This window comes from Dyadobacter sp. CECT 9275 (assembly GCF_907164905.1).
Taxonomy (GTDB): Bacteria; Bacteroidota; Bacteroidia; order Cytophagales; family Spirosomataceae; genus Dyadobacter; species Dyadobacter helix.
Genome location: NZ_CAJRAF010000002.1, coordinates 1,787,817 through 1,845,487 on the forward strand (window position 1 = coordinate 1,787,817; position 57,671 = coordinate 1,845,487).

The following is a 57,671-nucleotide window of genomic DNA, read 5'->3' on the forward strand; positions in this document are numbered from 1 at the left end:
GCCCTGCGGCCTTAAGCAAGTCTTTCATATTGATCTTAAGAGGAATTTCATAGATTTCACTGCTCTTCCCGGGTACTTTGGTACTGCCTGGCGAATTTCCATCTGCCAGTCGTTTCTGTTTTCCCAGATCCACCGCATAGGATGGATCCTTGAATTGCAATGTAAATGGATTCTGGTTTGTAAACTCAAGTTTTATGACGATTTCGGATTCGCTCAGACGGAACTTTTCCATATCATATCCCAGAATTTTCACCTTTGGAAGCCTGTACAGCGGCATCCTTTTATCAAACGCCAGCCGAATGGTATCCTTTCCCAAAAACGGTTTCCGAAGGTGGAACAATCCTTCAAAATGATAACTGGCACTATCCTCTCCCCTAGCTGCTTCTTTTTCCCCTTCATTGGAAAGTTTGCGAATGTTCAGCTGGCTCGGCAGGGTAATAATGGTACTGTCGTTGGATTTAATGAGCAAGGGCTCTTTATGCTCGCTTTCAACAATGGTCACACCGTTCATCTGAACAAAATATGTAAACTCCTTCACATCAAAACCCATGGGTAACGGATTGTGTATGAGCAGATCAAGAGAGAGGTCCACGGTAGTGGAAGTGATGTTGGTAATATGTCCGATTCCCATCTCAACTCTTGGTTTTAAACCAGAAACGGGATTACCTTTCTTCGATTTATAAAAATAAAATGCACCTCCGGCCACAAGAAGCACAAGCATAATGATTACAATATTCCGGGCAGTTCTGGTAAGGCGCATCACGGTGTCGGTTAAGTTAAATCACTGTCTGATTCAAAAACCATTCCCTGATCTATATACTAACAGCGATTGTGTGCGCATCAAATTCCCCCCGTTTTTCCGACGTATATGTGGACTAACATCTTCATTAAGCCGCCGTATATAGCCTGATCAGCAGGTTTTTCCAGGGGGTATGGATTTTGAACGAAGGCATCAGAAAAGAAAAGAGATGATCTCTTCCTTAACATTTTTCAAATTCATACATACAAATTGAACCAGATTATGAAAACGACCACAAGCAAAGCAACTAAAAAAGTAACGGAGGCTGACAGCGAAAAACTGACCGAACTATTTGTAGATGGCCTCAAGGATATTTACTGGGCTGAAAAACATCTGGCAAAAGCACTTCCTAAAATGGCCAAAGCCTCTACTTCCGAGGAATTAAAGACGGCATTTGAGATGCATACCAAAGAAACAGAAGAACATGCGAGCAGGCTGGAAGAAATTTTCGGGCTGATCGGCGAAAAGGCACAGGCTAAAAAATGTGCCGCCATGGAAGGTTTGCTGGAAGAAGCAACCGAAATAATAGACAGCACCGACAAGAATACCATGGTACGTGACTGCGGGCTGATCATGGCCGCTCAGAAGGTAGAACATTACGAAATTGCTTCTTACGGAACGCTGAGAAACATTGCCCGTACACTGGGCCATTCGGATGTGGCAGATATGCTTCAGGTTACTTTGGACCAGGAAGGCGATACCGACCACAAGCTCACGGAACTGGCGGAAGCATACGTAAATGAAGAAGCCAGCGCCGAGTAAACATTACCGAAGTACATAAAGAAGAAGCCCGGCCGGATAAATCCAGCCGGGCTTCCTTTTTTTAAGTACCGAACCGGCGGCTCAGGCAAGGTTAAGCTTGCCGTGGTTTCCGGTTTGCGGTGCACGACCGGTAATGGCGGCCTTTAACATAGAAAAGAATACGATCATTTTAGAGGACCCTGCATCCCAGTAGGCCGCCTCGTCCGTCACTACTTTAAGCATTACGAGGTCCGGATCGTTTTTCCCTTCCGGAAACCAAGCCGCGGCAAAAGGATTCCAGAGTTTTTCCTTTTTATCCTCATCTTCAACCTGATATGCGGTACCGGCCACACTGATGTAATTGTTTGCAGACGGATCGGAATATATCAAAGTCACATCCTGACTACCCATACCCTCTCCGATATCCGTATGCCGGCTGGTAAAAAACCAGACGTTGCCTTCGTCATCCACATCCAGTGAAGTCATAGGACGTGAAGTGATAATACCATCCTGTACGGTAGTGTACATACATATCCTGGCATCCTTTACCATTTCTTTCAGCTTTTTTATTCCTTCCATATCTTCCAGGTTCTTTTCCATAATTAAGTAAATGTTATGTTACAAAAATCAGCTTCATCAGAAGCTTAAAATAACCATTCCATTTTCTTAAAATTCCCCGGATTAATTCTCTGGACGGCAAAATCAGGCAGCACTACACCGGCCATTTTTCCAGCTTGTAGGCGCTGTCCCAGAACACATATTCGAGACGGGAAGCCGTTACATAGGCTTCCGTCATTTGTTTCCGGGTTATTTCAGAAGCCTGATCAGCCAGGCGATCACAGGTATTTAGCGCCTTTTGAACGGAATTTGCAAAAGATTCACCCGCATAGGTATTGATCCAGTTCTGGTAGGGATTAGGTTTCGTCTGGCGCTGATAAATATAGTCTCCTACTTTTTTATAGATCCAGAAACAGGGGAGCAATGCGGCCACCGCAACTTCGTACGACTCAAAAGTGCTGGTAGCCAGCAAGTAATGGGTATAGGCAAAACAACCCGGTGCCATACCCGCCTGATGATCAATATGATATTCCTTAAAATAGCTTTCGTGCAGCGCGCGTTCCACCAGAATGGCGTTCTGGGCAAACTGGAGGAAATCGAGCAACTCCTGACTGGTACCTGCGTGCGTGCCGGTAACGGCCAGCGCCTTGGAAAACTCTGCCAGATAAAGTGAATCCTGACGGATATAAAATTTAAACTTTTCCACCGGAAGTGTTCCTGCCATCAGTTCCTGATTAAAAGGATGAGCCTGTATTTTTGTGTAAACAGGCAGCGCCTCTGCCCAGAGATGATCCGTAAATTTCATTGGATGGTGTTCATTTTTTGTGGAGAAAAGGAATGATTGAGTGGTCCGGCCCCCTGTCCGGTCTGGATATCTTTCCCCGCTTCAATTGCTTCGGAAACATACCTTTTAGCCAGGAATACCGATTCCGCCAGGGATACCCCTAAGGCAGCATAACTGGCGATAGCAGAAGACAGTGTGCAACCGGTACCATGCACATTGGGACTATGTATATAATCCGTTTCCATAGTGATCGGCAGCTCTCCCTTCCGTGCAAGAATATCATACAGTTTTTCAGCCACCAGATGACCGCCCTTCAGCAAAACGGCCTGGCACCCGCGTGCCACCATTTCTTCGGCTGCCAGCTTCATTCCCTGAGTAGAAGAGATCATCCGTTTTACCAGTATCTGCGCTTCATCCAGGTTGGGTGTAATCAGATGCACCCGTGGGAACAGTACTTTCCACAGCGTTTCAATCGTTTCGTCCCGTATCAGCTTTGCTCCGCTGGTTGATACCATCACGGGGTCAAATACGACGAAAGGCGGCTGATACTTGTCTAGCGTCTCAGCAATGATTTCGGCAACTTTAATGGTATTCACCATTCCTATTTTGACGGCGTCAACGGTAATATCTTCAAAAACGGCCTCGAGCTGTAGTGCCAGAAATTCCGGCGGGATGGGGAGTATATCTTTCACTCCCTGTGTATTTTGCGCTGTGAGGGCCGTTATCGCAGACGCACCGTAGGCCCCCAGCGCTGTAATGGTTTTCAGGTCGGCCTGAATTCCGGCTCCGCCTCCGCTGTCGGATCCGGCAATTGTTAATACGGTCGGGTATCTTTTCATGGCATTTTTATGATCTGGAATGAATAGCTTTACCAAGTGCCTGAGCAGCAGAAAAAGGCGACTCCGCACTGCATATTGCCGAAATTACGGCAATCCCGTCCGCACCGTTTAAAATCGCTTCGTTCGTATTGTGAATGTTCAGCCCCCCGATCACCACCAGCGGATGTCGGCTGTTCCGTTTGGCCCATTGAAGGCCGTTTAACCCCCAGGGTGTTTCAGTGTCCGTTTTGGAAGGTGTAGCATACAAAGGGCTCACCGCCAGGTAACTGATGTGCCAATTTTCGGCCTCGGTTACGTCCTGCATTTTCTCAGCAGATAGCCCGATTATTTTTCCAGGAGGAAGCATTTGAACGAGTACCTCGTAAGGCATATCACTTTGCCCGACGTGCACACCGTCTGCATCAACTGCCAGGGCCACATCCACCCTGTCGTTAATGATCAGCGGAATCTGGTAAGGCGCCAGGATATCTTTCAGACGTTTCCCACGGTCGATAAAAGCACGTGTCCCTAACGTTTTTTCCCGTAACTGTACCATCGTAACGCCGCCGCGGGCTGCGTCTTCCACCACCTGATAAAAATCTCTTCCCCGACACGCCGCCTCGTCCGTAACAAGGTACAACCGGATGGCTTTTAATATATCCATAGCTTATATAGTAAGCCGGGAAAGTTCTGCCAACTGAGCCGGCTTAAGAGCTTCAAGGGCGTCCAGGAAGGCAATCTGAAAAGATCCGGGAAGGTCCGCTCTTTGTCCTGCAAGTTCACCGCTTACGCCCATGGTAGCAGCGGCGCACACAGCTGCATCGAAAAAATCGGGCTGAATGGCTGCAAATGCGCCTGCAATGGCTGATGCGCTGCATCCCATGCCTGTGATACGGGTCATCAGCGGGATACCATTCTTTACGTAAGCTGTTTCATTCCCACGAACAATGACGTCCGTAGCTCCGCTAACACTTACTACACAGTCATACTGATGGCTTAATGCACGCGCAGCAGAAAGTCCGTCGGTTGAAAGTGCGGTACTGTCAACTCCTTTCGTCCGAATGTGAGAACCGGCCATGGACATGATTTCAGAGGCATTGCCACGAATAATGGCAGGCGAAGCTACCTCGAGAAGCTGCTGCAGAACCTGATCCCGATACGGCGTTGCTCCCGCTCCCACCGGATCTATGACAATGGGCTTACCCAATTCCGCCGCTTTTTTCATGGCCAGTTTCATCCCATCCACCCATACGGGAGAAAGGGTTCCAATGTTAACCACCAATGCACCGGCTATGGATACCATATCCTCCACTTCCTGCACGGCGTGTGCCATGACCGGAGAAGCCCCGATCGCCAGCAGGGCGTTGGCTGTAAAATTCATGACAACGAAATTGGTTATATTATGAACCAAAGGTGCCGATGAACGGAGGCTGGTAAGATTGCTTTCGAAATTAAATTCCATTTCTCAATGTTCTGGTTAAGTAAAAACATGGGAATGGACAGTAAGGAAACGGTGATGAGGAACGCCAAGGCGATTCTGACAAAACCAAAAAGGAAACCCGGCAACGTTATTACCGGTACAACGCTTTTTCCTACGACAGCATCAACTGTGTCAGGTTCAAAGGGTATGAATCTCAGTCCGTTTTTTGGACACCCCTAAAGCCATTCTTAATTGCGAAAGTAGTAGTTTTGGAAATAAGAAAAAAGGAACCGGGCCTGTACATCATTTTATCAAAAACGGCTGCAACCATTCCTGTACGATAACCGACATGAAGTGAAACGGTTCCGTTCGTTATAAACCATGATTTCCCGTATCAAAATATTATATTTTAAAACCGAAATTCCTGTTACATGATTAAAGCAGCAATATTTGACATGGATGGCTTGCTGATCGACTCGGAACCGATCTGGACCGAAGCCGCACGTGAGGTAATGCAAAAAGTAAATTTTGAGCTCACCAATGAATTAAAACACCAGACCACCGGACTTTCCTGCCAGCTTTTCCTGGAATTCTGTTATAAAATACAACCCTGGAACACCCCCAGCTTTGAAGAGCTGGAACATGATATTCTGGAATACGCACATCAGCATATCCTGGACAGGGCGGTAGCCATGCCTGGCGCCGTTGAACTCGTAAAAACACTGAAACAACAAAACCTGAAACTGGCCGTAGCCTCCGCTTCGCACATGGAGCTCATTGAAGGGGTACTGGAACGGTTGCAAATAACCGAGTATTTTGACTCCTGGCATTCGGGAACGCTGGAAAAATTCACCAAACCGCACCCTGCCGTGTACCTCTCCACAGTCGCGAAATTGGGCGTAGCCCCAGGCGAATGTATTGCTTTTGAAGATTCACATGCCGGTTTGCGATCTGCGCACGCAGCCGGAATGGTCGCTATTTCAGTACCCGCAGCGGAAGTTTATGATGATCCCAAATTTGACCTCGCCCATTACAAGATACGTTCTCTGAAAGATTACATTTTTACAGAAATGAGTGAGTTTCCGCAGGTATTATTCAATAATTGATTCATAAACCTTTCAGCCCCTGCCCTATATGATTGGCTTAAGGCATTTCAGTATTGTTGTTGCAACACGGATCATCATCATCATCCTGAGCATCCTGGCATTGTTATGGCTGTCGCACCAGCAGACTAATAAGGGATTGATTTACATGCTGGGCATCGTTATCATTTCCATCCAGGGCTCCTTGCTGTATCAGTATGTTACAAAAGTCAATCGCAAACTAACCTATTTCCTGGAATCTGTCAGGTACTCGGATTTTACGATCAACTTCCGGGCAGATAACAAAATGGGAAAAACCTTCAAAGAACTTAACCAGCAGTTCAATGAAGTGCTGCTGGCGTTCAGACAAGCCAGGGCCGAAAAGGAAGCCAATCTTCAGTACCTCAATACCATCGTGCAGCATATTGGCACCGGCCTCATTACCTTTGACAGCAACGGAAAAGTCAATATCATTAACAGTGCCGCCCTTCGTATGCTGGGGATATACCGCCTGCACCAGCTCAGCGAATTACAGGAAAAACATCCACGGCTCTACGAATTGCTTTCCGAACTGACTTCGGGCGTCAGGGAGTTGTATCGCACGCCCAATGATCAGCCGCTGGCTTTGCAGGGAGCGGCTATACAGCTGCGCGGCACCTGGGTGAGAATCGTAGTTTTGCAAAATATACAAACCGAACTTCAGCAGCAGGAAGTGGAATCCTGGCAAAACCTCACAAGGGTATTGCGTCATGAGATCATGAATTCCATGACGCCGATCGTCTCCCTGGTAGGTACTATGCGGATGATCGTTAACGAAGACATTGAAAAATCAACCACTGACCAGGAAGCAGTGACTGACCTGAAAGAAGCACTTCATACGCTCGAAAAACGGAGCAAAGGAATGATGCAGTTTGTTAATGCCTACCGCGACTTCACTACTTTACCTAAGCCCGTTTTCACTAGCCTCAACGTTACGGAGCTTTTGAATGATGTTATTCAGCTTTTGCAAACCGATCTTGTTGCGTCAGGTGTGCTGTGGAAGCTGAATGTCAAACCCGAAAATTTAACGATTAAAGCGGATTCCAGCCAGATACAACAGGTGCTGATCAACCTTATCAAAAACGCTTCGGAAGCATTTTCCATACAAACCAGCAGGCTCATTACCCTGAATGCTTATTCGACTGACAGCCATACGGTCATTGAAGTGGAGGACAATGGTGATGGGATAGAACCCGAAGCGCTCGAGAATATTTTCATCCCCTTTTATACTACTAAAAAAACCGGTTCCGGTATTGGTCTGAGCCTCTCGCGCCAGATACTGCAGCAGCATGGCGGCAACCTGACGGTTGTTTCAGAAGTGGGAAAAGGAACCGTTTTTAGTCTCATCATTTAACCGAAGGATACGCCGTTACACCAGATTGGATAATCCTGAAAAACGTTCCCCCAAAATTGCCTTTGCATTTCCACCCAGCCAGTCTTTTAGCAGCGATGCATAAATATTTCTAAAGTCAACCGAAAAACGCAGATCACCCGCGTCCAGATCCGACAGGTCCGGAGCTTCATTGTAAACGACTGAGTTTCTGGGCGGGCCTCCGATCAGAAAAACGTTATTGGCAGTTCCGTGATCTGTACCACCACTGGCATTTTGTTTTACCCGACGGCCAAATTCACTGAAAGTCAGAATAAGCGTACGGCCCAGCTGGCCATTTTTTTTGAGGTCTGTTACAAAAGCCGAAATACCCTCCGAATATTGCTGAAGCAAACGCTCCTGCTGATTTTTCTGATTTACATGTGTATCAAAGCCCGATAATGATACATAATAAACAGAAGTTTCCACGCCGGAATTAATCAGTTCAGATATGGTCTTCAGATTTTTTGCCAACTCACTGTTGGGATAAATGTTACTGCCTGGACGCACTTTTACTTTCTCATGCAAATACGCTGCGCTTGACTCCGTTTCAATGATGGTTTTGTAGAGATAATCAACCGTACTGTTCACCCCCTGTTTTTCATTTGCTTTTACCAGCTTTTTCAATTCCGCAAAACGAGCCTGGCTATATAATTTTCGCGGGTTGAGCAGCGCCAATCCGTTGGCCTCACTCCCCTTCATGGCAAGACTTAGGGTATCGTCGATTTCCAGCATTTGGTAAGGTCTCACTCCATTTTCCCTGCATTGCGCGTCTAGATACCTCCCCAGCCATCCGGTATTCAGGTATTCAGTGGATTTACTCGCCGTTTGCCAGATATCCATCGAACGAAAATGTGAACGGTCCGGATTAGGGTATCCTACATTATTAATGATTCTGACCCGCCCGTCGTCGTACAAATTTCGTAGTAAGGTCAGTGCAGGATTAAGGCCTATTTCGTCATTGAGGGCAATCACATTTGGGCGTTCTATGGCCAATACCGGTCTTTCCCGATAGTAAATATCATTCCGGTAAGGAATAACAGTATTCAGTCCGTCGTTGCCGCCGGAAAGCTGGATCACTACCAGTATGTTCTGATTCCCCGAACCAATACTCCGGCCGGTTAACTTTAAAAACTCAGGTGCCAGCCAGGTGCCCGAGGCGGCCACCACCGATTTCCGGATAAAATCTCTCCTTTTCATCTTCTAAAAAAGTTAGTTTTTGATTTAACAGACCTGATATTCAGGAAGCCCCATGAAGGCCAGTGTCAGAAGCCTGACGCGCTTGGGCCTGTCCGTTTCACCTGACGCCTTACTCTTCACAAGCTGCATGACTGGCTCGGATGGCGGTACTGCAAACAAATCTGCTGCCATCATTTCTGCTAGGTCCTGATCGGAAACAGCATGGTACCGTTCAACCAATTTACTCCAATCCAGTTTATCGGCAGCAGTGTTTTGTTGCACCGTTATATCATTCACATCCCCGCTCTGTTTTCCCTTCACCGGACCGATCCCCTTCCCGGTAATTAAAAAGGGGAGGTTCATCCGGTACAACAGGCTGGAACCATCAATCCAGCTTCTGCCTCCTGGCCAGCCTGCAACGTTGGGCGGATAAAACAGTACCTGCCCCAATACCTTCTGAACCAAAAGCGGTTGCTCTCCAGCGCCGAAGGCCCCGGGAATGGCTTGCGCTATACCGGCCATCAAGGATACCGGAGATTTTATAAGTAATTGATCCGAGGGAATTTCATAGAACCAGTCGGAAAGAAATATTTTTTTCATCAAGCCTCCGATATCGTATCCCGACTGATAAAAGATGTCCGCTAAATCTTCAATTCTCCTTTTATTAAGCTTTTCGCTTACAAATGCCTGATATAGTTTGGTAACCACATGCCGGGCCGTTTGTTTTTGTCTGAGCAGAATACGTATGACATCTTCACCCCGGAAATCTCCTTCCCGGCCCAGAAAGTTTTTGATACCATTGTCATGGGTGCGTTCCCGGAAAACAAATTGTCCCTCTGTATCAAATCCCCAACCCGTAAAAGCCCTGGCCACTTCCTTCACGTCTGTTTCGGTATAATTGCCACGGCCTAAGGTAAAAAGTTCCATGACCTCTCTGGCAAAATTTTCGTTCGGGCTTGATTTCCTATTCTGCTGGTTATTCAGAAATTGCAGCATAGCGGGCTCCTTAGAAATGGCCATGAGCATATCCCCAAAATTCCCCAGCGAATGTTTTCTGATTGTATTGATATAACTCAAAACAAAACCAGGAACAACCGTTCGACAAGCAAAATGGCCATGCCAAAACAAAGCCATCCGCTCCGTAAAAACCCCTTCCCGTCGGTTCATAAGACTTAACCACTCAAGATTCATCCTTTTTATCCTTAGTTTCGCTTCCTCCCGGAGTTCCTTTTTGGAGGTACCATCCATTTCTTTGCGCTGGCCCAGCACCTCGTTTACCTCCTGCATTATTGGTGTAAATCCGGATTGACTGGAAAAAAGATTTTCAACCGCCTGGGGGATTGTCAGGGTGCTTTCAGGCAAGTACCCGAATGCAGCACGTCTATAGAGATGTAGAACTCTCATTTTCTGACCATTATCTCGCATCACAAATCCATTTTTATACCTTTGACGTCCTTTCACGACCAAGGTTTAAGAACAAATCGGAGAAGTCTCAAATCTGTTATATTTTTTGTAGATTACAACCAAAAAACAACATCATTTGTCTTTGCTGAAAACCATTAGGAAGAAGAAATCATGAAAAGACTATTATTGGGAATCATGCTGGTGTCAACGATTTCGGCCTGCAACAATTCATCAGTGGACAAGAAAGATCCAAATGAAATTTATTACAAGGAAACGGTGAGCATCAATGACGTCCCGCGGTCTACACTTACCTTTTTTGAAGTTGAAGACAGCCGCTGTCCGGAGGGAGTCCAGTGTATCTGGGCTGGGAACGCCACCGTGGACCTGGCATTGAGTGGTGTGACGACCGAAGGTGGTGTCACCAAACACGTCACCATGTGCCTTGGCGATTGCCATACCATTAGCCCGACAACCGGCTTTCAGGTAACGGACACACTGGATGAAAATTTTGCGGGACAAAAGTATCGGTTCATTCTGGAATCCGTTAATCCGAAAGCCCGGCTCGACAGCACCCGAAAAAAGCAGGATTATTCTATTGTTCTGAAAATAGAAAAAAGGTAAAAAGGCAGAGCTGTGCGTATACCAGGAGATCCTTCACAGCTCTGCCTTTCAGGCAGCCAGTTTGCTTTTTTTGTACCCGTAACCAAAATAGATCAGCAGGCCAATTGCGAGCCATATCACAAAGATCAGCCAGTTGGACGAGCCCAGTTCCGTCATCAGATACAGATTGGTGAGTATCCCCGCCACGGGAAGCGACGAGAAATTATATCTAAAGCTAAGGTAGGATAACGTTGCCCAGGTGATCCAGAAAATGATCGTCAGAAGCTTATGTTCGATTATTTCTGAAGCCGAAAGAGCATCCCATTCTTTAAGGGTATCCTGGCCGTACAAAAGTATCCCGCCAACCGCCAGGATAAAAAGCCCGCCTATCAGGAATTTCCCGTTGATATAAGGTACCCTGAATTTTGACCTTTGAGAAATACCGGTATGATCGAGGTACAAAACGCCTCCGCATACCAGTATGAAGGCAAAAAAGGTACCTACACTGGTAAGGTCAACGAAGAAGTCCATCTTAAAAAAAAGAGCAGGAACCGCAACCACTACCCCCGTTACAATGGTAGCAAACGAGGGGGTTTTATACCTGGGGTGAATGGTCGAGAATTTCTTCCACAAAAGTCCGTCACGGCTCATGGTCATCCAGATCCTGGGCTGCCCCAACTGATATACCAGCAGTGCACTGGTAATAGCGATCACAGAACTTACGGAGATCAGCCCGGCCATGAAATCCAGACCCACGCTCTGGAATACGAAAGCAAGGGGATCACTCACATTCAACTCTTTGTAATTCACCATACCTGTCAGTACCAGGGTGATGAGCACATACAGGACTGTGCAAATCAGCAAACAATAGATCATGGCCCTGGGCATATCCCGCTGAGGGTCCTTACATTCTTCTGCTGTGGTTGAGATGGAATCAAAACCGATGAAGGCAAAAAATACCGCTGCCACACCGCTCAAAACTCCACTTACTCCATTGGGCGCAAATGGGCTCCAATTCTCCGGTTTTACGTAAAACGCCCCTGCAAAAATCACCAGCAAAACCACTCCTATTTTTAGTATCACCATGATATTACTTGCCGTCCGTGACTCCCGGATTCCGATGTACACCAGTGCCGTAACCAGTAACGTAACCAGGCCTGCAGGAAGGTTCAGAATAATCGGAAAGTCCCCAACCCGCGGTGCTACCTCAAAGGCGTGGGCGGCCAAACGTTCGTATGCCGTAAGTGTCGCCTGTCCTGAGGTTTGTAGTTTATGAAAAGCTTCGGAGGCGGCCACCGGGTTCATAGTCAGCCAGCCGGGAAGCGTAATCCCAAATCCTTTTAACATACTAACAAAATACTCCGCCCACGAAATAGCCACCACCATGTTGGAAACCGCATATTCCAGTATTAAAGCCCAACCGATGATCCAGGCAAAGAGCTCACCAAAAGCAACATAGGCATAGGTATAGGCACTGCCCGAAACCGGCACCGTACTGGCAAACTGAGCGTATGAAAGCGCTGTAAAAACGCAGGCTACAGCAGTAAAAACAAACAAAAGTGAAACGGCTGGCCCTCCATTAAAGCTGGCAAGACCAATGGTACTAAAAATACCCGCACCGACGATTGCCGCAATCCCCAAAGATACCAGGTCTCTTACACCCAATATTTTAGCCAAACCTCCTTCCTCCGCCGAATGGGCGTCTTTAAGAATCTGATCCACCGATTTTTTACGAAACAAAGAAGTGTTCTTTTCCATTTAGAACTGCGTGTAAGGAGTTATATTGAGTTTAAGGAGCTAAAATAACGATATTCTTTGTCCTGCCCAGAATTGCGTCCTAATTTGTGAATTCTCACTGACTTAACTTTCATTTTGTTATTAAAAGGCCTTAAAATGATAATTACAAGTATATATCCGGGGAGATGTAACCAGACTGAACGTATATTAGTTTACCAACCATTTTCATAATCCCGATTTAAAGTTAACTTTACGAACTCCATCCGACACCACTCCATGATATTGACAATCCGGCCGGTTTTATTCCTGCTCTTCCTTGCAATCTCGGGTACTGAAACGTTTGCCCAGTCCTCATTGTATACCCCCGCCCAGGCGCATTCGCACAATGACTATGAGCATAAAAATGCGTTCTGGGATGCATACAAACAGGGGTTCGGATCCATCGAAGCCGATTTAATACTTCAGGACAGCGTCTTGTATACAGCTCATGACAAGACAGGAATTTCAGAAGAGCGTACTTTTAAGAAACTTTATCTGGAACCAATAATTTCGGAAATTGAAAAAAATGGGGGTAAAATCTATGCGCAGTCCAATACCATACTGCAACTGCTGATTGACCTGAAAACACCTGCCACAGAAACGATGGCGGTGCTACTGCGCGAACTGGCTCCTTACGAACAATATCTGGCACCGAAAGGAACTGTAAAAATCGTAATCAGCGGCAATACGCCAGATCCTACCACCTATAATAAATACCCCGACTACATTTATTTTGATGGCCGGCCAGACATTAGTTATACCAAATATCAATTACTGAGGCTAGGACTGATCAGCCAGTCGTTCCAGACCTACTCCAAATGGAACGGTGAAGGAGAAATGCTCAAAAAAGACCAAAAACGGCTTGAGAAAGTCATCAGCCAGGCCCATGAACTGGATAAAAAAATAAGATTCTGGGCCACCCCGGACAATATAAACGCATGGAAAACCATGATGTCGCTCAAAGTTGATTATTTAAATACCGACAAAGTGGTAGAAATGGGAGATTACCTGCGGACCGCACCCAAATAATGCAGCCCGGCACCGGTACTCACTACCCTCACTCCTTCCAGAATTCACTTCAATTACTGTCTGATACCTTTAACTCACATTTAAATGTCTGCTGATCAAAACGTTGCCTTAAAAAAAGTATTAAAACCAATTCACTTGTGGGCCATTGCGGTCGGCCTGGTCATTTCCGGAGAATACTTCGGATGGAATTATGGCTGGGGTGTTTCCGGAACCATTGGCTTTTTAATTGCTACACTCATTGTAACAGTACTTTATGTCACCTTTATTTTCAGTTTTACCGAGCTCACCACATCAATACCTCAGGCCGGAGGGCCCTTTGCCTATGCACACCGCGCATTTGGCTGGTGGGGCGGAATTATTGCGGGCTACGCCACCCTTGTCGAATTCCTGATAGCCCCTCCCGCCATAGCATTTGCACTTGGAAGTTACGCCCACTTCCTCTATCCGTCACTTTCGGTCCTTCAGGTTGCCTTTGCGTGTTATGTTATTTTTATAGGCATTAATCTTCTGGGAATCAAAGAATCCGCCATGTTCTCCCTGGTGGTCACCATTCTTGCTGTTGCCGAATTACTCCTGTACATAGGGATTGTCGTACCGCATTTTTCTTATGAAACCTTTGTTACAGACCCCATGCCTTTCGGCTGGGCCGGTGTATTTGCCGCACTTCCCTTCGCGATCTGGTTTTATCTGGCCATAGAAGGCGTTGCCATGGTAGCGGAAGAAGTTGAAAATCCAAAAAAAACCATCTCTCTCGGATACATCTATGGTATCCTGACCCTGGTGGTGCTGGCACTGGCTGTTATGATCGTCACCGGTGGCATCACGCATTGGCGTAATCTTAGCACTATAGACTACCCGCTTCCGGCGGCACTCGGGATCGTACTGGGAAGAAACAGCAGCTGGACACATCTTTTTGCCAGCCTCGGGCTCTTTGGTCTCATAGCATCCTTCCATGGCACCATTATCGGTTATTCCAGACAGATCTACGCTTTGGCTCGCAGCGGGTATCTGCCCTCATTCCTCGGACAGGTAAATGCTAAATTTCAGACACCCCACTGGGCGCTGATCGCGGGCGGCGTAATTGGCTGCGTGGCTCTTAGCCTCGGTACAACCGACCAGGTAATTATTCTGGCTGCTCTTGGTGCAGTGGTGATGTATATTATCAGTATGGCCGCACTCTTTGCACTCCGTAAAAAAGAGCCAGCCCTGGAACGCCCGTTCAGCGTCCCCTTTTACCCCTATTTTCCTGCTATCTCGCTGTTGCTTTCGTTGTTATGCCTCGTTACAATTGTTTATTACAACTTTCTGCTCAGTGTCTGGTTTTTCGGAGGATTGCTTTTGATTACAATTATTTTTCTATTGACCCGCAATAAATCGACGACGAACCACCAGTGATTTTCACTAATGCCATTTTAATATTTGTTCTACAATCAAGAGAAATCACTAGGAATGATTAAAAATATTTCTAGTGATAGCGGCCGGCATTCGTTTTTTTTGTGATTTTTAACGTTATTTATATCAGCAATAACCCGATAACTCAAAAATAAAGCGATCCATTTATCCCAACTTAAGAAACAAACTTGCCGCGCTCTGATCAAAAATGAATATTCTAATTGTTGAGGACGAACCGATTGTTGCCAAGCATCTGCAGTATACCCTGAACGGCTTCGGCTATGAGGCGAACGATATCGCATCCAATTACCCGGAAGCCATAGAGATACTTAAATCCAAGGTAATTCATTTGGCCATATTGGATATTACCCTCAGTGGCTATCAGACTGGTATTGACGTGGCTGAATATATTTGTGAAAAGCACAAGATTCCTTTCATTTTCCTGACCAGCCATGAGGATATTGCCATTGTAAATGCCGCTTTAAGGACGTCACCGCATGCATTTCTTAATAAGCCGTTTCAAAAAATCACGGTGTATACAGCCGTGAAACTTGCTTTTAAGAGCTTCCGGCAAAATCTGATCCATGAAGGCAGCAATGATTTAAAACAGGATACCACGGTTATTCAGGACGCTCTGTTTATCAAAGAGAAGCATATGTTCATGAAAATTATGCTGGCTGATATCCTCTTTATCAGGAGCGACGATAATTATCTTGAACTGCATACCGCCAAAAAGAAGTATACGATCCGAGAAACCCTGAAAAATATCCTGAGCCAGCTGCCTGGGAATCAGTTTTTCAGGGTTCATAAGTCGTTTATAATTAACTTAAATGCCATTACGTCCATCAACTACATTCATGTCATGATCAATGACATTGAGATCCCCATTACGGCGGATAACCGGACCGAACTCCTGAGCCGTATCAAAACTTTTTCCTGAGCATTTTGCCAAACCATTTCTTTCCGGCATTTCACCTTACAAAATAAGCCGGTTACCACATTATTTTGACAAGTAACCTTCTCCTCCTTAATTTTATCATAAGGTTTTGAAAGGAACAGTTCCGGAATGATACCACCGGATTTGATGACCTTTCTGAAACCATCCCTATAACTAAAGTTCAGACTTTTGACCGCCGCGAACCCTCCTCAGAAAGGCGGCAAAAACGAAGACGGATACCGTATCAATTATATAAATTCGGAATACAGAGAAAAGCTGCGTGTTCAGTAAAAGATTAAAAACTTAAATTTCAGATACTTATAAAGAGCCCAAAGAATAATCCATTAAAAAAACGATAGGTTCGATCTAACGTAAGAATGTTATCGTATTTAAATAGAAAGTAGAAAAAAGATTTAATCATATTTCTACAACTACCCCTGGCAGATTAACGACCTTATAACTTAAACTAAATCTATCAGAACAAAGTTTTTATTAATAATATCGTTGAGTAAAATTTACATCCCCGGAGTTTATGCACCGGGGATGTTTTGTGTTACAGCATACTCATGGATAAAGCAAGTATTTTTTCCTGGCCGTTTTAAATTCTGAAAGTCCGGGTTCCCAGCTTTTACGGATATCATTTTCAGGGACACCGGCAATGATCTGCCTTTTCAGATTTTCAGTTCCGGCAAGCTTATCTATATTTCCCATCTGCTTGCTTTGGCTCATATCAAAGAATTTTTCTTTCTCGGGATAAGCTTTATACATATCCATCAGCCATGCAAGGTTAATCTTCCCCGTCTTCCTGATAGCCGTTATGTCGTATTTTCTAAGATCAATACCATAACATTCTGTGTCCTGATGAAGCGGTGTTTCACTCATCCCCTTAATACTTTTAGGCGTGAACGAAAAGTTGAATTTACCCTTCAGCAGCGGCGCTCCCAGTACCGTAAAGGGCATGTAAGTACCTCTTCCCTGACTTATAATGGTACCTTCAAACATGCAGATATGGGGATACAGCATCACAGACTGCTGCGTGTTCAGGTTTGGTGAAGGCATCACCGGCAATACATAGGGCATATCATGTTCGTAATTCGCCACTTTAACGATTTTCAGCTGGCACTTCATTTTGTTAGGCAACCAACCTTCCCCGTTAATCATTTGAGCAAACTCAGCGATGGTAAGCCCATGGCTGATCGGAATTTTATAAACCCCAATTCCTGAATGCAAATGATCCTCCAGAACCGGGCCGTCTACCAGAAATCCATTCGGATTTGGCCGGTCCAAAATCAGAAGCTCCTTGCCATTTTCAGCACAGGCCTCCATGACCTGCCCCAGCGTATTGATATAGGTATAAAACCGAGCTCCAACATCCTGTATATCAAAGATCATGAGGTCCACATCGGCCAGTTGCTCCCTGGTGGGCTTTTTCTGTTTTCCGTACAGCGATATTGCCGGGATGCCCGTCTTCGGATCTACACTGTCACCCACTTTATCGCCGTTACTGGCCGTCCCCCTGAAACCGTGCTCTGGCCCAAAAATGCGGACAATGTTTACACCCAGAGACACCAGGCTGTCAACGATGGGGGTCTTACCAATTATCGACGTCTGGTTCACCAAAATAGCCACGCGTTTCCCTTTGAGATAATCCAGATACAGGCCGGTTTGGTCAGCACCGGTAATCAGTTTGTCTTTGGTGTTACCGGTTCCCCCCGATTTACATTTATCTGAGGGTGTTGTGGCCGTACAATTTAAATGACAAAAAACCGTAAATGCCGTAAAGACGAAAGAAAAGAGTATCTGTTTCATGTAAAATTTTTCGAGCGAATCATTGAAGCTGAAAAGCTAAATTACTCATTAATTCTATCCGATATCTATCAATCCCCTTTCAAAACAATTTCATTTGTCCGCCTCTTAAAAAAAGGGAGGTATCCAGTTTAGGCAGTTCCTGCTCCTTGAAATATTTGCGGCAAGCCAGGCTATGCAGCTGTCTGATATGTTCGGCATATTTCCCTTCGCCAGTCATACGCAATCCAAAACGTGAGTCGTTTACTTTCCCACCGTGGCTATCTTTGATCTGGTTCAGTATTTTATCAGCGCGGTCAGGGAAATGGTGCTTCACCCATTCTTCAAACAACGTACCGATCACACCATTAAGCCTCACGACGGTATACCCGGCCCACCGCGCCCCATTCTCAGATGCGGCTTTTATGATGGCCGGAATTTCGTGGTCGGTTAGCCCAGGTACTATGGGGGCTGTCATGATACCCATGGGAACGCCAGCTTCGTGCAAGATTTTTACCACCTGAAGTCTTCTTTTCGCGGTTACGGTACGAGGTTCAAGTGTACTTCTGATGTCTTCGTTGAGGGAGGTTATGGATACCGCGCCATGGACAAGATTCAATTTTGCCATTTTTTCCAGAACGTCAATATCCCGAAGTATCAGTGCGTTTTTCGTCAGCACGCTCACAGGGTTCTGGTATCTGAGACATATCTCCAGAAGCCTTCTGGTCAGCTTATATTTCTTTTCCGCAGGCTGGTAACAATCTGTGTTACCGGAAAACATGATGGTGGTGGGCTCCCACTTCCTGGAATTAAACAGCTTTTCAAGAAGTTCCGGCGCATTCTTTTTCACGACGATCTTCGTCTCAAAATCAAGACCGGCAGAAAAACCCCAGTACTCATGCGAATTGCGTGCGTAACAGTAGATACAACCGTGTTCACAACCCCGATACGGATTGATGGAGTTAAAATTGCGAAGGTCAGGGCTGTCAGAAGTACTCAGCAAAGTCTTCGGATGATCTTCTATGAATTGTGTTTTCGGATTAGTATCCGGCTCATCCCAGTTCTGCCAGTCTTCCGAAGTATACTCGGTCTGAAGTTTGTGAAATTTATTGGGGGTATTAATTCCTGCTCCTCTTCCTCTTGGCCTTTCCATAATCGAATTTTGATGTACAAAGTGTTATTACCGGCCAATAAAGATACCAATAATAACAAATTGAACATCAAAATTGATATTAAAAATAACAAAATCAAATACAGTGTGACCGATCAAGCTGTAAACCAGACACACACGCAGATTTTAATTATTTTATATATCTGAAATCCTCGTCACCTTTTAGCGAAAGCAAAACATCGTACATGAGCTGTATGACGTTCTGGACGTCGTCCTTGTGAACCATTTCTACTGTCGTATGCATGTACTTGAGTGGCAGGGATATCAGCGCCGACGCAACTCCTTCGGCGGAATAGGCAAAAGAGTCCGTATCTGTACCTGTGGACCGGCTCACCGCCTGTCGCTGGAAGGGGATCTTTTTTTCATCCGCCACTTTGATGAGCAGATCACGCACGTTATTCTGTACCGCGGGCCCATAACAAATGACCGGACCAGCCCCGCTTTTCAGGTCGCCCTGTTCTTTTTTATTGTACATAGGCGACTGTGTATCGTGAGTGACGTCCGTACAAATCGCAAGATCAGGCTTTAGCCTGCGGGAAATCATCTCGGCACCGCGCAATCCGATCTCCTCCTGTACTGCGTTAACAACAAACAGGGTATACGGGAGTTTTATGTTATTTTCATGAAGCATCCTGGCTACCTCTGCAATCATGAAACCACCCATACGGTTATCCAGCGCCCTTCCTACATAATATTTATTGTTCAGTTCGTCCAGGCCATCGGCAAAGGTAACAACGGTACCCACATGGATCCCCATTTCCAGGACCTCGTCCTTTTTGGAGGCCCCCACATCTATAAAAAGTTCATGTACCTTGGGAACCTGGTCTTTGGCAGTATCTCTTACGTGGATTGCGGGCCAGCCGAAAACACCTTTCACAACTCCCTTGGATGTATGCAGATTCACGCGCATGGATGGGGCTATGGCAGCATCGGACCCTCCGTTACGACGGACATGGATGTACCCATCTTCGGAAATGAAATTAACAAACCAGGAAATTTCGTCGGAGTGGGCTTCAATCACCACCTTGTAGTCCTGCCCGGGGCCAATCACCCCGACGGCGGTTCCATAGACATCAATGATCTGCTCCTCAATATACGGTTTGATGTAATCAAGCCAGATCTGCTGACCGGTTGATTCAAAACCAGTCGGAGAAGCATTATTTAAATACTTATAAAGAAATTCTGTGCTTTTTTCAGACATTCTGTTTAATTGAAAAATGGGTACTTATTTTAACTGCGAGTTCAACTTCCTAATATCTAAAATAAAAATCCCGGAATAGAGGTTTACTGTAAGGTTATAAAAATTCAAGAAACGCCCACAATCCTCTGCGAATCAGATACTCCTGATCCTTTTCATTCCGATAGGCCTCCCGTTCAAAAGAAATGTTGAGGTAAGCCAGGTAATGCCCCCTGAACTGTGCCAACCGGATCAGATATTCCACAAAGTACCAAACATAAAATAGCAGGATGCCCATTTCAAGCTGTTGCCTCAGGTGAATACATTCGTGGTTAAGCAATACCGGGCCCGGATTTTTTTTCTTTAAAAGGATAAAAGGGAAAAATGCCATTGCCTCCACCCAAAGGAATGAAACATTCAGCAAAAAGCCCTTAAACCTCATTTCCAAAGCTGTATATGTAAACAGTTCACAATATACAGCGAAAACTGTTTACTGTGAACTGCTTTTATTTGCCGAAATGCTATTATTAAGCCCTGCTGATATCCAGTACTTCAAATTCCATAATCCCGGCCGGAACCTTAATTTCAGTAGTTTCTCCTACTTTCTTCCCCAAAAGCCCTTTTCCAATCGGAGAGCCGACGGAAATCTTACCTGCTTTTAAATCTGCTTCTTCTTCCGAAACCAGCGTATAAGTTACCTCCATTCCGTTTTTACGGTTCTTGATCTTCACTTTGGAAAGCACTGCAACCTGCGAAGTATCAATGGAAGACTCATCAATCACACGCGCGTTGGACATGATCTCTTCCAGCTTGGCAATCTTCATTTCGTGCATACCCTGCGCATCTTTTGCGGCATCGTACTCGGCATTTTCACTCAAATCCCCTTTATCCCGGGCCTCAGCGATCTGGCGCGCAATTTCGGTACGGCCTTTTGTTTTCATATCATTCAACTCAGCTTTCAGCTTGTTTAACCCTTCTTCAGTGTAGTATGAAATTTTAGCCATGACATCATTATTGTTTATAAAATCTTGGTGTATTTGAATTACTTGATAAAAAAAAAGAACGGCTCCAAGACCGTCCTACCAGAGTTATCACAAACTCACGTAGAAGGCTAGAAGACCTCATCTTTTCGGCTCATATGTTCTTTAATCTTCGTCATATTTTCAAACAAGAACGACAAAAATAGCAATATTTGTAAATGCTAACAAACCATTTGATCAAAAGCCGCAACTATAAATGCCAAATAGATTGAGAATCATTTTCATGGGAACGCCAGAATTTGCCGTTCCCAGTTTACAAAGTCTGGTTGATAACAATTCTAATGTAGTGGCCGTCATTACCGCACCAGACAAACCAGCCGGGCGGGGTCAGAAGATGGTTGCCTCGCCCGTTAAAATATACGCCGAAAGCCGTGGAATCCCTGTTTTACAGCCAGAGAAGCTGAAAAACCCCGAATTCCTGGATACTTTGAGATCTTTCCGGGCAGACCTGCAGATAGTGGTGGCGTTTCGGATGCTTCCCGAGGTTGTGTGGAGCATGCCGGCTTTCGGAACTTTTAATCTCCATGGTTCCCTACTGCCTCAGTACCGTGGTGCGGCACCGATCAACTGGGCTGTAATCAATGGTGAAAGCGAAACCGGAGTTACCACTTTCTTTCTGGAAAAAGATATTGATACCGGCAAAATTATTTTCCAGGATAAAGAAACCATTGGCGAAAATGATGACGCCGGCGCCATTTACGAACGGCTGATGCACAGAGGCGCGGCGCTGGTGGTAAAAACAGTAAAAGCCATAGAAGACGGCCACTATCCGCAGATTCCGCAGACCGAAGGTGGCGACCTGAAAGCAGCGCCAAAGATATTCCGCGAAACATGTGAGATCAGCTGGGAACAGCCTGCTTTACAAATCCATAATTTCGTGCGGGGGCTCTCGCCCTATCCTGCGGCCTGGACCATGTTAAACGGACTTTCCTGTAAACTGTTCAAAACCTCCATAATCCCGGATAACAGCTCTGGTCAGCCCGGAGAATACAAAACAGATAACAAAACATACCTGCATTTCCGGGCAGAAGACGGCTGGCTGGCAGTGGAAACATTGCAACTGGAAGGAAAAAAACGAATGCAGGTGGACGAGTTCCTGAGAGGGACAAAATTGTAGACGGCTCCCACAGCGTCTGTGAAGATATGAAACATCACTTTTTTCAAGCTTATTAATCCCACCTGAATAATCATCCATGCTTATATCCATCATTGTTGCAGTTTCTGAAAACGGGGTCATCGGGAAGGATAACCAGCTGATCTGGCGTTTACCAGAAGATCTGAAAAGGTTTAAAAACCTGACTATGGGCCATCCTATGATTATGGGCCGCAAAACCTTTGAATCCATAGGAAAAGCATTGCCCGGCAGAACATCCATTGTGATTACCAGGCAAAAAGACTTTCAGCCTGACGGTGTGATTGTTGTCCACTCTTTACATGAGGCCATTACTGAGGCTAAAAAGTTAAATACGGATGAAGCATTTATCATTGGCGGAGGCGAGATATACCAGCAGGCGCTGGCAGTAACGGACCATATATACCTTACCCAAGTGGATGTTGTGATTGAAGGAGATACCCATTTTGAAATCTCCGACCCCGAAAACTGGGACGAAATCAACCAAATCGGTTACAATGCTGATGAAAAACATGCTTTTTCGTTCAAATTCATTGATTTACGAAGAAAACCTGTCAATTAATTGTATTTTTGACACCCTTTAAAAAATCAGTGAATGCTACCCATACAGGTACAGACGTTAACAGAAACTCTTGTTTTAGAACTAACCACTCCTTATACAGACAAGAGACCGGTTTATATTACAGGAAACTTTTGCAAGTGGTATCCCGACCTGGAAGAGTACCGTATGACCGAAACAGAGCCCGGACATTACACATTTGAATTTCCTGCGGATGCCGAACTTCCGGTACCACTTGAGTACAAATATACACGCGGAGGCTGGGACCAGGTAGAACTGGACCGATATGGACAGCAGCATCCCAACCGTGTACTCCAGGAACCCCACGGATTAATAAAAGACCAGGTAATCCGATGGCAAAAGGACAGCACCCGCAAGTCGGACCTGATGCCGATCATTGAAGTACTTTCAGAAACCTTTGAAATCCCTCAGCTCAACAAAAAACGCAGGGTTCACGTACTGCTTCCGCATGATTATTATGAAGAGCCAGATCGCCGCTACCCTGTGCTGTACATGACAGACGCTCAGAATCTTTTTGGAGAAGGGTCGCCCTATGGTAACTGGGAACTTGACAAAGCTCTGACCGAGCTGGCAAAGCAGGATGCTGCGGATGTGATCATTGTAGCCATTGACCATGCCGGTGATGACCGCGTCCAGGAATTTTCCCCTTATGACAGCCCCAATCTGGGCAAAGGCCTGGGGGCGTCGTTTCTGAAATTTGTAACCGATACTTTAAAATCCTTTGTAGACGAACAATACCGCACCCTGCCCGACAGGCTCAATACCGGCATGGGCGGAAGTTCAGTGGGCGGGCTGCTCTCGATATACGCGGCTTTGATGTATCCGAATATTTTCGGCAGACTGATGATATTTTCTCCTTCGCTGTGGATATCCAGGCGTATCTATTTTGATGCCATTCATTTCTTCGAGCCGTTTGAAACCCGTATTTATATTTATGGAGGCGGAAAAGAAGGAGATGAGATGATCCCTAACATTCATAAACTTCAGGAAACACTGCAAAACCAGGGATTCGGATACAAACGCGTGAAGATAAAAACTGCGATTGACCCTAAAGGACAGCACAGCGAAAAGCGCTGGGGGAAGGAATTCCCGGTTGCGCTGAAATGGCTGTTTTTTGAGAAAGAATAAGTACTCTGGTACCTAAGAAACCGGGATTTGGGCAGGTTGACCAAGTCCCGGTTTTAGTTTAAGCTCACGGTTTTACAGGATGTACTGGCTCAAATCCCGGTTTTTCACCAGATGTGCCAGTTTTTCCCTTACCAACTCCGCGGTAACGACAATATGCGCATTGGCCCCGATGACATCCGGTACGTCAAACATAAAGTCATTGAGCAGCAGGCTCATCACCGTTTGCAGCCTGCGGGCACCTATATTCTCCACTTCGCTGTTCACTTCAAACGCGATTTTAGCCATCTCTCTGATTGCATCGTCCTGAAATTGCAGTTCTACCCCTTCAGAATCCAGCATGGCCTCATACTGTTTGGTCAAAGCATTTTTGGGAGCTTTCAGTATCTGATAGAAATCATTTTCGGTAAGGCTGTTTAATTCCACACGGATGGGGAAACGCCCCTGAAGCTCAGGTATGAGATCCGACGGCTTGGCAACATGGAAAGCCCCTGCTGCAATAAAAAGAATATGATCTGTATTGATCACTCCGTGTTTGGTATTGACAGCGCTGCCTTCTACAATCGGCAGTAAATCCCGTTGCACGCCTTCACGGCTCACGTCTGGTCCGCTCCCGCCAGACCGGCTTGAGGCTACCTTGTCTATTTCATCAATAAAAATGATCCCGAGATTTTCCGCCTTTCTGATCGCCTCAATTTTCACCTCATCCATATCAATGAGTTTAGATGCTTCCTCGTCCAACAGGATTTTCTTGGCTTCGCCCACAGTCACCTTTCGCTTTTTCCCTCTGCGAGGGACCATGTTCCCAATCATTTCCTGAATATTCATCATGGAAACATCGTCGATAGAGCCGCCTATCATACCCACATTGGGTACCTGACTAGCCTGAATTTCAATTTCAATTTTGCGGTTATCCAGCTCTCCGTTTCTGATCTTTTCCCTAAAGCGTTCCCTGGTACGCTGGTTCAATTCAGTATCGTCCTCCGGCATGGCATTATCGTATTCCACCCCATTGTCAAATTTTGGCTTTACAGCAGGCGAACCATGAACGGGGGGAATGAGTGCATCCAGGATAATGTCCTCCACGGCCTGCTCGGCCTTCATTTTCACTCCTTCTTTTTTCTGGGTCCTCACCATACCCACGGCCTGCTCCACCAGGTCCCTGACCATGCTCTCCACATCACGGCCCACATAACCAACTTCCGTAAATTTAGATGCCTCCACCTTGATAAATGGCGCATCGGCAATTTTGGCAAGCCGCCGGGCAATCTCTGTCTTACCTACTCCGGTCGCGCCAATCATCAATATATTGTTAGGTATGATTTCCTTCTGAATCTCCTCGGGGCTGTTCATCCTTCTCCACCGGTTCCTGTGTGCAATGGCCACGTTACGTTTGGCTTCGTGCTGTCCTATGATATATTGGTCCAGTTCAAAAACGATCTGGCGCGGTGTCAGGCGGTTTAAGTGTTCGGTCATGTTGTGTAATTTACTTTAATATAAGCAGATTTCTCTGATAAAACTTTTAGAATCGAAGCAGTATATCCAAATCAGCAATTTGAAACTTCTGCCGGCTGATAACCCATGTAAATAACCATGCCTTGCCAATATGTCAGGTTAGGATATACGATGCAGAATCTTTTACTAACTTGCATCCAAATGCTGGTTCAGTTCTTTACCGGATAACCTAACTCATACAAACGACTTCTTCTTCTGATGAAACGTAAATTTTTTACCGTATTATTCTCAGTATTAAACATTTTTGCGCTTGCCCAAAAACCAAGCCACCTCACCGATCCGGTGGAATGGGTTAATCCGCTCATGGGGACACAATCCAAATTCAGCCTGTCAGCCGGGAATACCTATCCCGCCATTGCCATGCCTTGGGGAATGAATTTCTGGATGCCTCAAACCGGCAAAATGGGCGACGGATGGAGTTATGGCTATGATGCGGAAAAGATCAGGGGATTTAAACAGACCCATCAGCCAAGTCCCTGGATTAACGATTACGGACAGTTTTCCGTATTGCCGATTACCGGATCAATCAAAATTGATGAGGAGAGCAGGGCTAGCTGGTTTTCACACAAAGCGGAAACAGCCAAACCGCATTTCTACAAAGTTTACCTGGCCGACTATGACGTAACCACGGAGATAACACCAACCGAACGGGCGGCACAATTCCGTTTTACTTTCCCTAAAACAGACAGCGCATTTGTGCTTCTGGATGCCTTTGATAGAGGTTCTTACGTGAAGATCATTCCTTCTGAAAAGAAAATCATAGGATATACGACTAAAAACAGCGGAGGAGTACCGTCCAATTTCAAGAATTATTTTGTACTGATTTTTGACAAAGCCTTCACATTCTCCTCCGCATTTCACGGCACAACGCTGGCGAAGGATACCCTGGAACTAAAAGCGGGCCATGTGGGGGCCGTTGTGGGCTTCAAAACCTTCCGCGGAGAGAAGATAGGCCTCAAAGTGGCGTCTTCATTTATTAGCCCCGAACAGGCGGAGCTGAACCTTAAACGGGAAATTGGCACCGATACCTTTGATCAGACTTTCGAAAAAGGAAGGAAAACCTGGAACCACGAACTATCCCGCATTCAGGTGGAAGGCGAAGATATCGACCAGATCCGCACTTTTTATTCCTGCCTTTACCGGGTGATGTTATTCCCCAGGAAGTTTTACGAGTTCGATTCCAAAAACCAGGTGGTACATTACAGCCCGTACAACGGGCAGACCAAACCCGGCTATATGTTTACCGACAATGGTTTCTGGGATACCTTCCGTGCGGTATTTCCATTTTTTACGCTGATGTATCCCACATTGAATGCGCAGATCATGCAAGGGCTGGCGAATGCTTATGACGAAAGCGGTTTTCTGCCAGAATGGGCCAGCCCCGGCCACCGTGACTGTATGATAGGTTCTAACTCCGCCTCACTCATTACTGATTCCTACATCAAGGGTATCCGGGGGTATGACATCGATAAACTCTATGAAGCAATCATCAAAAACACCAATCATGCGGGTCCCGTAAGTTCAGTCGGCCGGTTTGGGCATGCGTATTACAACGAGCTGGGCTATGTACCTTACGATGTAAAGGTAAATGAAAACGCTGCCAGGACATTAGAGTATGCATATGCCGATTTCTGTATCTCGCAGTTGGCCAAATCATTAAAAAAACCGCAGGCCGAGATTGACCTGTACCTGAAAAGAAGCCAGAATTACAGGAATATTTTTGATCCCGAAACAAAATGGATGCGCGGAAAAAACAAAGATGGTCAGTTTCAGAAGCCTTTCAGCCCTTTCAAATGGGGGGACGCATTCACAGAAGGCAACAGTATCCATTACACCTGGTCGGTGTTTCAGGATATGAAAGGACTGGTGGGCCTGATGGGTGGCAGAGAAGCATTTGTACAAAAACTGGATACCGTTTTCACGCTACCTCCGATATTTGACGACAGCTATTATGGCTTCCCGATTCACGAGATCAGAGAAATGCAGATCATGAACATGGGAAATTACGCACATGGCAACCAGCCGATCCAGCACATGATCTATCTGTATAACTACGCCGGCGCTCCGTCAAAAGCTCAGTATTGGGCACGTGAAGTAATGAAAAAACTGTATCAGCCCACGCCGGATGGTTATTGTGGGGATGAAGACAACGGGCAGACTTCCGCCTGGTATGTTTTCTCGTCTCTTGGGTTTTATCCGGTTACGCCCGGGACAACACAATACGTAATCGGCTCGCCTTTATTTAAAAAAGCGACACTTACAATGGAAAATGGTAAGAAATTCACGATAGAAGCACCAGCCAGCAACAGTACCAACATGTACATTCAAAGTGTTGCACTGAACGGCAAGCCTTATAACAACACTTTCCTGGAACACGGTGACATCCAAAAAGGCGGCACTGTCAGGTTCAACATGAGCAGCAAGGCCACCCAAACCTGGGGAATCAAACCAGAAAACGCACCATTTTCTTTATCGAAGTAAAATAAGGATATTAAGGATCTATTACTCAACATTCTCAATGATCAGAAACCCCATGCGGCGCATGGGGTTTTTTAGTTATAAATGGAATAATAAAACTGTAAGGAATAAACGGAACCAAAACAACCGAAAAAATCGCGATAGCCTTTTAATATCTGATTTCAAAACATACCACCCGTTTACTCTGCTTAATCCTATTTTTCAGAATTTAATACCTTAATAAAGTCGGTGACGAACGTTTTACGACTTTATTTGCTTTTTAATGTAGTATTTCTACATTACGTGATTAAAATTGTGGAAAGAAAAACAACAACATGCAATACCGGAAATTAGGCAACTCAGATCTTGACATTTCAGTAATTACTTTTGGCGCATGGGCGGCAGGCGGCTGGATGTGGGGAGGTACCGAAAGAAGCGAAGCTGTGCAGGCTATCCGGGAATCATATCATGCGGGTGTTACCTCCATTGATACCGCTCCTGTTTATGGGCAGGGCCTGAGTGAAGAAATCGTTGGAGAGGCAATCAGAGACCTTCCCCGTGATAAAGTGCAGATTCTCACCAAATATGGTATGCACTGGGACCTCGCAAAGGGAGATTTTGCAATGAAAAGCCAGACCAATGACGGGCAGGCCATCGACATTTACAAATATGCTTCAGCGGATAGCATCGTGAAGGAATGTGAAGACAGCCTTAAGCGCCTGGGAACCGACTATATTGACCTGTATCAGATTCACTGGCACGACAAAACTACCCCGATCCAGGAAAGCATGGAGGCCGTTTCTTTGCTTATCCAACAGGGAAAGGTGAGGTATGCCGGGGTTTGTAACTACAATGCCGAGTTGCTGATGGAAGCAGGCAAGTATATCAATCTTGTTTCAGATCAGGTACCTTACAGCATGTTGAGGAAGGATATTGAAGCCGAAACCGTACCCTACTGTATCGGAAATAACATATCCATTCTTGCGTACAGTCCATTGCAGCGTGGGTTGCTAACAGGGAAAATGACCTCCGGTTACTCTTTCGCAAAAGATGATAACCGTGCTTCGCTCCATTATTTTTCAGACGAAAACATAAAAAGGGTGAACGCGTTTCTGGCCAAAATCAGACCGGTTGCGGAAGATAAAAAGGCTACCTTAGGACAATTGGTTTTGAAATGGACCGTTGAACAACCAGGCATTACCATCGCGCTGGCTGGTGCCAGGGATGCCAGACAGGCCCTTGAAAATGCCTCTTCGGTTGATATTCAATTGAACCGGGATGAAATCAGCTTTATAAATAATCAATTAAGCGATCTGAAGCTGGTAAACAAATAACCTGTAATACTTAACCTATCAAACAATATTCACCCATATCTGAATTTATGAAAACCAACCTTTCCATTTTCAAAAAAGGAGTCCCGGTCGTGCTGGGAGGTATTCTTTTTACCGCCACCCTCGGCCTGATGAGTAACAGTTCTGCTCCTGAGCCAAAATCCGAAAAGTTTACAGAAGCCAATATCAAAGTGGACACAGTTGCAAAGGGGCTTACGATGCCTTGGGCATCCGCACTTTTACCAAACGGTGACCTGCTGGTGACCGAACGTGGAGGCAAATTACGACTGGTAAAAAACGGAATTCTCGATCCGCAGGAAATAAGCGGAATACCACAGGTATGGTATAAAGGCCAGGGCGGACTGCTGGACATTAACCTTCATCCTGATTACAAAAAGAACGGATGGATCTATATCAGTTATTCCTCCCCCAAAAAAGCTGGTGAAGAAGGAGATGACGAAGGTGCCAACACAGCCCTGATGCGGGCAAAACTAAAGGATCATGCACTGGTTGAAATTCAGCAGCTTTTCAAGGCGCTTCCCAATGTAAAGGGCAATGTCCACTATGGCGGACGTATCGTTTTTGACAAAAAAGGTTACGTATTTCTATCCCTTGGCGAACGCGGACAAAAAGAAAATTCTCAAAACCTGGGCAGGGACCAGGGGAAAGTAGTCCGTTTGCACGAGGATGGTAAAATCCCGACCGATAACCCCTTTGTAAATACCGCAGGGGCTCGTCCCGAAATATGGACCTATGGCCACCGTAACCCGCAGGGTATGGTGATCAACCCTGCCACTGGTGTGATATGGGAGCATGAACATGGCCCGCAGGGAGGTGACGAACTTAATATCATTAAAAAGGGCAGTAACTATGGCTGGCCTTTGATCACCTTTGGAATTGACTACGATAACAGCATCATTTCAAAAGATACGGCACGTGTGGGAATGGAACAACCTGTTACTTACTGGAAACCTTCCATAGCTCCCTGCGGGATGACTTTCGTGACCAATGACAAGTTTAAAGGCTGGAAAGGAGACCTCCTCGTGGGTTCTCTGAAGTTTATGTATCTTCAGCACCTTACGGTAAAAGGCGACAAAGTAACCAAACGTGAAATCATTTTTGAAAAACTAGGCCGCGTTCGTGATGTGCGTCAGGCTTATGACGGCAACATTTATGTGGTACTTGAGAATTCCGGGAAAGTTGTAAAGCTCAGCCCGAAATCCTGAAGCAGATCATACGAACCAGCGGTTCGTGAGCATTTGTCCCCAGACTTCGCCGGTAAAACTCCGGATAGAGGCCTTTCAATAACCGGCGCGAATCTCTCGGTTCGCGCCATTGGTTTTTATCATTTACCAGAGGAATCATGAAATTACTGATTACAATAGTATCCGGCATTATCTTGGGTTCTGCCATGCTGCCGGGGCAGGATGACGAACTTGCTAAAAGTATCGAACGCGGCAAAATGGTGTATTCTGAAAACTGCATCACCTGCCACATGGGCACCGGAGAAGGAGTTACGGCAACCTTCCCCCCTCTTGCCAAGTCGGATTACCTCACTCAAAATCCGGAGAATGGCATCAAGGCTATCAAATTCGGCCTGATCGGAAAAATTAAGGTAAATAATGTAGAATACGACAACATGATGCCTAACCCCGGCCTAGGTCCGGAGGAAATCGCCGATGTCATGAATTATATCCTGAATTCCTGGGGGAATGATTCTAAGAAAAACAGGATTACTCCTGAAGTAGTAACGGCTGTCAAAGAGAAAAAATAATACTTAACCTGCTGCCTCTGCAATTTTCAGGAAGGTCCAATTTATCTCTATTAGTTAATGCTCTATATTTTTTGTCGAGTTTATTTAAAACAAATCTAAACTAATTCTTGGAAAAGAGATTTTCCCGTAGGAAATTCGCAGCCTCAAAAGAACTAATTAGACTTATTTTAAATAAAATGCAAAAATTATATTTTCCACTCCTTCTATGCTTGCTCTCCTTGTCAGCTTTTTCGCAGACAGGTAAAATAGCCGGGCAAATCCTTACCTCCGACGGAGCACCGGCAGAATACGTTTCGGTTGGTCTTAAAGGCTTAAAAGCCGGTACCGTTTCCGACGCCAGCGGGAAGTTTAACCTGAACAAAATAAAGCCCGGAAGTTACACGGTTATCATCAGCTATGTTGGCCTTGCCACGCAGGAAAAAGAGGTTGGCGTACAGGATGGCGCCACAACAGAAGTTTCCTTCACATTGGCAGAGAATGCCAATCAGCTGGAAGAGGTAGTTGTGCAGGATTTTAACCGTTACAACAGCAAGGAGGTATCTTCGAGCCTTCGTCTGCTGAGCCCTATTCAGGAAACACCCCAGAACATTCAGGTAGTTACCTCTAAAGCCCTCTCGGACCAGCAGGTTATCAGCATGAGCGATGGACTGATCCGGAATGTCAGCGGTGCGAACAGGCTGGAACACTGGGGAGACATGTATACCAATATTACCATGCGCGGATCGCAGATTCAGGCGTTTCGTAACGGCTTTAATGTTGTGAGTTCTTACTGGGGGCCTCTTACCGAAGACATGAGCTTTGTAGATCACATCGAATTTGTAAAAGGGCCTGCGGGATTCATGCTGGCCAACGGTGATCCCAGCGGATTGTATAATGTAGTAACAAAAAAACCAACCGGCCAGACGAAGGGCGAAGCATCCGTAACATTAGGAAGTTATGGTCTCTACCGCGCAACACTCGATCTGGATGGTAAACTAAGTACTAACGGAAAACTTCTTTACCGCCTGAACATAGCAGGACAAAATAAAAAATCGCACAGACCGTATGAGTTCAACAACCGTTACAGCATAGCTCCGGTGGTTTCCTATCAGATAGACGACAAAACAAAATTAACCGCCGAGTATACCTTGCAGCATGCGACCATGTCGGATGTAGGGTCGTTTTATGTGTTTTCTACCAAAGGCTATGGCACTTTACCGGTAGATTTTACCACCATGCCTCCCGGACTTTCCCCGTCCAAAATGAATGATCACAGCCTGTTCCTGAACCTGCAGCATCAGCTGAACAGCAACTGGAAATTAACTGCGCAGGTAGCCTATTTTAATTATCAGCAGAGAGGGTCAAGCATGTGGCCTTCGGTGGTAAACCCTGACGGTACCATGATCCGCTCCGTAGGTATCTGGGATGCCAAAAGTGAAATGAGCTTAGGGCAGGTCTTCGTCAATGGTACTGTCAACACCGGTGCAGTTGTGCATAAAATTCTGGGAGGACTGGATGTAGGAAATAAAGATTACCTGGCCGACTGGGCGCAGTCACACGCTCTGGACACGCTTGGTGCAGAGTTTAATCCAGCTGCTCCTTATTATGGTACTCCGGTTAACGGATTTCCGGTTTACGACCGCACGTTAAACCTGGAAGCCAGAGCTGTGGCTGGCGGAGGGGTAATCGACCAGAAATATAGCGGGGTATATCTGCAGGATGAACTAGGCTTTTTGAATAACAAATTAAGACTTACAATTGCAGGCAGGTATACCTATGTAAGCCAGTCGGCCTACGGAGGAGCCGCCCAGACCGCCAGGCATTTTACGCCCCGGCTTGGTGTGAGTGCCTCCCTAAATCCCGCAACTTCCGTCTATTTCCTTTATGACCAGGCATTTTTGCCACAATCGGGCAGGCTTGCCAGCGGTTCGGACGTGAAACCTATCACTGGCAATAATACAGAATTCGGAGTAAAGAGAAACTGGGCAGACGGCAAGTGGAATACCACGTTATCCCTCTACCGGATCCTGAAAAATAATGAGTTAACCTCAGATCCAAACAGTCCGCCAAATGCAGGCCTGAGCGTTGTACTGGGTCAGAAAAGAGCACAGGGTATTGAGTTTGACCTGAGGGGGACCATTGTCACCGGCTTTACTGCTGTAGCCAATTATGCCTATACCGATTCAAAAGTTACCAAAGTAGCCGAAGGAATTACCAACATAAAGGTAGGCGATGTAATTCCTGGTTACGCCAAGCATACCCTCAACAGCTGGCTGACATACAAAATCCAGAAAGGGGCACTGAAAGGGGCCGGACTTTCGGGAGGTTTCACCTACATGGCAGATCGCGCTACGTCCAACTGGAGTGATACTCAAACCCAGACCAACCTCCCTAATTATTTTAAACTGGACGGTGGTGTTTTCTGGGAAAAAGATAACATACGGATTAACCTGAACGTCTTTAATGTTTTGGACAAATACCTTTACGCGGGCGGATATTACGACTGGCTCAATGCGTATTATTACCAAACCGAAACACCGAGAAATTACCGTCTCGGAATCTCATACAAATTCTGACGTTCTAAAAAAGCACGTTTTATATTGTAGGTTTCTGCATTAAATTTCAGAAAACAGGCCATTTCAAATTATTGAAGTGGCCTGTTTTTACACAAAGTATCCATTTTCAAGCACGTACGCCAGACACAAAATTCTGTAACCGGTATCTGGTAAATGGAAGCGCAGATGTATTGTTATAATCAGTTGCGGTACATGATACTTGATCACTCATGAAAATGCCGCAAATGCACTGTTCTCCGAATTAAATTTCTCAAATGCCTTTTTGTACGCCCTGTTTGCCCTGGCCGATGGCTTAAACAAAACACTTACCGGCGTAAAAATTTTCATGTCCCCGAATTCCTTCCTGATACCCAGTGCCTTAAGCGCCATCATAGCCGCTCCTACAGTACCAGTTTCAACGGTATCGTTCAGAGAAACCTTTTTACCAAAAACATCCGCCAGCATTTGCACCCAAAGACTGCTGTTGGCAAAACCTCCGTTGGCATATATGGTCTGAACGTCGTTCTTCGAAAGCAGAATCTCTCCCACACTGAACAAATTCAGCAGGATACCTTCCATGACGGCACGTGCAAAATGGGATTTGGTATGCTGAATATCCAGTCCGCTAAATCCGCCCCTGACCGTGGAACTCCACAAAGGCGCACGTTCTCCCAGCAGGTACGGAAAGAAAAGCAGGCCGTCTGATGCAGGTTTTACTTTTTCCGCCTCCCTGAAAACATCTTCAAAAGCTGCGTCAGGGAAAAAGGAATTCTTAAGCCATTCAAAAATGACGCCGCCGTTGTTGGAAGCCCCGCCTATTACGTATGTCTCTTCGTCCAGGATATAGCAAAAGGTCCGCATTTTACTATCCAGGTAAGGCTCAGGTGCACATACACGTGTGGCCGCACTGGTACCGATGGTGACCGCTATGGAAGACGCATTGATGGACCCACTTCCCAAATTAGCCAGACATCCATCACTTGCTCCCATGATCAGCGGTGTACCATCAGGTACACCGAAGGCATTTTCATTTTCTAATTTTTCCTGGTGATAAGGTGAAACAGCCTTAGATAATTTATGCTCATCCAGGCCTATGTGTTTCAAGGTCCATTCATCCCATTTTTTTTCCCGTATATTAAACAGGCCTGTGGCCGAGGCGATTGAAAAATCAACCACAAAATTACCCGTCAGCCTGTAAATGATATATTCCTTGATTCCCACAAACTTATGAGTGGAATGGTAAATTTCGGGTTTGTTTTTTTTGAGCCAGAGCAACTTGCATACCGGCGTCATGGCATGAATAGGCGTGCCATTGTTCTGGTATATTTTTAACCCGTGTGCCGAACGTCTCAATTTATCAGCAATATCAGAGCTCCGGTTATCGGCCCAGATGATCAGGTTGGTCAGCTTCTTTCCACTGCTGTCAATCGCCAGCACGCTGTGCATGGCAGAACTAAAAGAAATCCCCAACAATTCCCCATGTTTGTAGCTTATGCTGCTTACCTCTCTGACGCACCGGCAGAGTGCATCAAAAATTTCGTCCGGATCCTGCTCACTCCAGTCCGGCCGGGGATGGTCCATTTCATATCCCAGGCTATGTGTTGCCAGAATAGCCCCTGTCTCCGAGTCAAATGCTGTTGTTTTAACATTGGTAGTACCAATATCACAACCGATGATGTAGGACATTACAATTTGTTTTAAGAATTTCAGATACCAACGCAAGATTACAGGTACCTGTGACCTCACGCTGCCCTTAAAACAAATGTATCAAATACCACCAGATTTCAATCAGGGGCCCGCTTAGTATTTATTCAAAAAAGGATTCATTTTTCTGAATCGTAGCGATCCTTTTAGTTTCCGTAACCACCGCAAAAGACCGCGAATAGGTTGTTTCACCATCGGTAAGTTCAAAAGTGAAGTTTCCGTCTTTCATAGAGGACAGGTCAAAAAACTTTTTGTACTTCTTGTAAACCAGCGTCTTTTCTGCAAAAAGAATATTTTTTTCTCCATCCTTGATACGGACTAGCACGCGGTCTGTCTGTGGAAAATGATAAGTAAGCAGAAATTCCATAGGCTTGACCTGAACCACATAAAATTCAGAAAAGAATTCCTCAGTGTGGCGGGATACATGCTGCGCCTGAGCGCCAGCTGAAAACAGAGATGCAGCAATAAAAGTGATAAGAAAAGGTTTAAGAACAGATTTCATAGGAGTGCTTTTAAAGTACAATTTTTACATATTAAATATAATCAAAATATAATTTCTTAAAAACCGTGCTATAAATATACAAAACACTGATATACACTAAAATATCAAAATATTATTTCGATATTTTTTATTCATATCCCTATTTTTTAACTTAAAATAATACTATGATTATTTGGAACTCAAATGAGATTGTTAGAAAAATACAATCACATTTTTTCGGACCCAAGGAAGAGGAAAATTGCCCTGCATGCTGTTAAACACTAAAAAATAAGGCGCTAAGTATGTAAGTTCATGCCTTATTTATTATTTTCGCGTTCAGTAAGTAACAGATACAATCTATTCAGAAGGAATCATGACAGACGTTCATAGTGCTACAAAAAGATTATCCAGCGGTGCGTATATCGCAACATTCTTAATTCTGCTTCTTATCCTGGTTATTTTCGGAGATCTTTTTGTCTTTATACTGGGCACAATCGGGCTTACCATCACCTTTGCTTACTTCTACAAAGGCAATTCACATGCTGACGCTCACCATGAGCACAGCCATTAAGGTATTTGGCAGGTCAGATAATTTAACAGATATATCTATTAATAAACCCGCTTCTTCCTCGTTCAGGAAAGCCGGTTTCATTTCAGTCAGACGGCGAGTTCAGAAAGGAAAGTTAACATTTCCCAATTGATCTGGCCGTTTTTCATATCCACCCTCCAGGCTTCTCTGGCAACCAGGGTATCTTCCAGATCCTTGTATTCGGCCGTCAGCACCGGACCGTTTAGCTTCAGCATCACAAATCCGTTATACCCGATTTCGTGATGTTTCACTACTTTCCTAACCCTACGGTCATAAAGCTGCATTTTGGATATCTCCCCAGGCTCGGAAGGTAACCGTATCTCAACGGGCAAACCGCCATGCCCCAGGCACCGACCATAGGCCACGGGTCCTTTGCCGTTGCTGGCTGAATGATAAAATACAAGCCGGTGATCATGCCCCCAAAACCAGACCACAACACGCTCTTGGTCTCCCATTAACGCCTTAATCTGCTCCCCTGGCTTCTTATATTCCTCTCTGAAGGCGGAGAAATAAGGATGATGGCTCAAAAATACGATCCCGCGTTTGTCTGCCGGATCTCCTATTTTGACAACATCACGGAGCCATTCCAGCTGCTCCTTCCGAAGGTGACAGTCTGGCGGGGAAAGAATTTCCAGAAACGGTCGTTCCACGGAGGTATAACCGGTATCCAACCCAATGATACGCCAATAGTCATTTTCAAGACAGAAAAAGCCGGCTTGCTGCGTTTTCCGCAAATCACCGTCCTTTGCATACATGGCAGGAAGCAAGTGGGTAAAGAACGCGTTCCCGTTGGAATACATTTCGTGGTTTCCCGACAATACCAGGCTACCCGACGCGCCGTAATACCAGGAGGCATAGGGCGCGGTAAAATTTTCAGCTACTTCAGACGGAGATCCTACAAAATAGATATCCCCCATGTGAATAGTATAATCGGGGGCATAACTACTCACCAAATGCCCCACCTGATCGGATTCGGCAGTGTCACTCGCCCAATCAGAAAGAAGCGCGATACTTACTTCTGAAGAAGACGGCTGAGCAGATTGCATACGGTAAACTCCGCTGTCGCCATTCCGGGGATAGGCCTGGTAAGGATGCCGCGGTCCGAAGCGGCTTCTGAGATAATGATAGGCAAAACCAAGCAGGTTGGTTTTAAAAAACTCGGAAATAACCCTGGTAACATTTTCCTTATTTCCGACATGCTTTTCAAAAACTTTCTGCTGCGCCCGTGCATGGTTTTCAACTTCACTATGTCCCATATCCAGGTATTTTCCTGCACGCTCCTCTGCTGACCTTGCCATTAAAGTTTTGTTATAAATGCCTGTTATTTATTTACTATTGCAATATGCTTTTTCCCTTACCCAGCTATTAATATTGAATGTAACCGTGTTACACAAATTTTATTTCCACAAAGTAATAATAACTTCTTGAAAAAGGTCTTTCTAGCCCTTACCTTTCCGATATTAACCAACCACCAAACAAACTAATATGAAACTTTTGACGATCATCTGCCTGACGTTGCTGGCCGTACCAGCAGCCTTTTCCCAAAGTGATGTTGACAAGCAGGTTGCCAACTGGGAACGCGCCAAAATTTATACCAAAGAATACCTTGACACGATGCCTGAAGACGGATATGCGTTCAAGCCAACTGCTGAAATCCGTTCGTTTGCACAACAGATGGATCACCTTGCTGACGCCAACTATGCTTTTGCTTCAGCCGCGGCAGGTAAAAAAAGCCCCATGGAAGGCTCTGCCGAAAAAATGGCTGACCAGTCAAAAGCCGCCGTTTCAAAAGTGGTACTGGACAGTTATGATTATGTAATTGCAGCCTTAAAAGGCATGAACGACGCTGACCTGGGGAAAGACATTAAGCTTTTCGGACGGGAAATGAAAGCAGGTACTGCTTTTGAAAAAGCATTTGAACATCAGACCCACCACCGCGGACAGACAACCGTATATATCAGACTCAAAGGTGTGAAACCGCCGCAGGAAAAACTTTTTTAAGATCGTTTTACTCAAAAGCCCTGGAATAACAATTGCTGTTCCAGGGCTTTTTTGTTACAACTGATTTACCCCTGCGCTTTGGAGCGGATCTGGTAAACTGAAATTGCAAAAAAACTATATGCTTTCATCAGAAAGCCGGGAATAATAAAATCCCTGATGACCTCTTTTCTTCTTTCTCCTACCGGCTGCCCCATACGCAGATATTTGAGCGCAAATTTCAGCCTTGGCCAGTAGGTACTGCCGTATTGTTTAGAAAACAGGAGCTTGTAATAATAGGTGGCAATATTTTTCCGAAGCCGATCGTCGTATTTATATCCAAAATGCTTGTTGATATTAGCATACATCTGAATCCTGTTGAACAAAAAATCAGCACTGTAATGATTGTCCGCAAAGCTGGCACCTCCCCTGTTTTTTCGGTAAACCGACATCACCTCGTCGATGTACCCGATGGGACCTCTGCTGGCCAGTAAAAGATTCCGGGGAATATCGCCACTTGTTGAAAGGTTGGTCCATTCGGGTTCGGGGTTATCTGCAAAGTCCTGCCTACGAAACATCAGACTGGAAGTAGCAATAAAACACAGCTCGTCTTCTCCAATCAGATCGTCCACCGTGATGTAGGGTTTGGTGAGCCAGTTAACCAGATGAGGCGGCGCCGAGTTGTCGTCATAAATGGCCTGCGCATTATGGAAACTTGCCGAATACTGTGGATTAGCGTCCAGCATTTCAACCTGTTTCTGAAGCTTGTGCGGGGAGGTGAGGTAATCATCCCCGTCAAACTGCGCGATATACTCCCCTTGAGCCGCTGCAAAAGTGGACAGTGCATTATACTTTCCATTCAATCCCATATTCTGAGGATGCAGGAGCAGCTTTATTTTCTCCGGATATTTTTGCTGGTATTCCTTCAGTATCCCTGCTGTATTATCTTTTGAGCAGTCATCACCCACAATTATTTCAAATTCGAAAGTTGTTTGCTGCATCAGGATAGAGTCCAGCATTTTGGCCACAAATTTCTCATGATTATAGGTAACCACACATACACTCACCTTTATCATATACTCTGTATTGTAACTTTTAGTCAATAGTTTGAAGTGATTATATTCTTGCCATGGGAGTATCCCAGTCCCGCAGGCTTTGGCAACAAAGATACCGTATTTTAAGGATACACCTTACTGACCGCCCCGTTCTATTAGTAATCGGTCCATAATTTGTTTTTGAGCCCAGTCCGGCCTGCCAATTTCAAATCGTTTTTTTGGTATGATAATTTTGCGCTTTACTTTTGACGCATGAAGCAGGATATAAGTTCAAAACCAAGTTTTCGGAGCCCTATTGTTTTTGGTCCATTCCCGGGTTTAGTAGCCGCAGAAAGCACCCGTCACGGCGGAGTGAGCGTGGCACCTTACCATTCCCTTAACCTGGGAGGGGCTACAAAAGATACGCCCGAAAATGTAACGGAGAATAATAATCGTTTTTTTTCTGCGCTCGGGATTCCGGTATCTTCTGTTGCCAAATCGCATCAGGTGCATGGGACGGCTATCCTCCGGGTAGAGCACCCAGGCCGGTTTGAAGGTTACGACGCACTGATCACCGACAGGAAAAACATCCAGCTGGCAGTAACCATTGCAGACTGTACCCCTGTTCTCATCTACGACCCCGTCCGGAAAGCAATGGCCGCCATCCATGCGGGGTGGAGGGGTACCGTGGGAGAAATCGTAAAAAAAACAGTACTTACCATGCAGCAAACTTATGGATGTGAACCCGCAGATTGTTATGCATACATTGGCACCTGTATTGATGCTTGTTCTTTTGAGGTAGGTGATGAAGTTGCTGAACAATTTGACCCGCTGCACAAAAAACGGAATGATGAAAAAGGCAAGTTTTTCGTCGATCTTAAGGCTGCAAACCGGCAGCAGCTGCTGGATACCGGCCTAAAGGAGGAGAGAATCGAACTATCTCCTTTTTCTACCGTGATCCATAACGACGATTACTTTTCCTACCGTCACGAAAACGGACTGACTGGCCGGATGCTGGCCACCATCGGGCTAATCGGATGAGGATACCACCAAAACCGGAATGACCGGGTGCAGGGCAAGGGCAAAAATAGGATGAGGGTATACCTATGGCACACCCTCCTTGGGACAAAATCATCTATTTTTTAACCGCACTGATCGGTTCTGCTTTACCTATGGCTTTAAATTCAAATTTAAGTAGCGGTGCCAGCTGTCCGGAGAAACCGCATGTTACAACCACGGCATTTTCTCCATGCTTCCATTGAGGAATTTTGCCCGCCTCAATTACTCTGACTTTTTTCCAGTTGGCATCACACAGGTAAATAGCCCTGCCATCACAAAAAATCCGGTCGGTCACTTTGAATTTCTCTGCAAGTTCAAGACTCTCTCCATTGATTTCCAGCCGGATATCTTTTGCAAAAGCACTGTTATTACCCTCTGTCGCCTGCGGTATCACATAAAATTGAGCGGGCTGAGCCTCCTCCGTTTGTTTTACCTTGAAGCGGGTGATGACCGGTTCACCGGTTTGCACCTGCCGGTACTTATGTTCATAGCCGGTCTGGAGGCTCACTGGCAACAACTCCCAGCTGCTATCTGATTTTTTAATCAGGTGAAACTCATTACCTGGCTGCTTAAGTCTTTCGATCTGTTCCTTGTTAAAGGCTCCGGCATGCCTTGCCTTTTGCCACTCCCTGATTGCCTCAAACATCTCGTCTTTAAAACCATTCTTCTCGATGCTCTCTTCCACACGCAACAGGTAACCTGCGTTATAACCCGCACTGCGGGCTTGTATCCATTCAATTTCCTCGGGCCGGTAACTTTCTTCCAGCTTAAACCAGCCCAACATCCCTGGCATTAAATTCCGCTCAAAGTACCTTTGATTTTCGATCCTGTAATTGACCTGGCTTTTCCGTAATGCGCTGTACCAGGGCTCTCCCCAATTCATGAAGCTATAAATATGCCAATAATAATGAGATGTATTGGAACCCAGTGTAAAACGATAACGATCCAGACTGCGATACCACAGGTCGATAAAACGGTTTTCTGCAAATGCACCGTGCCCGGTAGCATCCAAGGCTTCGAAGCCGTCGAAATCCATCAGATCCACACCCGTTTCCCGGCAAACCGTCGCGAGCCTGCGCGCATACTGATCCTGCAAATGAATGTCAGGCAGAAAACCGCCATAACTATTATTCACCAGCTTGTCCACCACACTGCCTGCCCGATGAAAAGCTTTCCCCGTTTTGAACTGCCCCCTCACCAGACCGGTCAGTTTCCAGGGCTCCGAATCGGATACTTTACGATAGGAAATGAGCTCCGTTCCGATCCGCAACGTTCGGGTTCCGGTTGGATTTTTGAAAAAGTAAGGATCTTTGATCCATAAAGTATCCCCATCCTCCCCAAGGTCCTTTGTTAACAGCGTACTCCCGTATTTTTGAAGACTGTCGTTTGGTACCGGGGAAACATAAGGATCATTCACGCCGGTGAAGGTGGTAAGGGTATGTATACCGACCGAAATCCCATCTTTTCGTGCCTGCTCAGTAAATTTCCGGATAGCAGCCGCTCCATCAAACCTGTCTGTTTCCAAACCGAAATGTCCCCAGCTTTTGAAAACATCTCCGATGTGTACCAGTTTAAAATTGAGCTGTTTTGCGTAGGTGAGGCTGTTCATCAGTTGATTTCCCTCATAAAGCATATAGGCCTCTCCCATCCGCGGCGACCGCTTGATCCAGACACCATCCAGCATGGGATGCGGAAGCCCTTCGGCTATTTCAATTTTTTCAATGGTATTCAGGGTTTCTGTTTCCGGACACGCAAAAATGGCAATGGCCGAACCCGCAAAGTCTGCATCCAGTGCCGGTACCTGCTGTGGTTGCTTACCCATCAGCACGGTACGTGGAATCCTCCGGTCACGCGCAAAAAACCGGATTTCACTGCCGTGAGGCCTCTTCACAGCAGCACCTCCCCGGTACATGCGGATGTATTCAGGCATATCTCCATCCACATTTACATCCGTGGTAACGGGCTCACCAATTTTCGCCTTCAGCTCTTCGGGTATTTGCTGCCCTGGTAACGGTTCATAAAATGACCCCTTTGCTGCATCATCGCCGTTTTCAGGTATTCCTTCCAGCGTATTGATCCGCAACGCCTGTACACCCACAGCGAAAGAATCGTCCCGGACAATGCCTACCGTTTCTCCGATGAGCTTGCTAATCGACACCTGAAAGGGTCCCCAGGCAATGGCTTCCACTCCGTTTCTCGGGCTCAGAGAGAGCAGCTCCAGACGTAGATAGGCTCCTTTTGCTTCCAAACGCAATTTGGCCGTCATTTTTTCCTGAAAAACCAGCGTAGCAATCCCTTTCTTTGCGTCGTATGACATTGACATTGGGCGCAGATACTGCCCTTTTCTGAACAATGACATCACCGGTGAAGAAGTCCCGCCCGGGACATACTCTTTTCCGCCGACGGATCTGATACTGGCAAGCTGGCCGGATTTGTCAATCTGTACCTGAGCGAAATCTGTTTTCAGCAGAACCTGCGCAAAAAGCGGCTGACTAAAAATGAGCATCGCAGCGCCCACCGGCAGTATACCTAAACGAAATAGGAAGGATTTAGCAAGAAACATATTCAATGATCAATAAATAGAAATGGTGGTTATTCAAAAGCGGCAAAAATTAATATTCAGGCAATATAAAACAATAATGCACGATTATCTTGCATATTTACTGTACTACCTGCAACACCCTTAGCAGAATAAAACGCACCCAGGCTCGGTTCCCGGGCCTCCTTTATTTGGCAGACAAGCATTACTGCGGCTGTACTATTTTCTATATTCGTTGCCTGATGGGCAATATACAACTTCCATCAAACCAATGAATCAGGAAAATTGAGATATCTACAAATTTTAGACAAAAATGCATCTTCCAAATTATGAAAGGTAACAACGTTCTGAACCGCCGCAAATTCCTTGCCTTATCTGCTACCACCGGCCTTGCCTTGTCATCCCGGTTTGCCTTTGCAGCACCCTTCCAATCTGACAGGAAACTGCGTGTGGGCATCGTCGGAGGAAGGTTCGGATTAGGCTTCTTCTTTAATGAACATCCCAATTGTACCGTGGAAGCGGTGAGTGACCTGCTTCCTGACAGACGGGCCGCACTGATGAAAACCTACCAGTGCTCCAAAAGTTACGAATCGCTGGAAAAGCTCCTGAAAGACCCTAAGATAGAGGCGGTTGCATTATTTACCCCTGCACCCGATCATGCCCGGCATGTGATCCAGTCACTGAAAGCAGGAAAACATGTGTTATGTGCCGTACCAGCGGCATTGACGATAGAAGAATGTCATGAGGTACATGAGGCTGTTAAAAGTACCGGTCTGACTTATATGATGGCCGAAACATCGGTTTTCCGTGGAGAAACCATCACCGCCAAAAAGTTCTATCAGGAAGGAAAGTTCGGTACCATTTTCAGCAGTTCGGCACAATATTATCATCCTGGCCTTGAAGTCCTTTATTTTGAGAAGGATGGTAAGCCTACCTGGCGGCACGGTCTGCCCCCTATGCTGTACCCTACCCATGTGACGTCGTTCCTGATTGCAGTAACCGGCGAGCGGCTGACCCACGTAACCTGCCAGGGCTGGGGCGACGACAGTCCTATACTGAAAGGGAATCCCTATAAAAATCCGTTCTGGAATGAAACCGCTTTTTTCAAAACCAACAGGGGAAATTCGTTCATAGGTGAAGTCTGCTGGAAAGGTGCTCTGGTAGGATGCGAAAGAGGCGAATGGCGCGGCGACAAAATGAGCTATTATAGCCAATATAAGCACAATGAAACGCACATTGTGGAAGCAACAGAAAAAAAAGGTACCGACGACGGAGGTTTCACGGTGGCAGAGCCTGAAATGCAGCCGTACAAACAAACAGCATGGTGGAAAACAGAGCTTCTGCCTGCTCCCATGCGGCACGACAGCGGCCATGGCGGTTCACATAGCTTTATCACCCACGAATTCATCGACTCCATTATCAGCAACCGGGAACCGATCGTAAATATCCGCGAAGCACTTGCCTATACCGCACCGGGGATTATAGCCCATGAGTCGGCATTGAAAAACGGAGAGTACCTAAAAATCCCGAACTTCGACTTATGACCCGTAACCAAGTCATTTGTGTGATAAACCCATAGACCGCTCAAAATAAACACTGTTCACTGACCGAAGGTCGTGCTTGAGATACACAAAAGCAGCCCCTCCAGCGGGTGGATACTGCCCACAGCAATATCCACCCGCTTATCCCGAGCAGCAGTTACCGGATAATCACTTCTGTAACAAAATGGGCTCGTGCCGGTTTGTTATATAATGTATGGGAATGGTGTATGCCATATCACTGACTCCGACTGGCCCTAAAAGCCCCTGTCCTGCCTGAAACTCTTCATAATCCATCCACCTCCTATCACGTCATCGCCTTCATAAAACACTGCGGCCTGGCCCGGAGCAATACCGTTAACACCATCGTGGAAGCGGGCCACAATTCGGTCGGGCTCAGTTTGCTCTATCACTGCCGGAGTGCCATCATGTTTGTACCGTACCTTTGTTACGGTTTCAAGAGGCTGCTCTATGGAAGCATATTTCTGCAGATTCAGCTTGCTCACGTGCATACCGTCCCGGAAAAGATCGGGAAGGTCTCCCAATACCACCTCATTGGAATCTTTTCTTATTTCAGTCACGAAAACAGGCCTTCCAAGTGCAATACCTAAGCCTTTTCGCTGACCGACGGTATAAAAAGGATACCCCTCGTGTTTGCCAACAACAGTACCATCCTCGTATACAAAATTGCCTCCGGCCACTTCCGCTTCCAAACCGGGTATCCGGCGTTTCAGAAAACCGCGGTAATCGTTATCCGGCACAAAACAGATCTCATAACTTTCCGACTTATTAACCAGATCAATAAAACCACGCTGACGAGCCATTTCTCTGATCTCGGACTTATGCAAATAACCCAATGGAAGTTTGGTACGTGCCAGACTTTCCTGCGAAACGCCCCACAATACGTAACTCTGGTCTTTCCAGGTATCAATACCCTTTGAAACGTAATGACGCCCGTTGTTGAACTGCATATTAGCATAATGCCCCGTGGCAATAAATTCACAGTCCAGCCGGTCCGCGCGGCGCAGCAGCGCGTCCCATTTGATATGTGTATTACAAAGCACGCAGGGATTGGGCGTGCGGCCTTCCAGGTATTCTCCGGTAAAATGGTCGATCACATAATCTCCGAATTCATTGCGGATATCCAGGATATAATGGGGGAAACCCAGTTCCACTGCTATGTTGCGGGCGTCATTTATGGAGTCAAGCGAACAGCAGCCGGTTTCTTTTTTGGAGCTTCCGCTGCTGGCATAGTCCCAGGTCTTCATGGTCATTCCAATGACCTCATAACCTTGTTCATGTAACATAACAGCTGCGAGCGAGCTGTCTATGCCGCCACTCATGGCGACGAGGATCCTTCCGTGTTTGCTCATTTGGTAATCTGCCGAAGGTTGAACGCCTTCCGATTTATTTATTTGAAAACTGTCAACAGCCACTGGTGCTGAATGGTTCCGCAAAGATAGGGATAAGTTCTCAGAAAGGACAGCCCAGAGGATGCGCACAAAAAAAACTTCGCGTGCATCGGACTACTTACTTTTGATTTTTTTAAAAATAAGTACATAGCGACTGGTTCGAAATGAGTGAGCTATACTACTAGTCAATTTCTTCAACAATAGAGTATCTTATGCGATCTATTTATGAAACGGGGTGGATCCGAACAGATTTAAGGCAATAAAATCGAATCATAACCCTCAAACTTTCTCCTCTTGAAAACAATACGGTTAAACGTTGGAGTATTGATTTTTGCCGGTTTTCTTTTTTTCCATGCTGCGCAAGGGCAAAAAAACAGTTTATACAACAATTACCAGAACGGCGTAGAGAAGCTGGTATACAATAATCCCGGAGCACTGGTTGATCTTGATGTTGGTTTCAAATCGATCCCACTGCCTATGGATTTCGATGGCGACGGCGATATGGATTTGCTGATGGTGTCTACCGGTAGCTATGCAGAGGTGGGTGTTTTTTATTTCGAAAACATCAGTGGAAATGTGGACAATCCAATATTTCGCGCCGGTGAAGAGGTGTATCCCGAACGTAACCCTATTGGCTCCGACTGGCAAGATGTTGTGCCTTCAGAAGTGAATGGAGCTGTACATGTTTTAGTCCCCGATTTCACAGGAACCAACCTCACTATGTATGAAGACGTGCCGCAGCATGTGTTCTGGAAAAAATCGGATTTGTCGGTCAACATCATGGAATGTGCGCCCAATGGGGAACGCAGTTTCTGGAAAATGATCGATTTTGATGGAGACGCTGTTTACGACCTTATCTGCGGAACGGGAAAATCGGTAATGTTTGTTAAAAACAGCGGTACGAACGAAAAACCGGTTTACGAAAAACCAATAAAAATCACGAACCAATCGGGCAAATCAATTGCAAAAGATAGTTATCTCAGTTTAGAAACCCCTTTTGCCGACTATGACAACGACGGTGACCTGGATTATGTAGCAATGACCGAATATTCGAATATCATTTATTCTGAAAACAGGGGCACAAAGAAACAATATAAATTCGGCGAGGGAGATACGTTAAGATACAAAGGCAAACCTATCCAGTTTGTTGCGAAATCGGGAGATACGCATAAACTACGCCCTGTTGATTTCAACGCCGATGGTTTTATTGACATTGTAGCTGGCGACCAGGAAGGCAAAGTTTCCTTCCTGAAAAATACGGGCAAGATCGTAAATGGGGCTCCTGAGTTTATGCCGCCTGTATTTTTTCAGCAGGAAGCAAAGTACGTGGACATGGGCGCTCATGCTACTCCACGTGTTTTCGACTGGGATGGTGACGGTCTCGACGACATCGTAAGCGGGAACAATGCCGGTTTTTTGGTCTTTCTGAAAAATTTGGGCGGATACATGCCCAAATGGGATACCCCGAAATACCTGGAGATCGATGGAACGCCTATCCGATTTCTTCAGAAAGAATATGTACCCGGCACTGAACACCCGCAATACAGCTATACCAATGTGGTACCGGGTGACTGGGACATGGACGGACTACCCGATCTGTTGGTGAACGATCACAGCGGTAATGTAATGTGGCTAAAAAACAAAGGTTCACGTACCAAACCGAAGCTTTCACAGCCGCAAGGGCTCGAAGTGAACTGGGAAGGCAAACCGCTGGAACCCAAATGGGTACCTGGTTACAGGAGGGGTAACGAATTGCTGGCTCCGTGGAGAACAACACCCTATATCATGGATTTTGACGAAGATGGGCTGAATGACTTGGTAATGCTCGATTACGAAGGGTATCTGGCCGTTTACCCGCGTTCGAAAAAAGAGGGGAAATTGCTTCTAGGACACCCGCAACGTAACTTTATTTTCCCTGACGGAACGCCGATCCGACTAAACCAATTGGAAGGCAAAAGTAACGGCCGCATGAAAATTATCTTTGCCGACTGGGACGGCGACGGGCTGAAAGATCTTATTTTCTCCCATAAACCTGCGGCAAGCTGGATGAAAAATAAGGGTACAAAAGACGGGAAAATGATCTTGCAATATATGGGCCGTGTGGTGTCTCGCTCGCTCATGGGGCACGACGATTGTCCCGTGGTTTCCGACTTCAACAAAGACGGTGTTCCCGATTTGCTGGTGGGTACAGAAACGGGCGTGCTCTATTATTGGCAACGCCCATCGTTCGACATAACCACTACCATGACAACTTCGGGGAAACAAACACCGACTAAGCATAAGTATTTCAAAAGGTGACGGTCAGTTTTATCTGGATTCGGTTAAATTCGGATTTTGGATCCATTCACCGCTCAGTATAAAAAAAACTTATATGTTTGCATAAGTATAATTGCCCCTTTTTGGTCCTTCCGTTTTTTTGATTCATCTGTAAATGAGAAGTTTAGATATTTTACCATTGATGACAGTGAGGAAGAAGTATGTAGGAATATGGAGAAGCTAATTTTAACATACTTCCCCAATTATTCGCTTTTACCAAAAGAGCTAGGTGATGTAATCATTGATGATATTGATACACCCCATTCCCACGATAAACCGGTTACAATATTTAGGGCGATATTCGTTGATAATTAGTTGGTAAAAAGTTATGAATAAAAGGTCCAATTATATTTTATTGATTTTACTAGTACTCATGACGCTTCCCGTTGTCATAGATGTTTTGCTTTGGTATACTGTTACAACTTATACTACTTCATTTTCCGAAGCAAAAATAGAATACCTGAATAATTTTCCGGAACCCGTAAGAAATACAACCCTTCTAACCGTGATCAGCATCATTACAGGAACAATTGCAGGCTGTGGTGCAGTAATTCTTGACAATCGTAGCGCTAAACGATTAAAAACAACAGCTAAGGTTTTGGCTGTTATCAATTTTACGCTAACAGCGCTACATATATTTAGTCTGATGTAGTGAAACATTTTATTCATTTACCACCGAAAGAAGAATTTCCGCTTTCCAGCCTTAAGAAATCACCTGTCTGATTACATTTTTGATGTTCAGTTCAATAATATCCGTCATGCTTGAGCACCGGTGGTAGGCTTCATCTTTATAATGCCGCGCCAGACCGAGCCTCAGCTCTTCAATATTTTCCGGTGTTGAAATCTTGTCCCGGATGGATACATCCCGAAGTTCCCTCAACCTGTGTTTCTCACTGCGGGCCTGATACATAATAGACGACTGCTCTTCCTGCTGATACTGAAAAACCGTCTTATCTGTCAGATGCTCCATCGCCAGCTGAACGTAAGGGAGGTTTTCCTTAAAAAACTGAGGCATATATACTTTCAGATTCCCCTCATAAAACTGCTGATCAAAGTCTATGGCGCGCAAGTGGAACTGGAAATCATCAAAATCGGGGGTGATCTGCATCACAAAATTGTACGAGCGCATATCCCCCAGGAGCGTAATCAGGCATCGCTCGTTAAACTTCACAAATTCCTTGGCAATACGCGTCGGGTTGTAGTCGGTATGATTGAGTCTGGACCTGGCGAAAACGTCACCCGGTATGCCGGCTATATGTTCCTCGATCAGCGTGTTACCGTCTACCAGATAATTCACCTGATTGGGAGAAAAAATTTCTTCCAGTTCGAGTCCGTAAATCCGCGAAGCATCGGCTTTCTTGACATAAAAGTAATCATAGATATCATTCAACCTGTTCACAATCTTGATCCTGAACGGATTAGAGTTTCCGAATTTACAATAGTCGATACGATCAATGTACTTATGCTGCACCACCCTCAGATTCCCCGACGCCTTTAACATCGCATACGCCACTTTCAGGCCGTTATGCAAACGTTCAATTTCATGGGGAGGATAAAGCGGACTTTCCCAAAGGGTATCTTTCCCATTTTTATCGATGACAGGAAAAGATTCGTAGAAGTTCAGGAGGTCCGAATACCCAACCGGCAAGCGGGCGTCGCGCTGGTAAAACCTGAGATATTTCCGCAGGTCAGCGTTCACCGGATAAATCGGTTTCTTCTTAAGTATCTTTACATCGCCGTATTCCATTTCCTGATATTAACTAATGCCGACAGCAGCATGATCTGTTAGCACAAGATAATAAAAAGGTATCCGTTTTGGTCAAAACCGAAAAAGATATACCTTACATCAGTTCAATAATCGTAGATACCTGGCCTGAAATGCGTGTAAAATCTGATCTGTACGGACTGGCAGTATGCGGCGGCAAAAGCAGCCGCATGGGTACCGACAAAAGTAACCTGGTCTATTACGGGCGGGCTCAGAAATACCATGTAGCCGATATGCTGGCGACTTGCTGCTCCCGGGTATTCATCTCCTGCAATGCACAACAGAAAACCAGCATCGATGCGGACTACCTCACCCTTACGGATTCGTCTGAATTCCCCGATGCCGGACCTGTTACCGCGTTACTTACAGCCTTTAGCATATTCCCCGGCCAGGATTTTTTGGTAATAGGCACAGATTACCCCCTGCTCAGTATACCGGAACTGCAACTTTTTATGACCAGTATCCAAAGAAAAACCCTTGCGGCGGCTTTTTATAATCCGGATGGTTTTTATGAACCCTTGCTGGCATGGTATTCCAAAAATTGCTACCAGGAGCTGAGGAGGCTTTTTGAGAAGGGCGAATATTCCATTCAGCGGTTTTTACAAAATTCCGGCGCCGAGAAGTACAGGCCGGGATTTCCGCAGATAATGACCAGCGTGGATACTACGGAAGATTACGAGCGGATGAAAGAATTTATCAAAAGCGGACAAAGCATAACCCGATCTGACATTTAATATTACCATGGAAGTACTATCAACGACCAGCCATACCATCAGGAAAATTACCGCCGGGAATGATACCCTTGTGCAGGACGAACTGGCTGTGGAAGAACCATTGGAGATACGGATAAAATATTGGGAAAAGGGCAGACAGATCGCCAGAAATATCTCTGTTACCATGCGCACACCCGGATGCGATCCTGAACTGGCCCTGGGCTTTTTGTTTACGGAAGGTGTTGTCCATCATTATAACCAAATTGAGAAAGTAGCAACCGATCCGTTCGATAACAATGTCCTGACAGTCGAATTAAAAGCGGATGAAAAGCCCGTTTTAGGCTCTTCGGAGCGAAATTTTTATACAACATCCAGCTGCGGCGTTTGTGGCAAATCAAGTATTGAAGCCATCAAAACCCACTCGACCTACCAGTTTCTTGAATCGGATATATCGGTCGGTAAAGAAATTTTGTTCACACTGAAAGATAGGTTACGAGAACAGCAGCAGGTATTTGAGTCAACCGGAGGACTGCATGCGTCTGCACTTTTCAGCCCACAAGGTGATTTTTTAATGCTCCGCGAGGATGTGGGCAGGCACAATGCTCTTGACAAAATAATAGGTTCGGCACTGATACAAAATATGCTGCCGCTCACTGAGAAGCTACTGTTGCTCAGCGGGCGGGCCAGTTTTGAATTGCTTCAGAAAGCCAGCATGGCGGGCATTAAAATCATTGCGGCCATCGGTGCGCCTTCCAGCCTGGCCGTTGAAGTAGCAGAAGAATCGGGCATTACGCTCATCGGTTTTCTGAAGAACGATGGTTTTAATATCTATACCGGTTTCTCCAGGGTGACTGAATTGTAGTGTTTGAAGCCAGACCAGGCTTCAAACACTACTCGACCATAAAGTTTATACAAATAACTTCCTTTTGCTTTTCAGGGACCAGGTTACCCTCCCCACCTCAAATTTTTCGTAGAGCTGCCGCACTGCCACCTGATATGCTCCTTTTTCATAATTTTTTCCTCCTTTTATGTGCATCCGGCAGGCATATTTCGCCTCTTTGGGAAGTTGAATTTCGCCCAGGCTTATTTTCCTTAAATTGGGAAGATACAAAAGCACACGGTTGGACTTCCTATCTACCTTGGCTTCCACACCCCTGATTTTAGAAAAGACATATAACTTGTAGGGTATCTCCAGGATAATCCGGGCTCCTTCCGGCAAACGGTTTAAAATTTCTATTTCAAAAGGCCGGGCTTTGTCGGGGCTTCCGGTGATATTGAATTCCAGTTGCGCAGTTGGGTCACTGGGGTCAATATCATTGACAACATCAAAATTGCGCCAAGTGATGTTATTATTATTCCTGATAAAGGCGTAAAAATCATCCCAGTCAAAACCGGCCACGCCAGGTACGGCCGGAGCCGGGTCCTGTGGGTGCGAAAGTATCCCCACAAAACACTGATGCGTATTGGCAGGAGGCAAAGAGGCGCTGCCCCAGGTAAGCGGAGGGGACACCACCAGAATATCTCCCACGGGAACATCCACGGGGCTGGTGTTACCTATAAAATGCCACAGATTAGGCGTAACCAGCGTAGAAACCTCGCTCCAGTAAATTGCTGCACGCACATTATTTGCAGCTGCTCCACCCTTGTTTTTTATTCTTACGTAGATATAATTATCCTGCCCTGCTTCCACACGGCTTCCTAAGGTACTTGAGTTTTCGTTTCCGCTTCCCTCACCGAACGTCCCGTCGGGATCTGCCACCAGGCTGGGCCTCACAATAATATCCGGACTTGCACTGATCGCCCCAGACGCGGGCACATTGCCGGTATCCCCTACGTAATCGCGCAGATAAACATCAGGAACCACCTCCAAAGTATTTTCTATAATGGCTCTCAGGTTGGGCATCACACCAATGTTCCCCGCAACGCCCGTTCCCTGAGCCGTACCTGTAGCAGGATTGGTGAGCAGCAACCGCATCTGCTGCGGGGATATTACCGATCCAACGTCTGCCTTATGAACTCCCTGTAAGATCAGCGCTGCGCCGACAATGATGGGTGAAGCGCCGCTGGTTCCGCCGAATGCGCTGGTATAATCGTCGTTTCTGCTGGCGGTGGTATCATTCCCAAGAGATCCGGTCAATCGGTTGGCATAACCGGAAGTAACGATGTTTTCGCCCCAGGCGTAACAGTCGATACGGGAGCCGAAATTTGAAAACGAGGCCCTGTGATGGGGAACGGTGGAAACGGAAGCCCCCACCATGATCGCTCCTGAATCAATAAAATTTGCGGATCCCCGGTCCAGTATGTCCCGGCCTGCACTGTTGAGCCAGCTGTCCAGATTTTCATTACCATTACCCGCTGCCTCCACTACCACAATACCATTGGCCACAGCAAGCCTGATGGCGTCCAGGTCGGCGGCATCGGTTTCAGTAGGAAGAAAATCGCGCTGGACCTCAAGCAGCAGCACATCCCCCGGATTCATATTGTCAATTGCCGCTAAGATGGCATCTGCTACGTGCAGGGCAGTTCCCGAGGAAGCCTCATAATGAGAAACCATTCTGACGTAATCCACAAAAGGTGCAATACCAACAATGCCCCTTCCGTTGTCAATACCTACTACTTCGCCCAAAACAGCGGTCCCGTGATCTCCCACATAAGTACCCACGCCATGAAGGTTGTCGTTAAATATCAGCGTAGGAGATGCCCCCGCCAGGTCTTCATGTGTAGGTATCCAGCCTTGTTCCAGGTCAATAAAACCTACGCCATCACCCGGTCTGTCGATCTGCGTCCAGGCCCAGCGGGCATCTATTCCGGTGGGTGCTGCATTCAGATACCCCTGCTGCGACACGAAGGTATCGTCGCTGGCGTTGATAAAAGGATCTGTCACGATCATTTCTTTGTAGGCTAGTTCAATTTCAGGCATACCCTGAAATATCTTGACCAGCTCATCCGGATGGCCTGCATAATTCCGGTAGTCCAGTCGCCAATAATTGCTCAGACTATGCAGCGGGGCAAATTCCGTTTCCCTGGCTTTCTCTTCCAATTTTCTCAGTTTTTCTGTTGCAACACTGCTGATCGTTCGTCTGATACCCTGCGGCTTAAAGCTCTCCAAGACAGATAGCAGCCTGCCAAGCTGAAATTTTTTAGCTAATTCAATTAAATTTTCTGCATCAAAGTAAGCATACTTATCCAGAAGACAGATGATGATAAATCCGCTGAACCTGTTCGGTTGCTTGCCCTTTGTCAAAATAGAATGCTCCGCATCAGTTCCCTGACCGTCAACGATTTGATTTGTTTTGTTTTCCATTTTTTCAGATTTTTAATTTAAACTGTACCTTCCACATGAATTTTCTAACTTGTCTGCCGTTGCAGAAACAATGTCAGGCAGGTTTGTCGTTGTAACCATGTAACAGGGAAACACAACCTTAACGGCAGAGGTAAAGGTGAATGGAAGAAGTGAAAAATTATGCAGTAGAAATACGGGTTTTTACAATTAGGTAATAATACCCAAGTCTGGATTTTACTATGAAAATACGCATCAACGGAAACTCAGTGAGATACCGGTTATCTAAAAGTGAAGTCGAAAAACTCGCCGCAGACGGATATCTTGAAAGTCATGCAACTTTCGGAACGCAACGGTTTATCTATGCTATTGAAGAAACAGCTGTTTTCGAAAAACTTAGTGCAGCGTTTAAAGAAAATAAAATCACGGTTTACGCCCCTATGGATTTCCTCAAAACATGGGCTGACAGCCAGACCATTGGCCTGGATGCCACCATCCGTTACGATGACGGAGAAACCCTTTACCTGCTGATTGAAAAAGATTTTAAGTGTATAGACAATACCTCGGAGGATCAGTCAGACAATTACGATAACCCAAAGGCTGTCTGTTAAAAATATTTGAGATCAACGCACTGCACCCATGAATAGCGACAACCCAAACCAGCCTTCTGCCGAAAACCCCGAGAACTTTACCGGGATTAAAAGAGGGAAAATCAAAGAAAACGCCGCAGGTATTCCGGCCGTAATTTCAAGTCTTGAAAAAGTTGTTTCCGAGGCTGGTATGCAGCGTGGCATGAAGGCGTTGTGGAATCTGAATAAAAAAGGCGGGTTCGACTGTCCCAGTTGTGCCTGGCCTGACCCTGACGACGAACGGTCTGGAATTGCAGAATATTGCGAAAACGGGGCCCGTGCAGTGGCGGAAGAAGCCACTTCAAAAAAACTTACCGCTGATTTTTTCTCCGAACATTCCGTTGCCAGTCTTGCGGCCCTATCGGATTACGAAATTGGCGGCAAGGGACGCGTCGCTCAGCCCATGTTTTTGCCGACGGGAAGCACGTACTACCAGCCTATTTCCTGGGGGGCGGCTTTTGAAAAAATAGCGCTCGAGCTGAACAGACTCCAGTCGCCAGATGAAGCCATTTTTTACACTTCGGGCCGTACAAGTAATGAAGCCGCATTTATGTACCAGCTTTTTGTGCGCGAATATGGTACCAACAACCTGCCCGACTGCAGTAATATGTGCCACGAAAGCAGCGGGGTAGCATTGACGGAAGCGTTGGGTATCGGAAAAGGGTCTGTCACCCTGGACGATTTTTACGAAGCCGAGGTGATCGTTATACTGGGCCAGAATCCCGGGACCAACCACCCCCGGATGCTCACCGCCCTGCAAAAGGCAAAGGCCAAAGGAGCTACTATTGTTGCCATTAACCCACTACCCGAGACTGGCCTGATGGGCTTCAATAACCCGCAGTCCATTAACGGTGTACTGGGTATCAACAGCGGACTTACGGATCTTTTTCTTCCTGTAAAAATCAACGGGGATCTTGCGCTCCTACAGGCCGTTGAAAAGCTGATGTTGCTGGAAGAACAAAAAAATCCGGAAATGGTGCTCGACAATGCGTTTATTGGTGAACATACGGAGGGGTTCGAAGCTTTAAAAAAACACTTGCTTTCGCTGGACCTGGAATACTTGTCGGAAGCGTCGGGGATATCCATACCGCAGATTGAGGCCTTTGCCCGGCTGATATATACTAAAAAGAAAATCATTGCCTGCTGGGCCATGGGGCTAACCCAACATAAAAATGCCGTTGACAGCATCCGGGAAATCATTAATTTACTTTTGCTAAAAGGAAGTATCGGAAAGCCGGGAGCAGGTACCTGTCCTGTCAGAGGGCATAGCAACGTCCAGGGCGACAGAACCATGGGAATTTATGAAAAACCCTCGGAAAAATTCCTGGAGACGCTGGAAAGGAATTTTGGTTTCGAGCCTCCGAAAGCGCATGGTTATGATACCGTTGAAGCCATCAAGGCCATGTACGAAGGCAAGGCGAAGATTTTCTTCGCTATGGGTGGCAACTTTTTATCGGCTACGCCCGATACTGCCTTCACCGCAGCTGCGCTCAGAAAATGCATATTAACGGTTCATGTATCGACTAAGCTGAACAGAAGCCATCTGGTGCACGGAGAGGAAGCAATTATTCTTCCGTGCCTTGGCAGGAGTGACATGGATATGCTAAATGGCGAAAACCGGTTTGTTTCCTGCGAAAATTCCATGGGGGTTGTCCAGCTTTCTCGAGGTGTGCTGCAGCCGGTTTCGGACGACCTCCTGAGCGAACCGGCCATTGTGAGCCGCCTTGCCAAAGCCACGCTGGGCCGGCGCAGCAAAATCGACTGGGATAAGTATGCTGCTGATTACGACACCATCAGGACGGATATTGAACGGACAATTCCCGGCTTTGATGCATACAACCGGCGGGTCAGGCTTCCGGGAGGGTTTTATCTGCCTAATGTCAATCGGGAAGGTACCTTTAATACCTTGTCCCGAAAAGCAGGGTTCCATATTGCCCACGTCAATCCTGCGGTACTTGGACCCGACGAACTGATTATGATGACCATCCGCAGCCATGACCAGTTCAATACCACCATTTATGGCCTCAACGACCGTTACAGGGGTATCTACAATGAGCGCAGGGTAATTCTGATGAATGCAAAAGATATTCTCAAGAGAAATTTATCCGATGGCTATGTGGTAGATTTACATAATTATACGGACGGTGTTGAACGTACAGCCAGGAACTTCATCGTGATCAAATATCCGATTCCCGAGGGCTGCTGTGCTACTTACTTTCCGGAAACCAATGTTTTGGTACCCATTTCGAGTGTAGCAGAAAAAAGCAACACGCCGGTTTCCAAGCATGTGATCATTAAGGTTGTCAGGCATGCATAATCACCGGTATGTCTTACGAGATCAATTAATCTCAAATTCAAGATAAAGTAAAATGTATGATGAAGAAAAAAACACTGTTGATTGCCACAGCTCTTTTATGTCTATTTTTTTCACAAACGATGGCTCAAACCAATAAGTCAACCAAAGTAATAGCACACCGCGGAGCCTGGAAAAACACGGGCGTTCCCGAAAACTCCATAGCCGCACTGGAACATGCCGTCAAGATGGGATGTTACGGCAGCGAATTTGACGTACACATGTCTGCTGATTCGGTACTGTTTGTGAATCATGACCATACCATTAAAGGGTTACATATCGAAAAAACCTCATCCGCCGAGCTGTCAGCCGTGAAGCTCAGCAATGACGAGCCACTCCCTACGCTGGAAGCCTACCTGAAAGCTGGTAAGAAACAAAAGAAAACACGGCTGGTACTGGAAATCAAAGGTTCCTCTATCAGCAAGGAACGTTCGCTGGCTCTGGCCGAAAAATGTGTAAAAATGGTAAAGGCTTTAAAAGCAGAAGCCATTACAGATTACATCAGTTTCGATTATGATATCTGCAAAAAGGTAAAGGAGCTTAATCCACGGGCCGACGTGGCCTACCTGAATGGGGATAAATCTCCGGCGGAAATCAAAGAAGCGGGCTTCAACGGCGTTGATTATCATTTCAGTGTTTTCAGAAAAAATGAAAACTGGATCGGTGAAATGCATGCCCAAAACCTTACCACCAATGTTTGGACGGTAAACGACAGATCCGGCATGCAGTGGTTT

General features: G+C 46.0%; 49 protein-coding genes and 1 riboswitch (2 of these 50 cut by a window edge). Of the genes, 26 read left to right on the plus strand and 23 right to left on the minus strand.

The annotated features are described in order from the left end of the window. Positions 1-760: the 5' portion of an LEA type 2 family protein gene (locus KOE27_RS15220; RefSeq protein ID WP_215239714.1), read on the minus strand. It extends 155 nt beyond the left edge of the window; only the first 760 of its 915 coding nucleotides appear in the window; its start codon is at positions 758-760; its stop codon lies off the left edge, out of view. Positions 761-1,021: 261 nt separating this feature from the next. On the opposite strand from KOE27_RS15220, the gene KOE27_RS15225 reads away from it, so the two are divergent. Then, on the plus strand, positions 1,022-1,561 hold the full coding sequence (locus tag KOE27_RS15225) for a YciE/YciF ferroxidase family protein (RefSeq protein WP_215239715.1): 540 nt from the start codon (positions 1,022-1,024) through the stop codon (positions 1,559-1,561). Positions 1,562-1,642: 81 nt separating this feature from the next. Here KOE27_RS15225 and KOE27_RS15230 read toward each other — a convergent pair whose 3' ends face one another. The 5 genes from KOE27_RS15230 to thiM form a co-directional block, all read right to left on the minus strand. Next, entirely contained in the window at positions 1,643-2,140 is a 498-nt protein-coding gene (locus KOE27_RS15230) for a pyridoxamine 5'-phosphate oxidase family protein (protein ID WP_215239716.1), read from the minus strand. Between the two features lie 112 nt (positions 2,141-2,252). Beyond that, positions 2,253-2,903 (minus strand): thiaminase II, encoded by a 651-nt coding sequence (tenA, locus tag KOE27_RS15235; protein WP_215239717.1) that lies wholly within the window; start codon positions 2,901-2,903, stop codon positions 2,253-2,255. Then, positions 2,900-3,721 carry a bifunctional hydroxymethylpyrimidine kinase/phosphomethylpyrimidine kinase gene (gene thiD / locus KOE27_RS15240; protein WP_215239718.1) on the minus strand — a complete coding sequence of 274 codons (822 nt, stop codon included), beginning with the start codon at positions 3,719-3,721 and terminating at the stop codon, positions 2,900-2,902. The genes tenA and thiD overlap by 4 nt, the downstream gene beginning before the upstream one ends. Before the next feature lie 7 nt (positions 3,722-3,728). Then, the gene (gene thiE, locus KOE27_RS15245; RefSeq protein WP_215239719.1) at positions 3,729-4,364 is read right to left on the minus strand and encodes a thiamine phosphate synthase; all 636 of its coding nucleotides are present in this window, start codon (positions 4,362-4,364) and stop codon (positions 3,729-3,731) included. Positions 4,365-4,367: 3 nt separating this feature from the next. After that, positions 4,368-5,162 carry a hydroxyethylthiazole kinase gene (thiM, locus tag KOE27_RS15250; RefSeq protein WP_215239720.1) on the minus strand — a complete coding sequence of 265 codons (795 nt, stop codon included), beginning with the start codon at positions 5,160-5,162 and terminating at the stop codon, positions 4,368-4,370. Between the two features lie 110 nt (positions 5,163-5,272). Next, positions 5,273-5,368, minus strand: a riboswitch (TPP riboswitch). A 183-nt stretch (positions 5,369-5,551) separates the two neighbouring features. Between thiM and hxpB the strand changes: the two genes are divergently transcribed. Together hxpB and KOE27_RS15260 are read left to right on the plus strand one after the other, a co-directional pair. Then, complete coding sequence (gene hxpB, locus KOE27_RS15255; RefSeq protein ID WP_215239721.1) at positions 5,552-6,226, plus strand: hexitol phosphatase HxpB; 675 nt, start codon at positions 5,552-5,554, stop codon at positions 6,224-6,226. A gap of 28 nt (positions 6,227-6,254) precedes the next feature. Then, on the plus strand, positions 6,255-7,595 hold the full coding sequence (locus KOE27_RS15260) for a sensor histidine kinase (protein WP_215239722.1): 1,341 nt from the start codon (positions 6,255-6,257) through the stop codon (positions 7,593-7,595). A 15-nt stretch (positions 7,596-7,610) separates the two neighbouring features. Here KOE27_RS15260 and KOE27_RS15265 read toward each other — a convergent pair whose 3' ends face one another. Together KOE27_RS15265 and KOE27_RS15270 are read right to left on the minus strand one after the other, a co-directional pair. Further along, on the minus strand, positions 7,611-8,810 hold the full coding sequence (locus tag KOE27_RS15265; RefSeq protein ID WP_215239723.1) for a DUF1501 domain-containing protein: 1,200 nt from the start codon (positions 8,808-8,810) through the stop codon (positions 7,611-7,613). Between the two features lie 24 nt (positions 8,811-8,834). Beyond that, positions 8,835-10,193 (minus strand): DUF1800 domain-containing protein, encoded by a 1,359-nt coding sequence (locus KOE27_RS15270; RefSeq protein WP_215239724.1) that lies wholly within the window; start codon positions 10,191-10,193, stop codon positions 8,835-8,837. Positions 10,194-10,364: 171 nt separating this feature from the next. Here KOE27_RS15270 and KOE27_RS15275 point away from each other — a divergent pair, with 171 nt between their 5' ends. Continuing rightward, on the plus strand, positions 10,365-10,814 hold the full coding sequence (locus tag KOE27_RS15275) for a hypothetical protein (protein WP_215239725.1): 450 nt from the start codon (positions 10,365-10,367) through the stop codon (positions 10,812-10,814). Between the two features lie 48 nt (positions 10,815-10,862). Here KOE27_RS15275 and KOE27_RS15280 read toward each other — a convergent pair whose 3' ends face one another. Next, the gene (locus KOE27_RS15280) at positions 10,863-12,551 is read right to left on the minus strand and encodes an amino acid permease (protein WP_215239726.1); all 1,689 of its coding nucleotides are present in this window, start codon (positions 12,549-12,551) and stop codon (positions 10,863-10,865) included. A 255-nt stretch (positions 12,552-12,806) separates the two neighbouring features. On the opposite strand from KOE27_RS15280, the gene KOE27_RS15285 reads away from it, so the two are divergent. From KOE27_RS15285 to KOE27_RS15295, 3 genes are all read left to right on the plus strand, one after another. After that, entirely contained in the window at positions 12,807-13,598 is a 792-nt protein-coding gene (locus tag KOE27_RS15285) for a phosphatidylinositol-specific phospholipase C/glycerophosphodiester phosphodiesterase family protein (protein ID WP_215239727.1), read from the plus strand. An 84-nt stretch (positions 13,599-13,682) separates the two neighbouring features. Continuing rightward, positions 13,683-14,993 carry an ethanolamine permease gene (gene eat / locus KOE27_RS15290; protein WP_215239728.1) on the plus strand — a complete coding sequence of 437 codons (1,311 nt, stop codon included), beginning with the start codon at positions 13,683-13,685 and terminating at the stop codon, positions 14,991-14,993. 205 nt (positions 14,994-15,198) lie between these two features. After that, positions 15,199-15,930 carry a LytR/AlgR family response regulator transcription factor gene (locus tag KOE27_RS15295; protein WP_215239729.1) on the plus strand — a complete coding sequence of 244 codons (732 nt, stop codon included), beginning with the start codon at positions 15,199-15,201 and terminating at the stop codon, positions 15,928-15,930. A gap of 561 nt (positions 15,931-16,491) precedes the next feature. Here the strand turns inward: KOE27_RS15295 and KOE27_RS15300 are convergent. From KOE27_RS15300 to greA, 5 genes are all read right to left on the minus strand, one after another. Beyond that, positions 16,492-17,736, minus strand: coding sequence for an exo-beta-N-acetylmuramidase NamZ family protein (locus KOE27_RS15300; RefSeq protein ID WP_215239730.1), 1,245 nt, complete (start codon positions 17,734-17,736; stop codon positions 16,492-16,494). 79 nt (positions 17,737-17,815) lie between these two features. Beyond that, entirely contained in the window at positions 17,816-18,868 is a 1,053-nt protein-coding gene (locus KOE27_RS15305) for a PA0069 family radical SAM protein (protein ID WP_215241619.1), read from the minus strand. Between the two features lie 145 nt (positions 18,869-19,013). Next, the gene (locus tag KOE27_RS15310) at positions 19,014-20,084 is read right to left on the minus strand and encodes a M42 family metallopeptidase (protein WP_215239731.1); all 1,071 of its coding nucleotides are present in this window, start codon (positions 20,082-20,084) and stop codon (positions 19,014-19,016) included. Between the two features lie 94 nt (positions 20,085-20,178). Next, positions 20,179-20,502, minus strand: coding sequence for a hypothetical protein (locus KOE27_RS15315; RefSeq protein ID WP_215239732.1), 324 nt, complete (start codon positions 20,500-20,502; stop codon positions 20,179-20,181). Between the two features lie 85 nt (positions 20,503-20,587). Continuing rightward, positions 20,588-21,064 carry a transcription elongation factor GreA gene (greA, locus tag KOE27_RS15320; protein ID WP_215239733.1) on the minus strand — a complete coding sequence of 159 codons (477 nt, stop codon included), beginning with the start codon at positions 21,062-21,064 and terminating at the stop codon, positions 20,588-20,590. A 232-nt stretch (positions 21,065-21,296) separates the two neighbouring features. Between greA and fmt the strand changes: the two genes are divergently transcribed. The 3 genes from fmt to KOE27_RS15335 all read left to right on the plus strand — a co-directional run bounded on the left by fmt (position 21,297) and on the right by KOE27_RS15335 (position 23,940). Next, a complete protein-coding gene (gene fmt / locus KOE27_RS15325) occupies positions 21,297-22,217 on the plus strand; it encodes a methionyl-tRNA formyltransferase (protein WP_229252779.1) in 921 nt (306 codons plus the stop codon). Between the two features lie 76 nt (positions 22,218-22,293). Then, on the plus strand, positions 22,294-22,794 hold the full coding sequence (locus KOE27_RS15330; RefSeq protein ID WP_215239734.1) for a dihydrofolate reductase: 501 nt from the start codon (positions 22,294-22,296) through the stop codon (positions 22,792-22,794). A gap of 33 nt (positions 22,795-22,827) precedes the next feature. Further along, positions 22,828-23,940, plus strand: a complete 1,113-nt coding sequence (locus KOE27_RS15335) for an alpha/beta hydrolase-fold protein (RefSeq protein ID WP_215239735.1) — start codon at positions 22,828-22,830, stop codon at positions 23,938-23,940. A gap of 72 nt (positions 23,941-24,012) precedes the next feature. Here KOE27_RS15335 and hslU read toward each other — a convergent pair whose 3' ends face one another. Next, on the minus strand, positions 24,013-25,413 hold the full coding sequence (hslU, locus tag KOE27_RS15340; protein WP_215239736.1) for an ATP-dependent protease ATPase subunit HslU: 1,401 nt from the start codon (positions 25,411-25,413) through the stop codon (positions 24,013-24,015). A gap of 234 nt (positions 25,414-25,647) precedes the next feature. Between hslU and KOE27_RS15345 the strand changes: the two genes are divergently transcribed. The 5 genes from KOE27_RS15345 to KOE27_RS15365 all read left to right on the plus strand — a co-directional run bounded on the left by KOE27_RS15345 (position 25,648) and on the right by KOE27_RS15365 (position 33,569). After that, entirely contained in the window at positions 25,648-27,933 is a 2,286-nt protein-coding gene (locus KOE27_RS15345; RefSeq protein WP_255573950.1) for a GH92 family glycosyl hydrolase, read from the plus strand. Positions 27,934-28,244: 311 nt separating this feature from the next. Beyond that, positions 28,245-29,243 (plus strand): aldo/keto reductase, encoded by a 999-nt coding sequence (locus KOE27_RS15350; RefSeq protein ID WP_215239738.1) that lies wholly within the window; start codon positions 28,245-28,247, stop codon positions 29,241-29,243. 47 nt (positions 29,244-29,290) lie between these two features. Continuing rightward, positions 29,291-30,466, plus strand: coding sequence for a PQQ-dependent sugar dehydrogenase (locus KOE27_RS15355; protein ID WP_215239739.1), 1,176 nt, complete (start codon positions 29,291-29,293; stop codon positions 30,464-30,466). A gap of 137 nt (positions 30,467-30,603) precedes the next feature. Further along, positions 30,604-31,014: a c-type cytochrome gene (locus KOE27_RS15360; protein WP_215239740.1), complete on the plus strand. Its 411-nt coding sequence runs from the start codon at positions 30,604-30,606 to the stop codon at positions 31,012-31,014. Positions 31,015-31,190: 176 nt separating this feature from the next. Continuing rightward, positions 31,191-33,569: a TonB-dependent receptor gene (locus tag KOE27_RS15365; protein ID WP_215239741.1), complete on the plus strand. Its 2,379-nt coding sequence runs from the start codon at positions 31,191-31,193 to the stop codon at positions 33,567-33,569. A gap of 207 nt (positions 33,570-33,776) precedes the next feature. Here KOE27_RS15365 and KOE27_RS15370 read toward each other — a convergent pair whose 3' ends face one another. Next, complete coding sequence (locus KOE27_RS15370; protein ID WP_215239742.1) at positions 33,777-35,234, minus strand: gluconokinase; 1,458 nt, start codon at positions 35,232-35,234, stop codon at positions 33,777-33,779. Between the two features lie 121 nt (positions 35,235-35,355). Then, the gene (locus KOE27_RS15375) at positions 35,356-35,754 is read right to left on the minus strand and encodes a hypothetical protein (protein WP_215239743.1); all 399 of its coding nucleotides are present in this window, start codon (positions 35,752-35,754) and stop codon (positions 35,356-35,358) included. A gap of 352 nt (positions 35,755-36,106) precedes the next feature. Between KOE27_RS15375 and KOE27_RS15380 the strand changes: the two genes are divergently transcribed. After that, the gene (locus KOE27_RS15380) at positions 36,107-36,304 is read left to right on the plus strand and encodes a hypothetical protein (protein WP_215239744.1); all 198 of its coding nucleotides are present in this window, start codon (positions 36,107-36,109) and stop codon (positions 36,302-36,304) included. Between the two features lie 86 nt (positions 36,305-36,390). Here KOE27_RS15380 and KOE27_RS15385 read toward each other — a convergent pair whose 3' ends face one another. Continuing rightward, complete coding sequence (locus tag KOE27_RS15385; RefSeq protein WP_215239745.1) at positions 36,391-37,620, minus strand: metallophosphoesterase family protein; 1,230 nt, start codon at positions 37,618-37,620, stop codon at positions 36,391-36,393. Positions 37,621-37,807: 187 nt separating this feature from the next. On the opposite strand from KOE27_RS15385, the gene KOE27_RS15390 reads away from it, so the two are divergent. After that, on the plus strand, positions 37,808-38,323 hold the full coding sequence (locus KOE27_RS15390; protein WP_215239746.1) for a DinB family protein: 516 nt from the start codon (positions 37,808-37,810) through the stop codon (positions 38,321-38,323). 65 nt (positions 38,324-38,388) lie between these two features. On the opposite strand, the gene KOE27_RS15395 is transcribed toward KOE27_RS15390, so the two are convergent. Then, positions 38,389-39,375, minus strand: a complete 987-nt coding sequence (locus KOE27_RS15395) for a glycosyltransferase family 2 protein (protein WP_215239747.1) — start codon at positions 39,373-39,375, stop codon at positions 38,389-38,391. A gap of 231 nt (positions 39,376-39,606) precedes the next feature. Here KOE27_RS15395 and pgeF point away from each other — a divergent pair, with 231 nt between their 5' ends. Further along, positions 39,607-40,374, plus strand: coding sequence for a peptidoglycan editing factor PgeF (gene pgeF, locus KOE27_RS15400; RefSeq protein ID WP_215239748.1), 768 nt, complete (start codon positions 39,607-39,609; stop codon positions 40,372-40,374). 94 nt (positions 40,375-40,468) lie between these two features. Here the strand turns inward: pgeF and KOE27_RS15405 are convergent, their stop codons facing one another. Then, on the minus strand, positions 40,469-42,955 hold the full coding sequence (locus KOE27_RS15405; protein WP_215239749.1) for a hypothetical protein: 2,487 nt from the start codon (positions 42,953-42,955) through the stop codon (positions 40,469-40,471). Positions 42,956-43,260: 305 nt separating this feature from the next. Between KOE27_RS15405 and KOE27_RS15410 the strand changes: the two genes are divergently transcribed. Then, complete coding sequence (locus KOE27_RS15410) at positions 43,261-44,475, plus strand: Gfo/Idh/MocA family protein (protein WP_215239750.1); 1,215 nt, start codon at positions 43,261-43,263, stop codon at positions 44,473-44,475. Between the two features lie 251 nt (positions 44,476-44,726). Here KOE27_RS15410 and mnmA read toward each other — a convergent pair whose 3' ends face one another. Then, positions 44,727-45,842, minus strand: a complete 1,116-nt coding sequence (gene mnmA / locus KOE27_RS15415; RefSeq protein WP_215239751.1) for a tRNA 2-thiouridine(34) synthase MnmA — start codon at positions 45,840-45,842, stop codon at positions 44,727-44,729. 333 nt (positions 45,843-46,175) lie between these two features. Between mnmA and KOE27_RS15420 the strand changes: the two genes are divergently transcribed. Together KOE27_RS15420 and KOE27_RS15425 are read left to right on the plus strand one after the other, a co-directional pair. Continuing rightward, positions 46,176-48,179: an FG-GAP repeat domain-containing protein gene (locus KOE27_RS15420; RefSeq protein ID WP_215239752.1), complete on the plus strand. Its 2,004-nt coding sequence runs from the start codon at positions 46,176-46,178 to the stop codon at positions 48,177-48,179. A 346-nt stretch (positions 48,180-48,525) separates the two neighbouring features. Then, positions 48,526-48,849, plus strand: a complete 324-nt coding sequence (locus KOE27_RS15425) for a hypothetical protein (RefSeq protein WP_215239753.1) — start codon at positions 48,526-48,528, stop codon at positions 48,847-48,849. 51 nt (positions 48,850-48,900) lie between these two features. Here the strand turns inward: KOE27_RS15425 and KOE27_RS15430 are convergent, their stop codons facing one another. Then, positions 48,901-49,944: a hypothetical protein gene (locus tag KOE27_RS15430; RefSeq protein WP_215239754.1), complete on the minus strand. Its 1,044-nt coding sequence runs from the start codon at positions 49,942-49,944 to the stop codon at positions 48,901-48,903. A gap of 68 nt (positions 49,945-50,012) precedes the next feature. Between KOE27_RS15430 and mobA the strand changes: the two genes are divergently transcribed. After that, entirely contained in the window at positions 50,013-50,696 is a 684-nt protein-coding gene (gene mobA, locus KOE27_RS15435; RefSeq protein ID WP_229252780.1) for a molybdenum cofactor guanylyltransferase, read from the plus strand. 7 nt (positions 50,697-50,703) lie between these two features. Then, positions 50,704-51,537: a formate dehydrogenase accessory sulfurtransferase FdhD gene (fdhD, locus tag KOE27_RS15440; RefSeq protein WP_215239755.1), complete on the plus strand. Its 834-nt coding sequence runs from the start codon at positions 50,704-50,706 to the stop codon at positions 51,535-51,537. Positions 51,538-51,582: 45 nt separating this feature from the next. Here the strand turns inward: fdhD and KOE27_RS15445 are convergent, their stop codons facing one another. Next, a complete protein-coding gene (locus KOE27_RS15445; RefSeq protein WP_215239756.1) occupies positions 51,583-53,979 on the minus strand; it encodes a S8 family peptidase in 2,397 nt (798 codons plus the stop codon). Between the two features lie 218 nt (positions 53,980-54,197). Here KOE27_RS15445 and KOE27_RS15450 point away from each other — a divergent pair, with 218 nt between their 5' ends. The 3 genes in view from KOE27_RS15450 to KOE27_RS15460 are tightly spaced (at most 56 nt apart) and all read left to right on the plus strand, a layout consistent with a single transcriptional unit that may run on beyond the window. Further along, positions 54,198-54,566 (plus strand): DUF7009 family protein, encoded by a 369-nt coding sequence (locus KOE27_RS15450; RefSeq protein ID WP_215239757.1) that lies wholly within the window; start codon positions 54,198-54,200, stop codon positions 54,564-54,566. Between the two features lie 28 nt (positions 54,567-54,594). Then, positions 54,595-56,901, plus strand: a complete 2,307-nt coding sequence (locus KOE27_RS15455; RefSeq protein ID WP_215239758.1) for an FdhF/YdeP family oxidoreductase — start codon at positions 54,595-54,597, stop codon at positions 56,899-56,901. Positions 56,902-56,957: 56 nt separating this feature from the next. Then, positions 56,958-57,671, plus strand: partial view of a glycerophosphodiester phosphodiesterase gene (locus KOE27_RS15460; protein WP_229252781.1) — the 5' portion only. Its footprint extends 66 nt past the window's final position; 714 of the gene's 780 nt are visible here — the first part of the coding sequence; it begins with the start codon at positions 56,958-56,960; its stop codon lies beyond the right edge, outside the window.

Coding starts and splice junctions, on each gene's coding strand:
- KOE27_RS15225 (WP_215239715.1), top strand. CDS start 1,022: ATGAAAACGACCACAAGCAAAGCAACTAAAAAAGTAACGGAGGCTGAC.
- KOE27_RS15230 (WP_215239716.1), bottom strand. CDS start 2,140: ATGGAAAAGAACCTGGAAGATATGGAAGGAATAAAAAAGCTGAAAGAA.
- tenA (WP_215239717.1), bottom strand. CDS start 2,903: ATGAAATTTACGGATCATCTCTGGGCAGAGGCGCTGCCTGTTTACACA.
- thiD (WP_215239718.1), bottom strand. CDS start 3,721: ATGAAAAGATACCCGACCGTATTAACAATTGCCGGATCCGACAGCGGA.
- thiE (WP_215239719.1), bottom strand. CDS start 4,364: ATGGATATATTAAAAGCCATCCGGTTGTACCTTGTTACGGACGAGGCG.
- thiM (WP_215239720.1), bottom strand. CDS start 5,162: ATGGAATTTAATTTCGAAAGCAATCTTACCAGCCTCCGTTCATCGGCA.
- hxpB (WP_215239721.1), top strand. CDS start 5,552: ATGATTAAAGCAGCAATATTTGACATGGATGGCTTGCTGATCGACTCG.
- KOE27_RS15260 (WP_215239722.1), top strand. CDS start 6,255: ATGATTGGCTTAAGGCATTTCAGTATTGTTGTTGCAACACGGATCATC.
- KOE27_RS15265 (WP_215239723.1), bottom strand. CDS start 8,810: ATGAAAAGGAGAGATTTTATCCGGAAATCGGTGGTGGCCGCCTCGGGC.
- KOE27_RS15270 (WP_215239724.1), bottom strand. CDS start 10,193: ATGAGAGTTCTACATCTCTATAGACGTGCTGCATTCGGGTACTTGCCT.
- KOE27_RS15275 (WP_215239725.1), top strand. CDS start 10,365: ATGAAAAGACTATTATTGGGAATCATGCTGGTGTCAACGATTTCGGCC.
- KOE27_RS15280 (WP_215239726.1), bottom strand. CDS start 12,551: ATGGAAAAGAACACTTCTTTGTTTCGTAAAAAATCGGTGGATCAGATT.
- KOE27_RS15285 (WP_215239727.1), top strand. CDS start 12,807: ATGATATTGACAATCCGGCCGGTTTTATTCCTGCTCTTCCTTGCAATC.
- eat (WP_215239728.1), top strand. CDS start 13,683: ATGTCTGCTGATCAAAACGTTGCCTTAAAAAAAGTATTAAAACCAATT.
- KOE27_RS15295 (WP_215239729.1), top strand. CDS start 15,199: ATGAATATTCTAATTGTTGAGGACGAACCGATTGTTGCCAAGCATCTG.
- KOE27_RS15300 (WP_215239730.1), bottom strand. CDS start 17,736: ATGAAACAGATACTCTTTTCTTTCGTCTTTACGGCATTTACGGTTTTT.
- KOE27_RS15310 (WP_215239731.1), bottom strand. CDS start 20,084: ATGTCTGAAAAAAGCACAGAATTTCTTTATAAGTATTTAAATAATGCT.
- KOE27_RS15315 (WP_215239732.1), bottom strand. CDS start 20,502: ATGAGGTTTAAGGGCTTTTTGCTGAATGTTTCATTCCTTTGGGTGGAG.
- greA (WP_215239733.1), bottom strand. CDS start 21,064: ATGGCTAAAATTTCATACTACACTGAAGAAGGGTTAAACAAGCTGAAA.
- fmt (WP_229252779.1), top strand. CDS start 21,297: ATGCCAAATAGATTGAGAATCATTTTCATGGGAACGCCAGAATTTGCC.
- KOE27_RS15330 (WP_215239734.1), top strand. CDS start 22,294: ATGCTTATATCCATCATTGTTGCAGTTTCTGAAAACGGGGTCATCGGG.
- KOE27_RS15335 (WP_215239735.1), top strand. CDS start 22,828: ATGCTACCCATACAGGTACAGACGTTAACAGAAACTCTTGTTTTAGAA.
- hslU (WP_215239736.1), bottom strand. CDS start 25,413: ATGACCGAACACTTAAACCGCCTGACACCGCGCCAGATCGTTTTTGAA.
- KOE27_RS15350 (WP_215239738.1), top strand. CDS start 28,245: ATGCAATACCGGAAATTAGGCAACTCAGATCTTGACATTTCAGTAATT.
- KOE27_RS15355 (WP_215239739.1), top strand. CDS start 29,291: ATGAAAACCAACCTTTCCATTTTCAAAAAAGGAGTCCCGGTCGTGCTG.
- KOE27_RS15360 (WP_215239740.1), top strand. CDS start 30,604: ATGAAATTACTGATTACAATAGTATCCGGCATTATCTTGGGTTCTGCC.
- KOE27_RS15365 (WP_215239741.1), top strand. CDS start 31,191: ATGCAAAAATTATATTTTCCACTCCTTCTATGCTTGCTCTCCTTGTCA.
- KOE27_RS15370 (WP_215239742.1), bottom strand. CDS start 35,234: ATGTCCTACATCATCGGTTGTGATATTGGTACTACCAATGTTAAAACA.
- KOE27_RS15375 (WP_215239743.1), bottom strand. CDS start 35,754: ATGAAATCTGTTCTTAAACCTTTTCTTATCACTTTTATTGCTGCATCT.
- KOE27_RS15380 (WP_215239744.1), top strand. CDS start 36,107: ATGACAGACGTTCATAGTGCTACAAAAAGATTATCCAGCGGTGCGTAT.
- KOE27_RS15385 (WP_215239745.1), bottom strand. CDS start 37,620: ATGGCAAGGTCAGCAGAGGAGCGTGCAGGAAAATACCTGGATATGGGA.
- KOE27_RS15390 (WP_215239746.1), top strand. CDS start 37,808: ATGAAACTTTTGACGATCATCTGCCTGACGTTGCTGGCCGTACCAGCA.
- KOE27_RS15395 (WP_215239747.1), bottom strand. CDS start 39,375: ATGATAAAGGTGAGTGTATGTGTGGTTACCTATAATCATGAGAAATTT.
- pgeF (WP_215239748.1), top strand. CDS start 39,607: ATGAAGCAGGATATAAGTTCAAAACCAAGTTTTCGGAGCCCTATTGTT.
- KOE27_RS15405 (WP_215239749.1), bottom strand. CDS start 42,955: ATGTTTCTTGCTAAATCCTTCCTATTTCGTTTAGGTATACTGCCGGTG.
- KOE27_RS15410 (WP_215239750.1), top strand. CDS start 43,261: ATGAAAGGTAACAACGTTCTGAACCGCCGCAAATTCCTTGCCTTATCT.
- mnmA (WP_215239751.1), bottom strand. CDS start 45,842: ATGAGCAAACACGGAAGGATCCTCGTCGCCATGAGTGGCGGCATAGAC.
- KOE27_RS15425 (WP_215239753.1), top strand. CDS start 48,526: ATGAATAAAAGGTCCAATTATATTTTATTGATTTTACTAGTACTCATG.
- KOE27_RS15430 (WP_215239754.1), bottom strand. CDS start 49,944: ATGGAATACGGCGATGTAAAGATACTTAAGAAGAAACCGATTTATCCG.
- fdhD (WP_215239755.1), top strand. CDS start 50,704: ATGGAAGTACTATCAACGACCAGCCATACCATCAGGAAAATTACCGCC.
- KOE27_RS15445 (WP_215239756.1), bottom strand. CDS start 53,979: ATGGAAAACAAAACAAATCAAATCGTTGACGGTCAGGGAACTGATGCG.
- KOE27_RS15450 (WP_215239757.1), top strand. CDS start 54,198: ATGAAAATACGCATCAACGGAAACTCAGTGAGATACCGGTTATCTAAA.
- KOE27_RS15455 (WP_215239758.1), top strand. CDS start 54,595: ATGAATAGCGACAACCCAAACCAGCCTTCTGCCGAAAACCCCGAGAAC.